A 57671-nucleotide genomic window follows, 5' to 3' on the forward strand; every position below is an offset into this window, starting at 1 on the left:
TCGACCCCGCCCCCACAGCCCCCCGAAGCCGCCACAACACCCCCCTCCACCTCCCCCCACCGCACAGCCCGTTCCTCGGCGTTCCACAGCCCTTCGCCGCCGCCGCTCCCCGAACCCCCGCCAGGCCGGACGACGAACCCGACCCCCACGCCCCCCGGCGTCTCCCTCGTCCGCCCCGAGGTGCTGACCGAACGGCGGCCCAGCGGCGTCCCGCCGGCCGGCGAAACGCCCGTTCCCGCCCGCCGTCCCCGTCACCCCCGGCGCCGTATCGCCGCAGCCGTCGCCGTCACCGCCCTCCTCGCGGCCGCGATCGTCACCGGCGTCCTTCTCGACGGCACCGGCTCGCCCGGCGGCGACAAAGCCGGGCCCTCGGCGTCCCGAGCCGCGTCCTCGCCCACCGTCGAGGGCACCGCACGCCCGCAGAGCCTGCCGCCCGGCGCCCACCGGGAGGCGGGCGGGTTCGCCTGGGCGACCCCCGAGGGCTGGACGCGCAACGTCAAGACCGGCGCCGAGGTGCACTACACCGCCCCCGACGGCACCCAGGAACTCGCCGCCAAGTCGTCCCTCGCCCGCGGCGACCTCATGGACTCCTGGGAGAAGTCCGAGCAGGACGCCCGCCAGGGCGCCGACTACCGCAAGATCCGCCTGGAACGGACGACCTTCCGGGACCGCCCCGCCGTCGTCTGGGAGTACACCTTCACGCTCCAGGGCGAGCCCTGGCACGCCCGGCTGCTCGGCTTCACCGAGGACGGCAGGGCGTACCAGATCAACACCTGGTACCGCCCGGAGGCCGAGGAGCGGGCCCTGGAGACCTACGCCCGGGTCAGGGACAGCTTCACGGTGCTGTGACCGCGAAGGCACGAAAAAGGGAGGGGTGGCGGGAACGTCCCGCCACCCCTCCCCAGGGAACCAGGTGCCGACCGTCAGCCGGTCTTGACCTTGCCCGGCGACGCGTCCTCCGCGTCCTCCACGTCGGGACCCGCCACCGCGGCAGCGGCCCCGCGTCCGGCGCCCACCTTCTCCTTCACGAACGCCACGATCAGGACGAGCGCGGCCACGAGCAGCGACAGCAGCACGGTCTTGCGGCCGTCGTGCTCGGTGTCCGTGAGCATGTAGCCGAGGACGAAGACGATCAGCGCGGCCGTCGCCCAGGTCAGATACGGGTACAGCCACATCTTCACGACGAGCTTCTCCGGCGCCTCGCGCTGGATGATCCGCCGCATCCGCAGCTGCGAGAAGCAGATCACCAGCCACACGAACAGGGCGACCGCGCCGGAGGAGTTGACGAGGAAGAGGAAGACCGAGTCCGGGAACTTGTAGTTGAAGAACACGGCCACGAACCCGAACGCGACGGAGGCGAGGATCGCCGCGCGCGGCACACCGTTGCCGGTGGTGCGGCCGAAGCCCTTGGGCGCGTCCCCGCGCTGGCCGAGCGAGAAGGCCATGCGGGAGGCGGTGTAGAGGCCGGAGTTCAGACAGGACAGCACCGAGGTCAGCACGATGAAGTTCATGATCTGACCGGCGTGCGGGATGCCCAGCGAGTCCAGCGCGGCGACGTACGAGCCGTCCTCGGCGATCGCCTTGCTGTCCCAGGGCAGCAGCGACACGACGACGAGGATCGAGCCGAGGTAGAAGACGGCGACCCGCCAGATGATGCTGTTGGTGGCCTTGGTGACGGCCTTCTGCGGGTTCTCCGACTCACCGGCGGCCAGCGTGGCGATCTCGCTGCCCATGAAGGAGAAGACGACCAGCAGCACACCGGTGAGGATCGCCCCCGGGCCGTTGGGCAGGAAGCCGCCGTGGCCGGTGAGGTTGCTGAGTCCAGCCTGTTCGCTGTCGACGCCCGGCAGCACACCGAAGACCGCCAGCCCGCCGATCACGATGAACGCGGCGATCGCGACGACCTTGATGCCGGCGAACCAGAACTCGAACTCGCCGTACGACCCGACGGACACCAGGTTCGTCGCGGTCAGCACGATCATCACGATGAGGGCCCAGGCCCACTGCGGGACGGCCGGGATCCAGCCCTCCAGGATCACCGCGCCGGCGGTCGCCTCGACCGCCAGCACGACCACCCAGAAGAACCAGTACAGCCAGCCTATGGAGAAGCCGGCCCAGCGCCCGAGGGCCCGGTCGGCGTGAGCGGAGAAGGAGCCCGAGGTCGGGTTGGCCGCGGACATCTCACCGAGCATGCGCATCACCAGCACCACGAGCGTGCCGACGAGCGCGTACGAGAGGAGGATGCCGGGTCCGGCCGTGGCGATACCGGAGCTGGACCCGACGAAGAGCCCGGCACCGATGACACCACCGATGGCGATCATCGAGAGATGGCGGTCCTTGAGGCCGGCCTGAAGGCCATGGCCGCCGACAGCCGGTGCGGCCGTCTTCTTTGTCGGCTGCGAAGTCATGGAACGGAATTTCCTTTGCGCCGTGGGGAGCGGTCCTCGTACGGAGCGGATCACGCCGGTGTACGAGCCGGACCAGTGAATCGGAGGAGAACCGATTCGGGAACCTTTGATTCGGGATTGTTACTTGAGGTTTCCTTGAGCTTCTATAGTCCACGTCACAGTTTCAAAGGCCTGGCCACCCGACGCTGCTGCCCCACGGCCGCCGTGTCACACTCGTTGCATGCGCGTGTATCTCGGCTCCGACCATGCGGGCTTCGAACTCAAGAACCACCTCGTCGACTGGCTGAAGGCCGCCGGTCACGACCCGGTGGACTGCGGGCCCCACATCTACGACGCCCAGGACGACTACCCGCCCTTCTGCCTCCGCGCGGCGGAGCGGACGGCCGCGGACCCCGAGGCGCTCGGCATCGTGATCGGCGGCTCCGGAAACGGCGAGCAGATCGCCGCGAACAAGGTGAAGGGCGTCCGCGCGGCACTCGCCTGGAGCGAGGAGACGGCGGCGCTCGGCCGCCAGCACAACAACGCCAACGTCGTGGCCGTCGGCGCGCGCATGCACACCACCGAGGAGGCGACGAAGTTCGTCGAGACCTTCCTCGGCACCCCGTACTCGGGTGAGGACCGTCACACCCGCCGGATCGAGATGCTCAGCGCCTACGAGACCACGGGCGAGCTCCCCCCGATCCCGGCCCACCACCCGCAGCAGGAGCAGTAACGCCGACCGGAGGCCGGGGGCACCGTCCCCCGGCCGGACCGCCCGCACCGGTCCCCGGGAGACGACGAAGGAGCCACCGTGCCTGAGGGGCACACCATCCACCGGCTGGCCCAGGACTACGCCGCCGCCTTCCGCGGCACGTCACCCCGGGTCACCAGCCCCCAGGGCAAGTTCTCCGACGCCGCGGCCCTCCTGGACGGCGCCGAGCTCACCCGCACCGACGCCCACGGCAAGCACCTCTTCCTGGGCTTCCGCGACACCGACTGGGTCCACATCCACCTCGGCCTCTTCGGCAAGGTCAATTTCGGCCCCGCTCCCGCGCCGCCGCCCACGGACACCGTCCGGCTGCGCCTCGCGAACCCCACCGTGTACGTCGATCTGCGCGGACCCACCACCTGCGCCCTGATCACCGGCACCGAGAAGCGGGCCGTCCACGACCGCCTCGGCCCCGACCCGCTGCGCCCCGACGCCGACCCGCAGCAGGTGTACCGGCGGATCTCCCGCAGCCGTACGTCCGTCGCGGCCCTGCTCATGGACCAGAAGGTCGTCGCCGGCGTCGGCAACGTCTACCGGGCCGAGGTCCTCTTCCGGCACGGCATCGACCCCTATCGCGCCGGCCGGGACATCACCCCCGCCCAGTGGGACGCGATCTGGGCGGACCTCGTCGCGCTGATGCGCGAGGGCGTCCGCACCAACCGCATCGACACCGTCCGCCCCGAGCACACCCCGGAGGCGATGGGCCGCCCGCCGCGCGTCGACGACCACGGCGGCGAGGTCTACGTCTACCGCAGGGCGAACCAGCCCTGTCACCTCTGCGGCGGCGAGATCCGCACCGCCGGCCTCGCCGCCCGCAACCTCTTCTGGTGCCCGGGCTGTCAGACGCCCTGACCGCGCGGGCCGCGCGTCAGAAGCCGTGCGGCAGCCAGGGCGCCACCGTGGACGCGAACGCCGACGCCGCCTCCTCCAGCGCCCCCTGCCGCAGCTCCCGCACCCGCCCGGCCTCGCCCAGCGCCCGCAGACCCACCCCGCCGAGATACGCCGACCCCAACTCCCGTACGGACAGGGAGAGATCGGCGGCGTCCGTCGTCCGCTCGCACGACGCGCCCTTGCCGTCGCCGCTGAGCCGCCAACGCCCGCCGTTCCAGGGGCAGAAGGCGTCCTCGACCTCCAGCACGACGTCCACCGGGGCCTGGTAGGTCCGCGCCTCCAGCGCCGCGCCCACGTCCACCAGCCGTATGTGCAGGGCGTCCTTCACCCGGAGCTCGCACCGCCGGATGTCCGAGACCTGGTACTGCCACGCCTCGTCCACCGGCCGCGCCCGCGTCACCACCTTCGACGTCAGGTCCAGGTCGAACAGGAACCGCCACAACGCCGCCTCCGCGGCCGGGTCCAGACCGTAGAGGTCCCGCACCCGCACGATCCCGTCGGGCCCGCCGTGCCCCCACTCCGGCTGCACCGCGTAGCGCGCGAACCCGACGACCGCGCCGTCCCGCTCCGCCACCACGCACTGCAGCGGCGACGCGCCCCCGCGCTCGCCCTCCGGGTCCAGCAGCCCGACCCGCTCCCAGCCCGGCTGCCGCGCCAGCATCCCCGGCCGCCGCGGCACCTTGGCCGCGTACACCGCCTCGCACGCGTCGAGGACGTCGGCCGGTACGGCGTACCGCAGCCGTACGTCATCGGTGCCCGGCGGCACCGACAGCCGGACCCGGGACGTGTCGATCTCGGCGCTCGCCGCGAAGGTGCCGACGCCGTAGCCGAACCGGCCGTAGATCGCCGGTTCCGAGGCGGTCAGCACCGCCAGCGAACGGCCAGAGGCGCGGACGTCGTCGAGCTGGCGGCGCATCATCGACGTCAGCACACCGCGCCGCCGGTGCGTGGCGGCCACGCCGACCATCGTCACACCGGCCGCGGGCACGACCGACCCGCCCGGCACGGCCATCCGGAAGCTGAACGCCCCGGCCGTGCCCACGCACGCGTCCCCGTCCCAGACGCCGAGGGAGTGTTCGACCTCGGTCAGGGACCGGTAGAGTTCCCGCTCCTCGGCCGCCTCCGGGATCCCGCCGAAGGCACGCAGCAGGGTGTCGTACCAGATGTCCCACTCGTCCTGCCGCAACGGCCGTGGCCGAAGTCCGCCCGCGTCGCCCGCGCTCTCTTTCACCATGGACCATGCGTACCAGCGCGGTGCGGACGGGGCGAGGCAATTTCCCGGTGACGGCGACGAAGCGGCATTCCGTGAAGTTCACTGTGAAGTTGAACCTCGGACGGGGGACAAGTGGGACCTCCCGTGCCAAGCAGCTGGTCCGATGGATAGGGTCCCGAACTGATGGCAGCAGGACGAGAGCGGCGCACGGCGGCCGAGACGTTCACGGCCCGGTCGAAGATGCAGTGGCACCGGGTCCGAACCGCCCTGCGCAGAAGCGCCGTGGACTACTTCCGCGGCGACGGCTCGGACTGGGTCGCGCTGGCCGGACTGCTCGTCACCGTGCCCATGATCTGCGCCGCCACCATGGTGAACCCGGTGTGGTTCTCCCCGGCCGCGCTGGTCCTGCCGATCGTGGCGGGCGGTGTGCTGCTGCGCCCCGCGAGCCTGCTCGGGCTGTACGCGGCGGCGGCCACCGCGCTGATCGTCGAGTCCGTCCAGCTCGGCCCGTACACGGAAGGCCCCTCCCGGGTCACGCCGGGCGTCGTCCTCGTCGTCGCCGCGTGCGGGTTCTTCGGGCTGCTCATCGCGCAGTTCCGCAGCCGGGTCGGCGTGCCCTGGCGGCGCGGCGGCACCATGCTGTTCGACCTGCGCGAGCGCATCCGCGTACAGAGCAAGCTCCCGCAGCTGCCGCACGGCTGGCATCGCGAGATGGCCCTGCGCCCGGCCGGCGGCCAGTCCTTCTCCGGTGACTTCGTCGTCGCGGCCCGCACCAACGGCGGCCGCACCCTGGAGGTCGTCCTCACCGACGTCTCCGGCAAGGGCATGGACGCCGGTTCCCGCGCCCTGCTGCTGTCCGGCGCCTTCGGCGGTCTGCTGGGCAGCCTGCCCCCGCACGCGTTCCTGCCCGCCGCCAACGGCTATCTGCTGCGCCAGGACTGGGACGAGGGCTTCGCGACCTCCATCCACCTCGTCCTGGACCTCGACTCGGGCGACTACGAGCTCTACTCGGCCGGGCACCCGCCGGGCCTCCAACTCAGCGCGGGCAGCGGCCGCTGGGAGGAGAAGGCCGCCGAGGGCCCCCTCCTCGGGGTGTACGACGGCGCCCAGTTCGACCCGGTGAAGGGCTCGTTGCGCCCCGGCGACGTCCTGATGCTGTTCACCGACGGCCTCGTCGAGACGTCCGACCGGGACATCGCCGAGGGCATCGACCGGCTCACCGGGGAGGCCGACCGGTATGTGGCGGGCGGGTTCCACGGCGCGGCCTGGCACCTGATCGAGGCGGTCGCGAAGGACGTCAACGACGACCGGGCGCTCCTGCTGATCTGCCGTGAGGGGCCGACGGCCTCGGTGGCGCCCTGAGCGGCACACTGTGGGGGTGACCGAGACACCGCGGGACACCCCGCCGCCGACGCTGTCCCTCGCCGACGTGGAGGCCGTCGCCCGCGCCGCCCACGCGGCGCAGACCGACAAGGCCGGGCGGCCGTACAGCGAGCATCTGAGCGCCGTCGCGGCGGGCGTCCGCGCGCGGGGCGGCGACGACGACCAGATCGCGGCGGCCTGGCTGCACGACGCCGTCGAGGACGACGCCCTGTCCGGGGAGTGGCTGGAGGGGGCGGCGCTGAGCCGGCGTACGAAGGACATCGTGCGGGCCGTCACCAAGCGGGCCGGGGAGCCGCCCGAGGAGTACGCGGCCCGCGTCCTCGCCACCCCCGGTGCCCTGCTGGTCAAAGAGGCCGATCTGGCGCACAACGCCGATCCGGCGCGGCTCGCGGTCCTGGACGAGGGGACCCGGAAACGACTGACCGAGAAGTACACGCGGATGCGCGCACTTCTCGGTCTCGTCGGCGGTTGAGCTCCCGGGTACGGGTCAGGCGTCGACCTTCTCGCGGGCGGTCGCGCCCTCGCGGCGCTCGCGGGCCCGGGCCAGTTCGGCCGCGTCCCGCTTGAACGCCCACTCCATCTTCGGTTCCATCGCGAACCGGAAGACCCGGCGCACGGGCGCGGTGCACAGCAGCGTGACGCCGACGGCGGCGACGACGCTGACGAAGGCGACGCCCTCGGGGCGGTGCAGCCAGTCCGCCTCGAACCAGCCCTGGTAGTCACCGGCCTTCACGACGAAGCCGTGCAGCAGATAGCCGTAGAGCGTGCCGGCGCCGAGCGTGGTGAACCACATGGGGCGGCGCGGCACCCAGGCGAAGAAGCAGGCCGTCAGCAGCAGCGAGCAGCCGAACATCGCCAGCACCATGACCGGACCGGTCCACCAGGGCGCCTGCAGCTCCTGCGCGGCGTCGCGGTGGTAGAACCACGCGGTGTTCATCCGCGGCACCGCCCAGTAGGCGACGAGCAGCGTCACCACGCCGATCGGCACCGACAGCAGCCGCGTCGTGCGCGTGCGCACCATGTGGAAGTGCTCCGGCTTCATGATCAGACCGAGCACGAAGTACGGCAGGAACTGCAGGACCCGCTGGAGGTCCAGGTCGTCGCCGATCTCCGGGGTGACGGTCGCCATCATGGCGAGGCCGAGCGCGATGGGGAGCGGCCAGCGCACGACCTTCCACAGGGGTGTGGTCAGCCGCCAGATGAACAGCGCGCACAGGAACCAGGTCAGGTACCAGGGATCCAGGATGCTGACGTCCATGCCGGGGTCGTCGTCGATCCAGCGCTTGAAGAGCGGATAGGCCGTCTCGAACACGATGTACGGCACCGCGACACCGGTGATCAGCCGCTTCATCCGGCTGGGGCTGGCGTCGAAGCTGCGGGAGAAGAAGCCGGAGATGATGATGAACGCCGGCATGTGGAACGTGTACACGACCGTGTACAGCGTCTCCAGGGTCCGGCTGCCACCCTTGATCGGCTCCCAGGCGTGTCCTATGGCGACGAGGACGATCGCCAGGTACTTCGCGTTGTCGAAGAACGCGTCGCGCTGCTTGGCGCCGCTGGACGCGGCTCTGGCGTTGCCCTGGGCCTTCCTGTTCTGCGGAGAGCGCGGACTCGGCACTCCGTCCGCCGGCTGCTGTGCCGGGGGGAGTGGCGCTCTGTTGTGGCCTTGCGGTCGCAGCGAGTCCGTCACAGACCCTCCCGACGAGAACCGGGGGAGAGGATCCCGGACCGCGCTGCGCATGCGGGGGACGAGGCAGCGTGGAACATCTGAGGCACCCTAGCGTTGTCTGAGTGATTTCGTAAAACCCGCGAGGTCATTAACGTTTATTGTGCGCGACCTCGCACGGGAGCGGCTAACGGACCCCTGGCAGACCTCTGTTGAACGCCCGGCTTGTCCGGATTCATACTGACAAGGTGAGCCATATGGCCAGGAGATGCCGCCGATGAAATGATCAACCCTCCATGAATTCGAAATAGCTGCGAACACGTTGTGTGGCGATGGAAACGATCCCGTTGAATTCGCCGCGCGGGTGTCTCCTCGAAATGCTGTACGGGCGGGACGGGGGCGGGCGTTCACACCCCCGCGCGCACCCCGGCGCGGCGGCACCCCCGGCACCCCTGTGGCGAACGAAACGTCACGTGCCGCATAGGCGGGCCCGGTTGGTGGCACGATGGTTCTGGCGGGGTGCGCGGGGTCGCGTCCCCGGGCCGGGAGAGCGGACCGACCGAGGGTGTGATCTGTTGTGGCCATTTCGCTGTCAGTGGTACTGCTGTTGGCGATCGTGCTGGTGGTGCTGATCCGAGGCGGATCCCTGAAGGCCGGTCCCGCCGTCGTCGCCGTGCTGTTCGGCTTCTTCCTGGCCTCGACGGGCATGGCGGACGACATCCAGCGGTTCCTCAACTCGATAGCGGAGACCATCAACTCGATCCAGTTCTAGGCAAGTCCCGGGTCCGTCGGGCCGCCCGGACACCTACGGATACCCTCGTTCGAGATCGTCGAACGGCACGGACGGGGGGACGTACGGCATGGCGCTGCGCGAGACCGACCCGGCGGAGGTGGGCGGTTACGCGATCGAGGACCGCCTCGGCGCCGGCGGCATGGGCGTCGTCTACCTCGCCCGCTCCGCCTCCGGCCGCCGGCTCGCCGTCAAGGTCGTACACGCCCAGTACGCCGACGCCGACGAGTTCCGCACCCGCTTCCGCCGCGAGGTCGCCGCCGCCCGCCAGGTCAGCGGCGCCTTCACCGCCCCCGTCGTGGACGCCGACGCCGACGCGGCGCGCCCCTGGATGGCCACGCTCTACATCCCCGGCGCCGACCTCGGCACCCACGTCCGCCGCCACGGCCCGCTGCCCCCGCCGAGACTGCGCGAACTCGCCGCCGGTCTCGCCGAGGCGCTGCGCGACATCCACCGCGCCGGAATGGTCCACCGCGACCTGAAGCCGGCCAACGTGATGCTCGCCGAGGACGGACCCCGCGTCATCGACTTCGGTATCTCCCGCGCCACCGAGTTCGCCGCCTCGGACGTCCTCACCCAGACCGGCCGGGTCATGGGCACCCCGCCCTTCATGTCGCCCGAGCAGTTCTCCTCCCCGCAGGACGTCGGCCCCGCCGCCGACGTCTTCTCCCTCGGCTCCGTCCTCGTGTACGCCGCCACAGGGCACGGCCCGTTCGACAGCCCGAGCCCCTACGAGACGGCCCTGCGGGTCGTCGACGGCACCCCCGAACTCGACGGTGTGCCGCCCGAACTGCTCCCCTTCGTCCGGCTCTGTCTGGAGAAGTCCCCCGCCGCCCGCCCCACCACCGGCGAACTCCTCGCCCTCCTCCGAGACGGCCGCCTGCCCGAGCCACGCGCCGGCGACGCGCCGACCATGTCCCAGGACGCGCCCCCGCCCCGCCGGCGCAGACGCCCCTGGCTCGCCCCCGCCGCGGGCGCCCTGGCCCTGGCGGCCCTCGCCGCCCTGACCCTCACCCTGACCTCCGACGAAGCGAGACCCGGGAACCTCCCCGCCGGCTGGCAGCCCTGGCGCGGCAAGTCCAAGGACCCCGGCGTCGACAAGGAACCGACCACCCCCGACGGCCCGTTCACCCGCTGCGCGGCCACCCGCACCTCCCTGGTGTGCGCCGGCGACGACGTCATGGCGACCCGCTTCGCCCTCGCCGACGGCCGCAACACCTGGGCCCGCCCCGTCGACGCCACGGCCGACGAGCTCGGCCTCGGCGACCAGGGCACCGTCCTCGCCGCCCGCCACGGCCGCGTCTTCGTCTACGGCTCCGACGACCGCACCGTCCGCGACGAGAACCACTACCGCTACACCGTCCAGGCCCTCGACGCCGGCACCGGCGAGGTGCTGTGGTCCACGGTCACCGGCGACGGCCCGGAGGCCTCCGAGCCCAACAGCGAGCTCGGATACGCCGTCGCCGTCCCCGACGGCATCGTCGCCGTCCACGGCCCGAAGGGACACCAGTACGCCTTGCTCGGCGCCGACGACGGCGAGGTCCGCTGGAAGCACCCGCTCCCCGACCCGGACACCCGGATCTGCCTGCTGCGCGGCGCGGCCGGCCAGGCGTACCTGGTCTGCCAGAAGTGGTCCTTCGACGACGAGGACGCAGGCGGGACCAGCGTCGCCCAGCTCGACCTCGCCACCGGCCGGCCCCGCTGGACCGTGGACCTCGACGGGGAGATGGACATCGTCGGACAGACCGGCGGCCGGCTGGTCCTGCTCCCGACAGCCGGCGCCCACCGCGCGGTGACGCTCATCGACGCCGACTCGCACATCGTGACGACCGTGGGCCTCGCCGAGCCCCAGCCCGAGGCGTCGACGCCCACCCTGCTCCGCGGCCGGCTCTGCTACACCCGCCCCAGCGGCAGCGTCCGCGCCTTCGCACCCGAGGACGGGCGCCGCCTGTGGGAGAGCAACTCCACCGTGGAGTCCCCGGGCCCCCCGGTGGCCTCCGCCACCCACCTCTACCTGGCGTCCCCCAGCGGCCGGCTCGCCGCCCTCGACCTGCGCACCGGCCGGGTCACCGCCACCCTCCAGGGCCGCGACGACGGCGGCACCGCCGAGGCCGGCGCCGGCGCCCCGCTGACCCTCGTGGGCGACGCCCTGTACGTCCCGTACGGCATCCGCTCCGTCTACAGCGTGGACGTCCGAGCCCTGTGAGCCGCAGGCCGCGACCCATGAAGCCGATCACACCCCCGGACCCCGCCCGCGCGGCCCTTACCCTGGACGGCCGCCGCCTTTCCTGCCTCGACTTCGGCGGCCCGGGACACCCCCTGCTCGCCCTGCACGGCCGCTTTTCAGCGAGGGCCGCACCTTCGCCCCCCTCGCCCGGGCCCTCTTCCCGCACTGGCGGGTCGTCGCCCCGGACCAGCGCGGGCACGGCTTCTCCGGCCGGGGCCCGGACTTCTCCCGCGAGGGCTGCATCGCCGACGCCACCGCTCTCCTCACCCACCTCGGCCTGGAACGGCCGGTGGTCCTCGGCCACTCGCTCGGCGGGGTCAACGCCTACCAGCTCGCCGCCCGCCACCCCGGCCTGGTCAGCGCACTCGTCATCGAGGACATCGGCACCGAGATCGACGACGACCTGTCCTTGCCCCACCGGGCCCCCACTCGCACCGCCCTGACCGAACAACTGGGGGACTCCGCCCGCTACCCCCTCCTGATCCACGGCACCCGCAGCGACACCGTCACCGAGGCCCACGCCGAGGAACTGCCGTCCCGCCGCCCCCACACGAGCCTCGCCCAGCTCCCCACCGGCCACACGGTCCACGAGACCGCCCCCGACGGCTTCGCGGCCACGGTGAGCGCCTTCCTGGACACCCTGAAGGGCTGACCGCGGCGGGGGCCCTGTGCCAAGATCACGGAATGCTGCGACTGACCGATTTCATCATCGACTGCCCGGACACGATGAAGCTGGCGGCCTTCTACTCCGAGGTGACCGGCCGTCCCGTCAAGGAAGGCAGCACCGAGGAGTGGGCCGGCATCCGGTTCGGCGAGATCGAGCTGGCGTTCATCCGGGTGGACGACTACCGCGCCCCGCAGTGGCCCGACAGCGAGCACCCCAAGCAGTTCCACCTCGACTTCGAGGTGGACGAGATCGAGCCCGAGCAGCGCCGCGTCCTCGCCCTGGGCGCCACCCTGAGGCAGGACTTCATCGGCCCCGAGGGCTACGGCTGGCAGGTCTACACGGACCCGGTCGGCCACCCCTTCTGCCTGTGCCGCAACAAGGGCGTCGTCTGGACCGAAGAGGGCCCGACCTGGCCCGGCCGCGCCTGACCGGGACCCCGCCTCACAAAACGACCAGGGCCAGGCGGAGGAGCAACCCTCCGGCCTGGCCCTGAGCCGTTCAGAGCGGGCGACGGGAATCGAACCCGCGTAGCTAGTTTGGAAGACTAGGGCTCTACCATTGAGCTACGCCCGCACAGCGACGCGCCGCAGGTCAGTGACTGCGGCACTGAAGGCATCGTAGCGGGTCGGCACCCCTCGTCGCACACCCCGGGAATGCGGAGGCCGCGCCGACTTCGGGCATGTACCCTACGTGTCGCACCAGCACGGGGTGTGGCGCAGCTTGGTAGCGCGTCCGCTTTGGGAGCGGAAGGCCGTGGGTTCAAATCCCGCCACCCCGACCACGACCGGTCACCGCCGGCCTCCGCACGGCCACCTCGTGCGATCACGGCCGATGATCGCCTTTGGGGCCGTGTCCTCGCTGCCGTTACTATGCAAGCTGCACGCCCGTGTGTCTCTCCGTAACTCACGAAGTCCTCCGGGCGGCGAATCCGCCGGACCGGTCTGGTGCCGGCAGAACCCGAGAAGTCAGCCACAAGGAGACCGAACCGTGAAGAGCGCCGTGGAGACCCTGAACCCGACCCGGGTTCGGCTCACTGTCGAGGTGCCCTTCGAGGAGCTCAAGGACAGCCTCGACGCGGCGTACAAGAAGATCAACCAGCAGGTCACGGTGAAGGGCTTCCGCAAGGGCAAGATCCCGGCCCGCGTCATCGACCAGCGGTTCGGCCGCGGCGCCGTGCTGGAGGAGGCCGTCAACGACGCGCTTCCGAAGTTCTACACCGAGGCCGTCAACGAGGCCGAGATCGACGTCCTGGGCCAGCCCGAGGTCGACATCACCGAGCTGAAGGACGGCGAGACGCTGAACTTCACCGCCGAGGTCGACGTCCGCCCCGCCATCGAGATCCCGGACTTCTCCGGCATCGAGGTCGAGGTCGACGCCGTCGAGGTCACCGACGAGGACGTCGAGAAGTCCGTCGAGCAGCTGCGCGAGCGCTTCGCCTCGACCTCCCCGGTCGAGCGCGCCGCCCAGGACGGCGACGTCGTCACCATCGACCTGGAGGCCAAGGTCGAGGGCGAGGTCCTCGAGGACGGCATCGCCAACGGTGTCTCGTACACCATCGGCTCCGGTGAGCTGCTGGAGGGCATCGACGACGCCGTGAAGGGCCTGGAGGCCGGTGGCGAGGCCACCTTCACCTCCGAGCTCAAGGGCGGCTCGGCGGCCGGCAAGGAGGCCGAGGTCACCGTCAAGGTCACTCAGGTCGCCGCCCGCGAACTGCCCGAGCTGGACGACGACTTCGCGCAGCTCGCCTCCGAGTTCGACACCCTCGACGAGCTCAAGGCGGACAGCCGCAAGCGCCTCGAGAACATGAAGCAGTACGACCAGGCCACGCAGGCCCAGGAGCGCGTCCTGGAGAAGCTGCTGGAGATGGTCGAGGTGCCCGTCCCCGAGAAGCTCCTCGAGGACGAGATCAACACGCGTAAGCACAACCTCGAGCACCACCAGCTCGGCCAGATGGGCCTCGACCTCGCGAAGTACCTGGAGATCCAGGGCAAGACCGAGGAGGAGTTCGACGCCGAGACCAAGGAAGCCGCGGTCAAGGGCATCAAGACGCAGTTCGTCCTCGACGAGCTCGTCAAGCAGGAGAAGCTGAACGTCAACCAGGAGGAGCTCACCGAGCACCTCATGCGCCGCGCCGCCTCCTCCGGCATGTCCCCCGACCAGTTCGCCCAGGCGGTCGTCGAGGGCGGCCAGGTTCCGCTCCTGGTCGGCGAGGTCGCCCGCGGCAAGGCCCTGGCCGTCGTGGTCGAGAAGGCCACGGTCAAGGACACCAACGGCGAGATCGTGGACCTGGACGACGAGGACGAGGTCGAGCAGGCCACGGAGACCGTCGAGGCCGCCGAGGGCACCGCCGACGAGGCCGCCGAGGACAAGTCCGAGGCCTGAGCCGGCGCCGTAGCGGCCCAGCAGGACCCCAGGGAGGGCCCGGAGGATCACCCGATCCGCCGGGCCCTTCCGCCTCTCCTCACCCGCCCGGCGCTACGCCCCCGGCGAACACCTGCCGCTCCGGGATTCCCCGAAGGGACCAGCGCGTTAGGGTCCATGAGTATGAGGGCAGGGGAGTCCCCGTTGCCCACGCAGGACACGTGAGACGGCCCGGCGCCGTCGTAAGACGAGCAGGTGGATACGTGACGAATCTGATGCCCTCCGCCGCCGGTGAGCCTTCCATCGGTGGTGGCCTCGGTGACCAGGTCTACAACCGGCTGCTCAACGAGCGGATCATCTTCCTCGGCCAGCCGGTCGACGACGACATCGCCAACAAGATCACCGCACAGCTGCTGCTCCTTGCCGCGGACCCCGACAAGGACATTTACCTGTACATCAACAGCCCCGGCGGCTCGATCACGGCCGGTATGGCGATCTACGACACCATGCAGTTCATCAAGAACGACGTCGTGACGATCGCCATGGGTCTCGCGGCCTCCATGGGGCAGTTCCTGCTCAGTGCGGGCACCCCGGGCAAGCGCTTCGCGCTGCCGAACGCCGAGATCCTGATCCACCAGCCGTCCGCCGGTCTGGCCGGTTCCGCCTCGGACATCAAGATCCACGCCGAGCGGCTGCTGCACACCAAGAAGCGCATGGCCGAACTCACCGCCCAGCACACGGGCCAGTCGGTCGAGCAGATCACCCGCGACTCGGACCGCGACCGCTGGTTCGACGCCTTCGAGGCCAAGGAGTACGGCCTCATCGACGACGTCATCCCGACGGCCGCCGGGATGCCGGGCGGCGGCGGCACCGGGGCGGCCTGAGGCCCCCCGTACGCCCGTAGCCGACCGCCACAGCCCCTAGGAGACAGACAGTGAACGACTTCCCCGGCAGCGGCCTGTACGCCCGCACCGAGGCCGAGTACACCGGCCCGCGCGCCGAGTCCCGGTATGTGATCCCGCGGTTCGTCGAGCGCACCTCGCAGGGCATCCGCGAGTACGACCCGTACGCGAAGCTCTTCGAGGAGCGCGTGATCTTCCTCGGCGTCCAGATCGACGACGCCTCGGCCAACGACGTCATGGCGCAGCTGCTGTGCCTGGAGTCGATGGACCCCGACCGGGACATCTCGGTCTACATCAACAGCCCCGGCGGCTCCTTCACCGCGCTCACGGCGATCTACGACACGATGCAGTTCGTGAAGCCGGACATCCAGACGGTCTGCATGGGCCAGGCGGCCTCCGCCGCGGCCATCCTGCTGGCCGCCGGTACGCCCGGCAAGCGCATGGCGCTGCCCAACGCCCGCGTGCTGATCCACCAGCCGTACAGCGAGACCGGCCGGGGCCAGGTCTCCGACCTGGAGATCGCCGCCAACGAGATCCTCCGGATGCGGGCGCAGCTGGAGGAGATGCTGGCCAAGCACTCCACCACGCCGATCGAGAAGATCCGCGAGGACATCGAGCGTGACAAGATCCTCACGGCCGAGGACGCGCTGTCGTACGGGCTGATCGACCAGATCATCTCCACCCGGAAGATGAACAACGCCGACGTCCGCTGACGCGGACCCGGTATTGTCTGCTGCCCCTTGGCACGGTTTGGGATGGTGCACGTCAAAGTGAACCGCGCCAAGGGGGGCCCGAACGGGGGCCCAGGCAAGGTACCGTCGACATAAGGCAGCACCAGGAGTCGCTGGACTCGATGTCCAGTCGTCTCCCAGGCGAAGGGGAAGCACACCGTGGCACGCATCGGTGACGGCGGCGATCTGCTCAAGTGCTCGTTCTGCGGCAAGAGCCAGAAGCAGGTCAAGAAGCTCATCGCAGGCCCTGGTGTGTACATCTGCGACGAGTGCATCGATCTCTGCAACGAGATCATCGAGGAAGAGCTCGCGGAGACCAGTGAGGTCCGCTGGGAGGAACTCCCGAAGCCGCGCGAGATCTACGAGTTCCTCGAGGGGTACGTGGTCGGGCAGGAAGCGGCCAAGAAGGCCCTCTCGGTCGCCGTGTACAACCACTACAAGCGGGTCCAGGCCGGCGAGAACGGCGGCGGTCAGAACCGCGAGGACGCCATCGAGTTGGCGAAGTCCAACATCCTGCTGCTCGGCCCGACGGGCTCCGGCAAGACGCTGCTCGCGCAGACACTGGCCCGCATGCTGAACGTCCCCTTCGCCATCGCCGACGCGACGGCGCTGACGGAGGCCGGCTACGTCGGCGAGGACGTCGAGAACATCCTGCTGAAGCTGATCCAGGCCGCCGACTACGACGTCAAGAAGGCCGAGACCGGGATCATCTACATCGACGAGATCGACAAGGTCGCGAGGAAGAGTGAAAACCCCTCCATCACGCGCGACGTGTCGGGCGAGGGCGTCCAGCAGGCCCTCCTGAAGATCCTCGAGGGCACCACGGCCTCGGTGCCGCCGCAGGGCGGCCGCAAGCACCCGCACCAGGAGTTCATCCAGATCGACACGACGAACGTCCTGTTCATCGTGGGCGGCGCGTTCGCCGGACTGGAGAAGATCATCGAGTCGCGGGCCGGCGCCAAGGGCATCGGCTTCGGCGCGACGATCCGCTCGAAGCGGGAGCTGGAGTCCAAGGACCAGTTCGAGGACGTCATGCCCGAGGACCTGGTGAAGTTCGGCATGATCCCCGAGTTCATCGGGCGTCTCCCCGTCATCACCTCGGTCCACAACCTGGACCGCGAGGCCCTGCTCCAGATCCTGGTCGAGCCGCGCAACGCGCTGGTGAAGCAGTACCAGCGCCTCTTCGAACTCGACGGTGTCGAGCTGGACTTCGAGCGCGAGGCCCTCGAGGCCATCGCCGACCAGGCCATCCTCCGCCAGACCGGCGCGCGCGGCCTGCGCGCCATCATGGAGGAGGTCCTGATGTCGGTGATGTACGAGGTCCCGTCCCGCAAGGACGTGGCCCGCGTCGTCATCACGGCGGACGTCGTCCACTCGAACGTGAACCCCACCCTGATCCCCCGAGACGCCCGCCGCGGCCCCGGGGAGCAGAAGTCGGCGTAGTCGCCGGCACGGAGCGACAAGCGGAAGGGCCCGGTCGAAAGACCGGGCCCTTCCATCGATCCGGTGCCGCGTCAGGCCTTGACGCGGATCTCCGACCGGACCTTCGACGTGATGTCCACGGCCACGTCCTTGGTGATGCCCTGGGTGGCGTCACCCGGCGACACCATCGCGATGGTGCTGTAGTCGGCCCACGCGCAGAACCAGTCCGTCTTCTCCTTCTTGCTCACCAAGTCCGTGCCCTGGACGGCCTGGCACTTCATGACCGCGCCGTCGAGGTCGACGGACTCGGCCTCACCCACCAACTTGGACTTCCCCGCCTGGGACGAGGAGGAGCTGTCCTCGTCGGCCGACTTCTTGAAGTCGGCGAAGAACTTGTCCAGCGCCGCCTCGGGGTCCTCGATTTCGCCGTAGGCGCCGAAGTAGGTGATGCCCTTCGCGCTCGCGAGTTCGGTCAGGTCCGGCGCCGTGCTCGGGTCGCTGGGGTCGTAACCGCTCAGGTCAGCCGTGGAGTAGACGCCGACGACACTCTTGCCGTTTTTGACGCCGCTCTTCTCCATGTCCTCTGCGGTGTCGGTGGACCCGCCGAGGTTCTCGCCGGTCTTGGTCGCCCGCGTGTAGTCGCTGAGCAGCTTCTCCGGCGTCGCCAACTTGTGCGCGCCGTCGTCCTCCACGCCGGCCGCGCCGCCACCGCTGCCCAGCAGGAAGTACGCGCCCACGCCGATCGCCGCCACGACCGCGACCGCGCCGAGGATCAGGCCGGTCTTCTTGCCGCCGCCGGACGGCTGCGGGGGCTGGGGCATGCCGTACGGCTGATGGCCGTAGGGGGGCTGCTGCGGGGGGACACCCTGGGGGGCCTGCGGGTAGCCGTAGCCCGGCTGGGCCGGCGGCGCCTGCTGGGGGTAGCCGTAGCCGGGCTGGGGTGCCTGCGGCTGCTGGCCGTACGGACCCGGCTGGCCGTACGGACCGGGCTGCTGGGGCTGCCCGCCGTACGGGCCCGGCTGGTTGTAGCTCATTTCTGGGTTCCCCTCCAGATGCTTATGTGTCCCTGACATCCTGGCGCAGAGTCGCCGGTCCCACGGCATCGGGGTCCCCACCGTTACAGAACAAAGGCGTTTCGGGACACGGCCGAGACACCCCTAAACTGAGCTCGTGACCGAGAACGCTCAGCAGCAGCCACCAGCGCCCGACACCGAACTGCCGACCCAGTACGCGCCGGCCGATGTAGAGGGGCCGCTGTACGAGCGCTGGGTAGAGCGCGGTTACTTCGAGGCGGACGAGAAGAGCGACAAGCCGCCGTACACCATCGTCATCCCGCCGCCGAACGTCACCGGCAGCCTGCACCTGGGCCACGCCTTCGAGCACACGCTGATCGACGCCCTCACCCGCCGCAAGCGCATGCAGGGCTACGAGACGCTGTGGCAGCCCGGCATGGACCACGCCGGCATCGCCACGCAGAACGTCGTCGAGCGCGAGCTCGGCAAGGAGGGCAAGTCCCGCCACGACCTCGGCCGTGAGGCGTTCGTCGAGCGCGTCTGGAAGTGGAAGGCGGAGTCCGGCGGCCAGATCTCCGGCCAGATGCGCCGCCTCGGCGACGGCGTCGCCTGGTCCCGTGAGCGCTTCACCATGGACGAGGGCCTCTCCCAGGCCGTCCAGACCATCTTCAAGCGCCTGTACGACGACGAGCTGATCTACCGCGCCGAGCGCATCATCAACTGGTGTCCGCGCTGTCTGACGGCGATCTCGGACATCGAGGTCGAGTACCAGGACGACGACGGCGAGCTGGTCAGCATGAAGTACGGGGAGGGGGACGACACCATCGTCGTCGCCACGACCCGTGCCGAGACCATGCTCGGTGACACCGCGGTCGCCGTTCACCCCGACGACGAGCGGTACAAGCACCTCGTCGGCAAGCTCATCAAGCTGCCGCTGACCGACCGCTCGATCCCGGTCGTCGCAGACACCCACGTCGACCCCGAGTTCGGCACGGGTGCCGTCAAGGTCACCCCGGCCCACGACCCGAACGACTTCGAGATCGGCCAGCGCCACGACCTGCCGGCCATCACGGTCATGGACGAGCACGCGGTCATCACCGCGCACGGCCCCTTCCAGGGCCTGGACCGGCTCGAGGCCCGCTCCGCCATCGTCGCCGCGCTGCGCGCCGAGGGCCGGATCGTCGCCGAGAAGCGGCCGTACGTCCACTCCGTCGGCCACTGCTCGCGCTGCAAGACCACCATCGAGCCGCGCCTGTCCATGCAGTGGTGGGTCAAGGTCGGCCCGCTCGCCAAGGCCGCCGGTGACGCGGTCCGCGACGGCAAGGTCAAGATCCATCCGCAGGAGATGGAGAAGCGGTACTTCGACTGGGTCGACAACCTCCACGACTGGTGCATCTCACGGCAGTTGTGGTGGGGCCACCGCATCCCCGTCTGGTACGGCCCGAACGGCGAGGTCGTCTGCGTCGGCCCCGACGAGGAGCCGCCCACCGGTGAGGGCTGGCGTCAGGACACCGACGTCCTCGACACCTGGTTCTCCTCCGGCCTGTGGCCGTTCTCCACGCTCGGCTGGCCCGAACAGACCGAGTCGCTCGCGAAGTTCTACCCGAACTCCGTCCTGGTCACCGGCTACGACATCCTCTTCTTCTGGGTCGCCCGGATGATGATGTTCGGTCTGTACGCGATGGACGGCACCCCGCCGTTCCACACCATCGCCCTGCACGGCATGGTCCGCGACCAGTTCGGCAAGAAGATGTCGAAGTCCTTCGGCAACGCGGTCAACCCGCTGGACTGGATGGACAAGTACGGCTCCGACGCGCTCCGCTTCACCCTCGCGCGCGGCGCCAACCCGGGCGTCGACGTCCCGATCGGCGAGGACTGGGTCCAGGGCTCCCGCAACTTCGCCAACAAGATCTGGAACGCCACGCGCTTCGCGCTGATGAACGGCGCGACCGTCGAGGGCCCGCTGCCCGACGCGTCGAAGATGTCCTCGACGGACCGCTGGATCCTGTCCCGCCTGAACTCGGTCGTCGCCGAAGTCGACGCGTTCTACGACGACTTCCAGTTCGCCAAGCTGTCCGACGCCCTCTTCCACTTCGCGTGGGACGAGGTCTTCGACTGGTACGTCGAGCTGTCCAAGACGACGTTCCAGGCGGGCGGCGAGGCGGCCGAGGTCAGCAAGCGCGTCCTCGGCGAGGTCCTCGACGTCACGCTGAGGCTGCTGCACCCGGTGGTCCCGTTCGTCACCGAGACCCTGTGGACCACGCTGACCGGCGGCGAGTCCGTCGTGATCGCCGACTGGCCGGCCGACAGCGGCTTCCGCGACCAGGGCGCCGAGCGGGAGATCGAGTCCCTCCAGTCCGTCATCACCGAGGTCCGCCGCTTCCGCGCCGACCAGGGCCTCCAGCCCGGCCAGCGGGTCCCGGCCCGGCTGACCCTGGACGGTACGGCCCTCGCCGCGCACGAGCCGGCCATCCGCCAGCTCCTGCGCCTCCAGCCGGAGGGCGACGCCTTCACGGCGACGGCGACGCTGCCGGTCGCGGGCGCGGAGGTCGCGCTCGACCTGTCCGGCGTGATCGACGTCGCGGCCGAGCGCAAGCGCCTGGCCAAGGACCTCGCCGCCGCCGAGAAGGAGAAGGCCCAGGCCACCGCCAAGCTCGGCAACGAAGCGTTCCTGGCGAAGGCCCCCGACCAGGTCGTGGAGAAGATCCGCGGCCGGCTCGCCAAGGCGGACGAGGACATCGCCCGCATCACGGCCCAGCTGGAGCGGCTGCCCCAGGCGTAGGCAGGACGACGGCGTACTACGGCCATGAGGCCCCCGGTGCTCTCGGGCACCGGGGGCCTTCGCGTACGTCGGGAGGTCCGCCTCCGTAGACTGGCCCCGTGAGCGACCAGAACGAGCCCGACCCCCTCGACTCCTTCGACGAGATCATCGCGGAGGAGACCGACCGCGACCCCGACCTCGCCGTCATCGAGGCCGGCAGCCGCACCCTGCGCACCCAGGGCGGCCCGCCGCAGGCCGACGTGCCCGCCCGCCCCGAGGACCCCGAGGTCGACAAGGCCCTGCGCGAGGTCGAGGCGGAGCTGGCGACCCGCTGGGGCGAGACCAAGCTCGAGCCCTCGGTCAGCCGGATCGCCGCGCTCATGGACCTGCTGGGCGAGCCCCAGCGGTCGTACCCGTCGATCCACATCACGGGCACCAACGGCAAGACGTCGACGGCCCGCATGATCGAGGCCCTGCTCGGCGCCTTCGAGCTGCGCACCGGCCGCTACACCTCGCCGCACGTCCAGTCGATCACCGAGCGGATCAGCCTGGACGGCGCCCCGATCTCCGCCGAGCGCTTTATCGAGACGTACCAGGACATCAAGCCGTACATCGAGATGGTCGACTCCTCGCAGGAGTTCCGCCTGTCGTTCTTCGAGGTGCTCACGGGCATGGCGTACGCCGCCTTCGCGGACGCGCCCGTCGACGTCGCCGTCGTCGAGGTCGGCATGGGCGGCTCCTGGGACGCCACCAACGTCATCGACGGGGACGTCGCCGTCGTGACCCCGATCGACCTGGACCACACGGACCGGCTCGGTTCCACGCCCGGTGAGATCGCCGGGGAGAAGGGCGGCGTCGTCAAGCAGGGCGCCACCGTGATCATGGCCCAGCAGCCGGTGGACGCCGCGCAGGTGCTGCTGAAGAAGGCCGTGGAGGTCGACGCCACCGTGGCCCGCGAGGGCCTGGAGTTCGGGGTCGTCGCCCGTCAGGTCGCCGTCGGCGGCCAGCTGGTCACCCTGCGCGGCCTGGGCGGCGAGTACCCCGAGGTCTACCTCCCGCTGCACGGCGCCCACCAGGCGCACAACGCCGCCGTCGCCCTCGCCGCCGTCGAGGCGTTCTTCGGGGTCGGCGCCGCCCGCGCCGAACCGCTGGACATCGACGCCGTCCGCAAGGCGTTCGCCGCCGTCTCCTCCCCGGGCCGGATGGAGGTCGTACGGCGCTCCCCGACCGTCGTCCTGGACGCCGCCCACAACCCGGCGGGCGCCCGCGTGACCGCCGAGGCGATCGGTGAGGCGTTCGACTTCAGCCGGCTGATCGGCGTCGTCGGCGCGAGCGGCGACAAGAACGTCCGGGGACTGCTGGAGGCGTTCGAGCCGATCTTCGCCGAGATCGTCGTCACCCAGAACACCTCGCACCGCGCCATGGACGCCGACGAGCTCGCGGCCATCGCCGTCGAGGTGTTCGGCGACGAGCGCGTCCAGGTCGAGCCCCGGCTGCCGGACGCCCTGGAGGCCGCGATCACGCTGGCCGAGGAGGAGGGCGAGTTCACCGGCGGCGGGGTCCTCGTCACCGGGTCCGTCATCACGGTCGGCGAGGCCCGGCTGCTGCTCGGGAAGGGCTGAGTTCCGATGCGTACGCTCTGTTCCTCGACGCTGATCGGCGAGTTCTTCGTCATCGGCTTCGCCGGTCTGGTCGCCATGAAGGACCCGGACCTGTCGATGGCGACCGTGTGGACGGTCAGCGGCGTCGCGATGTTCCTGTGCGTGCTGCTGTGCGGTCTGGTGACCCGCCCCGGCGGTGTCGCGCTGGGCTGGGCCCTGCAGGTCGCGCTCATCGCGTCCGGCCTCGTCGTGCCCATGATGTTCGTGCTCGGCGTCATCTTCGCGGCGCTGTGGTGGGCCTCGGTGCACTACGGCCGCAAGGTCGACGAGGCGAAGGCGAGATTCGCCGCGCAGGCCGACTCCTCCACACCTGACGCTGCGTAACGGGCGCCTGGACACGCCCTGTAACCTCTTCCCACCGCACACCGCAGTACGCAGTAAGAAGGAGCCCTCCCGTGACCCAGCGCACCCTCGTCCTGCTCAAGCCCGACGCCGTCCGTCGAGGCCTGACCGGCGAGATCATCAGCCGTATCGAGCGCAAGGCCGGCTGGCAGATCACCGCGCTGGAGCTGCGCACCCTGGACCAGGACACGCTGGAGCAGCACTACGGCGAGCACAAGGGCAAGCCCTTCTACGAGCCTCTGGTCGAGTTCATGGCGTCCGGCCCGGTCGTCGCCCTGATCGTCGAGGGCGAGCGGGTCATCGAGGGACTGCGCCAACTGGCCGGACCGACCGACCCGATCGCCGCCGCGCCGGGCTCCATCCGCGGCGACTACGGTGTGATCGTGCGGGAGAACCTGATCCACGCCTCCGACTCCGAGGAGTCCGCCGAGCGCGAGGTCAAGATTTTCTTCCCCGGCCGAGCCTGACCCCACCGGCCGCTCCCCAAGAGGGGCGGCCGCAGGTAATCTGCCGCCTGTGGCATATGCCGGGCGATCGAGGGAACGAGTGCCCCCGATGGCCCGTCTCCAGAAGCGGGGCGCCTCGCCATCTGCTGACAATGGCGGAGACCCTCCCGCAGTGTTCGTGCAGGCGCGTCTACGATGGAAGCCTTCACGTCACAGCACCCACTTCGCCGACCTGAAATGCCGTCAAACGCTCCCAGGAAGGCCAGACGAATCCTGATGGGGAACTCAATGTCGTTCATCGGCCGTGACATGGCTGTCGACCTCGGGACCGCCAACACGCTGGTGTACGTCAGGGGTCGCGGGATCGTACTCAACGAGCCGTCCGTCGTCGCGATCAACACCAACACCGGTGGCATCCTCGCGGTCGGCGCCGAGGCGAAGAAGATGATCGGGCGCACGCCGGGCAACATCGTGGCCGTGCGGCCGCTGAAGGACGGCGTCATCGCCGACTTCGAGATCACCGAGCGGATGCTCCGCTACTTCATCCTGAAGATCCACAAGCGGCGGTATCTGGCTCGTCCGCGGGTCGTCGTCTGTGTGCCCTCGGGCATCACCGGCGTCGAGCGCCGCGCCGTCATCGAGGCGTCGTCCCAGGCCGGCGCCCGCCAGGTGCACATCATCGAGGAGCCCATGGCCGCGGCCATCGGCTCCGGCCTGCCGGTCCACGAGGCCACGGGCAACATGGTGGTGGACATCGGCGGCGGCACCACGGAGGTCGCGGTCATCTCCCTCGGCGGCATCGTCACCGCCCAGTCCATCCGGGTCGCGGGCGACGAGCTGGACAACGCGATCATCCAGCACATCAAGAAGGAGTACTCGCTCCTGCTGGGTGAGCGCACGGCCGAACAGATCAAGATCACGATCGGCTCGGCGTACGACCTCGACTCCGACGAGCACACCGAAATCCGCGGCCGGGACCTCGTCTCCGGACTGCCGAAGACCGTCGTCATCTCCGCGGCCGAAGTGCGCAAGGCCATCGAGGAACCGGTCAACGCCATCGTGGACGCCGTCAAGACGACCCTCGACAAGTGCCCGCCGGAGCTGTCCGGCGACATCATGGACCGGGGAATCGTTCTGACCGGCGGCGGCGCCCTGCTGCGCGGCCTCGACGAGCGGCTGCGCCGCGAGACGGGCATGCCGATCCACATCGCCGAGGACCCGCTGGACAGCGTGGCGCTCGGATCCGGCAAGTGCGTCGAGGAGTTCGAGGCGCTGCAGCAGGTGCTCGACGCCCAGCCGCGCAGATGACGTAACGCTTTCGTTCCGCCGTACGAGATGACCGCCTCTCGTGCGGCGGATCGTTGATTCGGAGGCTTAAGCTCGCGCATATGCCTCCCCACAGCTGAACACCCCAACCCCCGCACATTCCAATGAGGAAGGGCACGGCCGCCGCACGTGAGGGACACACGAGAGAGCCGGCTGCTCCTGGTGCTGCTGGTCGCCATCGCGTTCGCACTGATCACGGTGGACATCCGCGGCGGTGAGGACTCCCCGGTCGACGGTGCCCGCCAGGCCGCCGCCACCGTCTTCGGCCCGGTGGAGGACGGTGTGTCGTCCGCGGTGAACCCGGTCGGCAACGCGGTCGCCGCCATCCGCGACTCCGGCGAGCGCCACGACCGGCTCGCGCGCCTGGAGCAGGAGAACGCGGCCCTCAAGGCGAAGCTCGGCAGCGACGACCGCAACCGCAGCCGCCTCAAGCAGCTCGACAAGATGCTGAAGGTCGCCGGCGAGGGCCAGTACGGCATCAAGGGCGCCCAGGTCATCGCGATAGGAGCGGCCCAGGGCTTCTCCTGGACCATCACCATCGACGCCGGCGCCGAGGACGGCATCGAACGCGACATGACCGTCCTGAACGGCGACGGACTGGTCGGCCGCGTCACCACCGTCGGCCCCAACACGGCGACGGTCCTGCTCGCCAACGACCCCGACTTCACCGTCGGCACCCGTATGGAGTCCACCGACGAACTCGGCTTCGCCTCCGGACAGGGCGACCGCCCGCTGCGGGTCGAACTCCTCAACGGCAAGGCCGAGGTGAAGAAGGGCGACCGGCTCGTCACCTTCGGCTCGCAGGCCGACAAGCCGTTCGTCCCCGGCGTCCCCGTCGGAGTCGTCTCCCGCGTCGACCCGTCCGGCGGCGGTCTGACCCGCACCCTGTACGTGACGCCGTACGTCGGCTTCTCCAAGCTCGACGTCGTGGGCGTCGTCGTCCAGGCGCCGAAGAAGGACCCGCGCGACACGGTGCTGCCCGCCAAGCCGAAGCCGAAGCCCACGCCGACCGTCACGGTCACCGTGACGCCGGGCGCCGAGGTGCCGGAGGGCGACGGGCAGCAACAGCAGGGCGACGCCCAGGACCAGCCCCTGGCCGGGGGCCTGCGGCCCCGCGCCGACGACCAGTACCAGTACGAGCAAGACCAGTAGGAGCTGCTCATGCGCGTCAACCGGATCCTGCTCTCCACCTCCCTGGTCGTCGTCGCCCTGGTCGTCCAGGTGAGCGTCCTCGCCCGGCTCCATCTGCCCGGCGCCGTCCCGGACCTGCTGCTCCTGACCGTCCTCGGCCTCGCCCTGGTCTACGGCCATGTCGGCGGCGCCCTCATCGGCTTCGGCGCCGGTCTGCTCGCCGACCTCGCCCCGCCCGCCGACCACGCCGCCGGCCGCTACGCGCTGGTGCTGTGCGTCATCGGCTATCTGGCCGGCCTGTTCAAACCGGACAACGGCAAGCTCAAGTCGGCCACCGGACCCATGGTCGTCGTGGTCGTCGCCGCGCTCGGCACGACGCTGCTGTACGCGGGCGTCGGAGCGCTCGTCGGCGACACCACCGCCCGTCATGTCGGCCTCGGCAGCCTCCTGTTCACGGCGGCGCTCTACGACCTGCTGCTCGCGCCGTTCGTCGTCCCCGGGATCATGGCGCTGGCCCGGCGCGCGGAGAACGACCCGCTCGCCGAGACCAGCACCCAGGCCAAGAAGGCCGACATCTCCTCCGGCTGGCTCTCCGGCGGCACCGGTCTGCGGATCGGCGGCCAGCGGGGCGGCCTGAAGGTCCGCGCGGCCCGGGCGCGCACGGCACGCGCCGGGCGCATCAAGGGGGTCAAGCGCCTGTGAGGCCAGCGGAGTTCACCCGGACGGGTGAGCCGGAAGGGAACCCCGGCTCGCGGACGGGACGTTCCACACTCGTACACCCACAGCCGTACGGACGATCCGCACAGACGTCCGTCATCGCGCCGGCCGACGCGCATCGGCCCACGCACACCGGCCCACACAGGGAGAGGGGGAGGCAGCCGCAGTGAGCAACATTCCCGAGACCGGCCGGACGCCCCGCGTCCAGATCCGGCTCGTCGTCATCCAGATCCTCGTCCTCTCCCTCCTGGGCACCCTCGGCGGACGCCTGTGGTACCTCCAGATCCGCGAGGGCGAGGCCTACGCCAAGGAGGCGTCGGGCAACCACGTCCAGCAGGTCGTCCAGCCCGCCGTCCGCGGCTCCATCCTCGACGCCCGCGGCGTGCCCCTCGCGGACAACGAGACCCGGCTCGTGGTCTCCGCCTCCCGCACCGACCTGCTGAAAATGCCCGACGACGGCAAGGCCGTCCTCACCAAGCTGGCCGGCGTGCTCGGCATGAAGCCCGCCGAGGTCATGGAGAAGGTCCGCCTCTGCGACTCCAAGACCCCCCAGCCCTGCTGGAACGGCTCGCCCTACCAGCCCATCCCCATCACCGACGAGGCCACCCCCAAGCAGGCCCTCCAGATCCGCGAGCGCGCCGAGGACTTCCCCGGCATCACCGCCGAACCCCAGGCCCTGCGCCGGTATCCGAGCCCCGGCGGCGCCAACACCGCCCAGGTCCTCGGCTACCTCTCCCCGGTCACCGACCAGGAACTCCAGCAGGCCCAGGACACCGACTCCCCGTATCTGCGCTCCGACCAGGTCGGCCGCTCCGGCCTCGAGCGGCAGTACGACAAGGCGCTGCGCGGCAAGGCCGGCGTCACCCGCTACGAGGTCGACAACCTCGGCCGGGTCATCGGCGAGGCCGAGGCGGACCCCGCCCAGCCCGGCGCCAACCTCGTCACCAGCATCGACGCCCGCGTCCAGCGGGTCGCCGAGTACGAGCTGAACGAGGCCATGAAGCAGGCCCGCAAGGAGTGGGACCGCAACACCAACGAGCCGTACAAGGCCGACTCCGGCGCGGTCGTGGTGATGGAGGCCAAGACCGGCCGCATCGTCGCGATGGCCTCCAACCCCACCTACGACCCCAACGCCTGGGTGGGCGGCATCTCCGCGAAGGACTACAAGCAGCTCACGGGCAAGTCCTCCAACTACCCGCTGCTCAACCGCGCCATCCAGGGCCAGTCGGCGCCCGGCTCGATCTTCAAGGTCATCCCGACCGCCGCCGCGGTCAACGCCGGGTACTCCTTCGACGGCCCCTACGAATGCTCCAGCTCGTACTCGATCGGCGGCCAGGTCTTCAAGAACTTCGAGTCCCAGAGCCACGGCGGCATCAGCCTCGGCCGCGCCCTGGAGGTGTCCTGCGACACCGTCTTCTACCGGCTCTCCCACCAGGAGTGGAAGCGCGACGGCGGCACCAAGCCGAAGAAGAACGCCAAGGACTGGTTCTACAAGACCGCCCACCAGTTCGGCCTCGGCGCCGAGACCGGTATCGACCTGCCCAACGAGGTCACGGGCCGCGTCCCCGACCGCAAGTGGAAGCAGGACTACTGGAAGGCCAACAAGGACGCCTGGTGCAAGTACGGCAAGAAGGGCGGCTCCTACGCCGAGCAGATCGCCTACGAGAACTGCCTCGAAGGCAACCGGCTGCGCGCGGGTGACTCCGTCAACTACTCCATCGGCCAGGGCGACACCCTCGTCACCCCGATCCAGATGGCCACGATCTACGCCGCCATCTCCAACGGCGGCACGCTCTACGACCCCACCGTCGGCAAGGCCGTGCTCAGCGCCGACGGCAGGACCGTCGAGGAGATCAAGCCCACGTCGCACGGCAAGCTGCCGATAAGCCGTAAGACGCTCGCCGAGATGGACGACGCCCTCGCCGGCGTCGCCACCCGCGGTACCGCCGCCTGGCGGTTCGCCGACGTCGGCTGGCCCCAGGACAAGATCCCCATGCACGCCAAGACCGGTACCGCCGAGGTCTACGGCAAGCAGACCACCTCGTGGTTCGCGACGTACACCAAGGACTACTCGGTCGTCATGACGATCTCCCAGGGTGGTACGGGTTCCGGCGCCTCCGGCCCCGCCGTCCGCAACATCTACGACGCCCTGTACGGCGTCGCCGACGACGGCACCATCGACAAGAAGAACGCGCTGCTGCCCAGCCCGCAGAAGAAGCTGCCGAAGGTCCGCACCGACGGCACCATCTCCTCGCCGAAGGTCTCCAAGGACCCGGCCAAGGAGCAGCGCGCCACCCAGAAGAACGAGACCGAACCGGACCCGCAGCAGCTCGCCGGGACCGTGTCCACCCAGTCGCCCGAGAACCGTGACACCCGGCGCCGGCGGCGCAGGAACCGCAGGCGGGGAAGCCGGAGGATGCTCACATGACCGGCGCCAACAGCTTCCAGGTCTCCGGTTACGGGCCGCAGCGGGCGGGCCTGTCCCGCCTGCTCGCCCGTGACTCGCTGGCCCGCCGGCTGGACTGGCCGATACTGCTGGCCGGGATCGCCCTGTCGCTGTTCGGCTCTGTCCTGGTCTACTCGGCGACCCGCAACCGCACCGAGCTCAACCAGGGCGACCCGTACTACTTCCTGGTCCGGCACCTGCTGAACACGGGGATCGGCCTCGCCCTCATGGTCGGGACCGTATGGCTGGGCCACCGCGCCCTGCGCACGGCCGTGCCCATCCTCTACGGCCTCTCCGTCTTCCTGATCCTGCTGGTCCTCACCCCGCTGGGCTCCACCATCAACGGCGCCCACTCCTGGATCAAGCTCCCCGGCGGCTTCTCGCTGCAGCCCTCGGAGTTCGTCAAGGTCACGATCATCCTGGGCATGGCGATGCTGCTGGCCGCGCGCGTCGACGCGGGCGACAAGCAGTACCCCGACCACCGCACGGTCGTGCAGGCCCTCGGCCTGGCCGCCGTACCCATGCTGATCGTGCTGCTCATGCCCGACCTCGGCTCGGTCATGGTCATGGTCATCATCGTGCTCGGGGTGCTGCTCGCCTCCGGCGCCTCCAACCGCTGGGTCTTCGGGCTCATCGGCGCGGGCACCAGCGGCGCGATCGCCGTCTGGCAGCTCGGCGTCCTCGACGACTACCAGATCGCCCGCTTCGCCGCCTTCGCCAACCCCGAGCTCGACCCGGCCGGCGTCGGCTACAACACCAACCAGGCGCGCATCGCGATCGGCTCCGGCGGTCTGACCGGGTCGGGGCTGTTCCACGGCTCGCAGACCACCGGCCAGTTCGTCCCCGAGCAGCAGACCGACTTCGTCTTCACGGTGGCGGGGGAGGAGCTCGGCTTCGTCGGCGGCGGACTGATCATCCTGCTGCTCGGCATCATCCTCTGGCGGGCCTGCCGTATCGCCCGCGAGACCACCGAGCTGTACGGGACGATCGTCGCGGCGGGCATCGTCGCCTGGTTCGCCTTCCAGTCGTTCGAGAACGTCGGGATGACCCTCGGGATCATGCCCGTCACCGGTCTGCCGCTGCCGTTCGTGTCCTACGGAGGATCGTCGATGTTCGCCGTCTGGGTGGCGGTCGGACTGCTCCAGTCCATCCGGGTGCAACGCCCGATGTCGGCCTGAGCCGCCCTTGTACCGGGCGGTTCGGGGCCGGCAGAATCTGTCGCCGCACCCGGTCTCCGCTTACATTCGGTTCATGGCGGACACCAAGCGCGAGATCGAGCGGAAGTACGAGTCCGACGACAGCGGCCTGCCCGACCTGACCGGTGTCGCCGGGGTCGCGGCCGTGATCGACAAGGGTGTCGCGCACCTGGACGCCACCTACTACGACACCACCGACGAACGCCTCGCCAGAGCGTCGGTCACCCTCCGGCGCCGCACCGGCGGCTCCGACGCCGGCTGGCATCTGAAATTCCCCGTCGCCCCCGGCGTCCGCGACGAGATCCAGGCCCCGCTCTCCGACACGCTTCCCGACGACCTCGCCGCCCTGGTCCGCTCACGGGTCCGCACCGCCCAGCTGGTGCCGGTGATCCGGCTGCGATCCGACCGCGACGCCCGTGACCTCGTGGACGCCGACGGGCGGGTGCTCGCCGAGATCAGCGTCGACGCCGTCCGTGCCGAGCGGCTCACCGGAGGCGGCGGCCGCACCCAGTGGACCGAGATCGAGGTGGAACTGGCCGACGACGGCGACCCCGCCCTGCTCGACCAGATCGAGAAAAAGCTGCGCAAGGCGGGCGTACGGCCGTCCGCGTCGCCGTCCAAGCTGGCCCGCGCCTTGGCCGAGACGGCGCCGAAGCCACTCGCCGCCGTGTCCCCAGAGCCGTCGGGGACCGCGGGCGACCACGTCCTCGCCTATCTGCGCACCCAGCGCGACACGATCGTCGCCCTCGACCCCGGCGTGCGCCAGGACGCCGAGGACTCCGTGCACAGCATGCGCGTCGCCACCCGCCGCACCCGCAGCGCCTTCAAGTCCTTCGGCAAGGTCCTCGACCGCTCCGTCACCGACCCGATCGCCGACGAGCTGAAATGGCTGGCCGGTGAGCTCGGCGTGGACCGGGACCGGGAGGTCCTGAACGAACGCCTCTCCGCCGCCCTCGCCGAGGTGCCGCCCTCCCTGGTCGCCGGCCCCGTCGCCGAGCGGCTGAGCAGCTGGGCGGGGGAGCGGCCCGGCGGTGCGAGCGCCCGGCTCATCGGCGTCCTCGACTCCCGTCGCTATCTGGCGCTGCTCGACGCGCTCGACGGCGTGCTCGCCGACCCGCCGCTGCTGAAGGCCGCCGGGAAGAAGCCGGCCAAGGTGCTCGGCAAGGCCGTACGCAAGGACTTCGGCAAGGTGGCCGCGCTGGTGCGGCAGGCCCTGGACCTGGAGCCCGGCGCCGAGCGCGACGTGGCCATTCACGAGGCCCGCAAGAAGACCAAGCGGACCCGGTACGCGGCGGAGGCGGCCGTACCGGCCCTCGACGGCCCCGCCAAGGACCTGGTCAAGTCCATGAAGGCCCTGCAGAACCTGCTGGGCGAGCACCAGGACAGCGTCATGGCCCGCCAGACCCTGCGCGAGCTGGCCGCGGGCGCGCACGCCGCGGGCCACAGCGCCTTCACCTTCGGACTGCTGTACGGACGGGAGGAGCAGCGGGCGGCCGCCGTGGAGGCCGAGCTGCCCGGATTCTGGGACGGGGCGAAGCACGGGGCGGACGCCCTGTGAGCCATCGGGCGTGCTGAGGGGGTCCGGCGCCGCGTTACGCTAGATGGTCACCCCTGTCAGTTCAGTCCAGCTCACGAAGGTTCGCGAGATGTCTGCCGAAACCGCTGCGGCCGCCGAGTCCGTGTTCCCGCAGCTCGAAGCTCTGCTCCCGCATGTGCAGAAGCCGATTCAGTACGTCGGCGGAGAACTCAACTCCACGGTCAAGCCGTGGGAGTCCTGCGACGTCCGCTGGGCGCTCATGTACCCCGACGCCTACGAGGTCGGGCTGCCCAACCAGGGCGTCATGATCCTCTACGAGGTCCTGAACGAGCAGGAGGGCGTCCTCGCCGAGCGCACCTACAGCGTGTGGCCGGACCTGGAGGCCCTGATGCGGGAGCACCACGTCCCGCAGTTCACGGTGGACAGCCACCGCCCGGTGAAGGCGTTCGACGTGTTCGGCCTGTCCTTCTCCACCGAGCTCGGCTACACGAACATGCTGGCCGCCCTGGATCTCGCGGGCATCCCGCTGGAGTCCAAGAACCGCACGATGGACGACCCGATCGTGCTGGCCGGCGGACACGCCGCGTTCAACCCCGAGCCGATCGCCGACTTCATCGACGCCGCCGTCATCGGCGACGGCGAGCAGGCCGTCCTGGACATGACCCGCGTCATCCGCGAGTGGAAGGCCGAGGGCCGGCCCGGCGGCCGCGAGGAGGTCCTGTTCCGGCTGGCGAAGACCGGCGGGGTCTACATCCCGGCCTTCTACGACGTCGAGTACCTCCCCGACGGCCGGATCGCCCGCGTGGCCCCCAACAGGTCGGGCGTCCCGTGGCGGGTCTCCAAGCACACCGTCATGGACCTCGACGAGTGGCCCTACCCCAAGCAGCCCCTCGTGCCGCTGGCCGAGACCGTCCACGAGCGCATGTCCGTGGAGATCTTCCGCGGCTGCACCCGAGGCTGCCGCTTCTGCCAGGCCGGCATGATCACCCGCCCGGTCCGTGAACGCTCGATCACGGGCATCGGCGACATGGTCGAAAAGGGCCTGAAGGCGACAGGCTTCGAAGAGGTGGGCCTGCTGTCCCTCTCCTCGGCCGACCACTCGGAGATCGGCGACATCGCGAAGGGCCTGGCGGACCGGTACGAGGAAGACAAGATCGGCCTCTCCCTCCCCTCCACCCGCGTGGACGCCTTCAACGTCGACCTGGCGAACGAGCTGACGCGCAACGGCCGCCGCTCCGGCCTCACCTTCGCCCCCGAGGGCGGCTCCGAGCGCATGCGCAAGGTCATCAACAAGATGGTCTCGGAGGACGACCTGATCCGCACGGTCGCCACGGCGTACGGCAACGGCTGGCGCCAGGTGAAGCTGTACTTCATGTGCGGGCTGCCGACGGAGACGGACGAGGACGTCCTGCAGATCGCGGACATGGCGACCAAGGTGATCGCGAAGGGCCGAGAGGTCTCGCGCTCCAACGACATCCGCTGCACGGTCTCGATCGGCGGCTTCGTCCCCAAGCCCCACACCCCCTTCCAGTGGGCCCCGCAGCTCTCGGCGGAGGAGACGGACGCCCGCCTCGAGAAGCTCCGCGACAAGATCCGCGGCGACAGGAAGTACGGCCGCTCCATCGGCTTCCGCTACCACGACGGCAAGCCCGGCATCGTCGAGGGCCTGCTCTCCCGCGGCGACCGCCGCATCGGCGCCGTCATCCGCGCGGTCTACGACGACGGCGGCCGCTTCGACGGCTGGCGCGAGCACTTCTCCTACGACCGCTGGATGGCCTGCGCGGACAAGGCGCTGGCCCCCTTCGGCGTCGACGTCGACTGGTACACGACGCGCGAGCGCACGTACGAGGAGGTCCTCCCCTGGGACCACCTGGACTCCGGCCTCGACAAGGACTGGCTCTGGGAGGACTGGCAGGACGCCCTCGACGAGACGGAGGTCGAGGACTGCCGCTGGACGCCGTGCTTCGATTGCGGCGTGTGCCCTCAGATGGACACCCACATCCAGATCGGCCCGACGGGCAAGAAGCTGCTGCCGCTGACGGTGAAGAACGCGGCGCCGGCGCCGGGCGGTCACTCGCACTGAGGTGGGCGAGGCCCCGACACCTCTCCGACCGTGAGGGTGGCCGGTTCGCCGCATGCGGCCCCGGCCACCCAGTCGTGCGTTCAACGGCCATGCTCGGCCTCGGAGTTCTATGCTGAAGCATCATGGAACCGGTGAGCATTGGTGCTCGACTCGCATCGAGTGTCGTTGTCCCGTTGGTGAAGAAGCTGTTCGTGGTGGACGGCCCCGGTGCAGGTCTGGTGGACCGCCCCGTGCGCATCTCCCAACTGGTTTCATTTCGGGGAGAGAAGCGGACTCTCTCAGACTCTGATCTCCACAAGGTCGCAGAGGAGTTGGTGGATCGCGCGGCGCAGTCGACCGGAGTTTCGGAGCGCCTTGCCAGTTACGAGCAACGTGCGGTGGTGAACGCGGTCACACACTCGCTCAGCTCCCTGGGCCATATCGATATGGACGACGTCCAAGCCGTCCGGCTCGGCTACCTGGAACTGTCGCGACTTCTGCGGTCGAGAAACAAGGCAGCCACACTTGGTCTCTCAAGTGATGCGGTTCTCCTGCATGCAAGCGTCGTAGATACGGCCTGCTTGCACATCCTGCACTTCTTCACCACGAGATCCACGTTCGTGCCACGCACATTGGTTGAGCAAAGCCGCAGGATCGAAGAACTCTCTTCGAAGATCGACGTACTTATCATGCGGAGCCCTTCCCCCGCGGACGGCGGTTTTGAGGAAAGGTATGCGCGCTACATATCCAAAAAACATGGCAAGCTAACCATTTTCGGCCTTGATCTGTCCGAATCTTCTGCTTCCTGGCCTCTCGATGCGGCGTATTTGAGCTTACAGGCGACCGAGACCGTCGTTGGCGAGGTCCCGCTGGTGCTCCCCGCTGAAAAGGTCCTTGCCGGGCGAGATCGCGTGCTGTTGCGAGGCGTGGCAGGTTCTGGAAAAACCACTCTCGTGCAGTGGTTGGCGGTCAGTGCCGTTCGTAACGACCTCGATGAGCGGCTCCTCTATCTGCACGGCTTGGTGCCGTTCGTACTGCCTCTGCGGTCCCTGACCCGAAACGGGGCAAGGCTGCCCGCCCCGGACGAGTTCCTTGCCTCCGTGGGATGCCCGATCGCTCATGCCCAGCCCGCAGGCTGGTACGACCGTGTTCTGACTGCGGGGCGTGGGTTGATGTTGGTCGACGGAATCGATGAGATGCCCGAGGGGGAACGCGAGGAAGCCCGAATCTGGTTGAAGGATCTCATCGCTTCCTACCCCAGGAATCGTTGGCTTGTGACTTCGCGCCCCTCGGCTGTGCGAGAACACTGGCTAGCAGAAGAGGGATTCTCGGAACTGGATCTGTCGCCCATGAGTCGCGACGACATCGCCGCCTTCGTCGAACGCTGGCACAGGGCTGCCGGAAGCGCAGATGCGTACGGCAAGGAGTTGCTCTATGCGATACGGGCCAAGCAGGAACTTGCCCGACTAGCCACCAACCCGCTCATGTGCGCACTGATCTGTGCGCTGCATCGTGACCGTAGAGGGTACCTTCCCGATGGGCGTAAGGAACTCTATGACGCGGCTCTGTCCATGCTGCTGTCCAGGCGAGATCGGGAGCGCGGTGTCTACAAAGCCGGCGACATGCGTATCGGTGAAACCCACCAGGTTCAGCTGATCCAGAAGTTGGCCTATTGGTTGATCCGCAACGGTCGTTCGGAGATGGACAAACGCGATGTGCTGGACCTGCTGTCTCAAGCGTTGACGGCGATGCCGCGTGTCGCGGAGCAGGGCACGGTGAAGCAGGTCTATCAACATCTTCTGGTCCGAAGTGGACTGCTCATAGAGCCCATTGAAGGCACTATGCAGTTCATTCACCGAACATTTCAGGACTACCTCGGAGCGAGAGCGGCCGTGGAGAGCCTCGATTTCGACTTCCTAGGGAGTAACGCCCATCTCGACCAGTGGGAGGATGTCGTCCGCATGGCCGTGGCTCACGCGCGCCCGGCGGAACGTACCCGGTTGCTCACCAGTCTCGTCGAGCGGGGTGACTCTTCCGCGGATATTCGCCACCGACTCCATCTGCTGGCTGCGGTGTGTCTGGATGACGCCACAGAGCTTGATCCTCTGGTGCGAAGCGAAGTTCAGCGGCGTGCCGGGGAACTCATCCCTCCCCGTACCATCGCTCAGGCTCGCGGGCTCGCGGATGTCGGTCCGGTGGTACTCGAACTGCTGCAAGGCCCGGAAGGTATCACTTCGGACGAAGCCTACTTCACTGTCCTGACCGCTGTTCGGGTCGGGACCGATGCGGCTATTTCCGTACTGGCTCGTTTCCGGGCCGTAGATGACTTACGGGTGCGTGCTGAACTGGCTCTGGCCTGGAGTCGCTTCGACACTGACCGCTACGCTGAAGAAGTCATCGCCCATTTGCAGGAGGATGACTTTTACTTCGTAGTTTCAAGCAGTCGTGAACTCAAGGCCCTGCGAAGGTTCGGTGGAAGGTCGCTGGTGAAGATAGCGTCGTCCATCAGCCCAGAGGATATCAAGCGCTATTGTGTGGCTGATCGCCTCGTGGAGTTGTGCATCGCGGCAGATCTGCGGTGTTCGTGGGAGTGGCTCGGCGACTTTCCCCGTCTTACGCGGTTGACGTTGGAGACTTCTCTGCCCGAAATCGATGTGACTTCGTTGCGGCAAGTCTTTTCCCTCCGCACGCTTCGATTGCCGGTCGGAACGAGGGTCGTTGGAGCAGAACGGCTGTCTCCAGGCCTTGAGATTGTTTTCGGTCCTGATCGAACCGGCGAGTGAACGGCTCAGTAGGGCGTGGCCTGTAGTGCCGGGCCGGCCTGATGCGATCAGGCGGAACGTCGTGAGCCTCGTCGGCGTCGTCCTTCGGAGCAGTCGTGGGGGCAGGCAGGAGCAGGCGTTATGTGCAGCCCTCACTGAGGCGGTTGTCCAGGTCGAGGCGTTCGCCGTGGGCTGCGGCGATGGCGGGTCCGAGGCCTGCGCTGTTCGGGTTCTCTCCTTCGCCGAGTGCTCGACCAGCTCACGGCCGTCGCACAACTGCCGGGGGGAGCTCTGGATCTTCCGGGTGCGCGCTGTTTGGATGCGGGTATGCGAAGCGTCCAGTTGTTGGTGGTCGGGGTCCTCTTCGGGGCCTGGGCGGCCGCCTCCTTCCTCAACGGGCGGCAGGGACGGCTGAGCGCTCGGCTCGTCGACGGGCGGCGCGTCGCGATTCCCTGCCGGATCAGCCCGGCGGGGTCCGATCGCTGGGTGCGCGGGTCCTTCGTGATCGCGCCGGGGACGTGGTCGTGGGAACGGCCTTCGTCGCGCCCCGAGGGGCCCGTGCTGCCGTCGGACGCGCGGATCGTGCGGATCCGGAAGGCCGAGGGGCGTGAGAGGAACCGGCTCCACCACCGCGTCCTGGTGGTGGAGTGCGCCTCCGCCGACGGGGACGTCCGGCTCGCGGTGGTGCCCGGGCAGTTGGAGCACCTGGTGATGAAGCTCGCCCCGGCCGGATACGAGGTGCCTGGACCCGGCGCCGGCATCCCGTAGGCGCCCGTCAGGCGGGCGTCGGTGGCGGGAAGCCCAGGAGGTTCAGGAGGGCCGTGAACAGGTTCTCCGCGAAGACCTCGTGGGAACGGAGCAGGTGTTCGACGGCGGAGCGGTCGGCCGTGGGGTGGACGCCGGCCGCCGTGGCCCAGGCGAGGGCGCCCGAGGCGTCCTCCGGGACCGCCTCGTCGAGTTCGGCGAGCTTGAGCCGGACCGCCTCGTGGAACGCCGGTGTGTAGAGCCAGGTGATCGGGTCGTCCACGTCATCGGGCTCCTCCACGAGCAGCCGGGCGACGGCGTCCAGGTTCAGCCACGCCTGCCAGCTCCGGCCGGCCGTGTCCAGCCCGGTGACCAGGGCCAGGTCGCTGTCGGAGACGTCGGCGACGCAGGCGGGGGCGCCGGACCAGTCGACGAGGGCGGGGAGGCGTTCGGCGTTCCAGGTGCCCTGGCGGAGCTGGACGGTCTGCCAGCCGCCGGGGCGCCGCTCCTCCGGTTCGACGATGTCCTCGACGCCCTCGAACAGAGGGCTCTCCCGCAGTGGACCGCGCGCGAAGACCAGATGCCCCGAGAATCCCATGGGTCCCCCTCCCAATCGTTGCGCGCACCCTACCGACCAGCACTGACATCGGAACCCGGCCGTCGCCTGACTGGCCGCGCTCCGTTCGCCGGGGTGACCGCCGCTTCCTAGCTTGGCAACTGCCGTCGAGGAGGTGGTGCACATGCCGGCGAACCAGCCGCCCGCGGGTGGTCCTCAGCGGGGTGATCGCGGAACCGGGGCGGGTGGCCCCCAGTTGGGTGAGCGCTTCCAGGTCGACGACCGTTCAGCGTCCGGTCTCACGAACATCTGGCTCACCTGGACGATCCGTAACAACAGCAGCGAGAAGTCCGACTACTCGTGGGAGTGGGAGGCCGTCGGTTCGGACGGCACACGGCTGGACAACGGGACCGAGATCGAGACGGCGGTCCAGCCCGGTCAGACCGCCAAGGGCGAGACGTTCACGATGCTCAAGACCGCTCAGGGCGTCAAGCTCAACATCACCGACTTCAACCGGACCGCCTCCTACTGACGCAGATCGCCGGCGCAAAAGTGCATCCGTCCAGGCCACCGCCGCGTCTACGCCGGTATGGATCTGGAGAAAGCGCCGCCGCCGCGCCAGGAGCCCGAAGGGTGCCTGGTGGTCGCGATTCGCATACCCGTGCGCATCGTCGTCCTTCTGCTGGTCGTGCCGGTGCGGATGGTGTGGGACGCGCTCGTCGTCGCCGGGCGCGTCCTGTGGGACGCCGTGCTGCGCCCTCTGGGGCGGGCCCTGTTCGTGTGGCCGTTCGTCGCCCTGTGGCGGTATCTCCTCGTGCCGCTCGGCCGGGCTCTCGCCTGGCTGGGGAACGTCCTGGTCGTCGTCCCCCTCGTCTGGCTGTACCGGTACGTGCTCACTCCGCTCGGGCACGCGTGCGCGTGGGTGGGCCGGGGGATGGCGGCCGGTCTGGTGTGGCTCTACGCGCGCCTGCTCGCGCCCTTCGGGCGGGCGGTCATGTGGGTGCTGCGGGGGATCGGCGCGGTTCTCGCGGCGGCCGGGCTCGGTGTCCTCGGGGCGCTGGCCTGGCTGGGGCGGTACCTCTTCGTCGTACCCGCCATGTGGCTGTACACGTGGATTCTCGCGCCGGTCGGGCGTGCGCTCGCCTGGACCGTGCAGGCCGTCGCCACCGGCATCGGGGTCGGTCTGTACTGGATCCTCCGGGTGCTGTTCGTGCTGCCCGCGGTGGGTCTGTGGCGCTGGGTGCTGACGCCGGTCGGGCGGGTGCTCGCCGTCGTCGGACGGGAGATCGGGGACGCCGTCGGGCACGCCTGGCGGATCGCCGGGCACGTCTCGCGTGCCGTCGGGCGTTTTCTCGGGACCCTCTTCCGGTGGATCTTCGTGGAGCCGGTGCGCTGGGTGTACCGGACCGTGCTCACGCCGGTCGGGCACGTCGTACGGGATGTCGTCCTGCGGCCCGCCGCCGAGGCCGCGCGCGCTGTGGGGCGGGCGACCCGGCAGGCCCTGGCGTCGGTCCGCGAGTCCGCCCGGCAGGCCCGCGCCGACATGCGCCGGTTGCTCTTCGGGGAGCCGAAGCAGCGCGAGGTGGTGGCCCGGCGGGAACCTCCGGGCCGCGAGACACGTACTCTTGGTAGCAGTACGACCGCTCTCACGAAGGACTGAACGACACTGGGCAAGCGACAGCCCGAAGGCCCGCCGCCCGCACCCGCGGTGCAGCGCATCCGACTGCGTTACACCAAGCGCGGCCGCCTCCGGTTCACCAGCCACCGTGACTTCCAGCGCGCCTTCGAGCGTGCGCTGCGCCGTGCCGAGGTGCCGATGGCGTACTCGGCGGGGTTCACGCCGCATCCGAAGGTGTCGTACGCCAATGCCGCACCCACCGGCACGGGCAGTGAGGCGGAGTATCTGGAGATCGCGCTCACCGAGGCGCGGGATCCGCAGCAGCTCAGGGCGCTGCTCGACGAGTCGCTGCCCGCCGGGCTGGATGTCGTGGACGCGGTCGAGGCCCGGACCTCCGGGCTCGCCGACCGGCTCACGGCGTCCGTGTGGGAGCTGCGTCTCGACGGGGTGGAGCCGGCCGAGGCCGCGCGAGCGGTCGCCGCGTTCCAGGCCGCCGAGACCGTCGAGGTCCAGCGCATGACCAAGAACGGCGTACGCACTTTCGACGCCCGTCCCGCGGTCGCCCATCTCGAGAGCGTCCAGAATCCGGAAACACACAGTTCGCAGGCTGATAGGCCGACGGACCGGCCCTGTGCGATACTGCGGCTGGTTGTTCGGCACGTGACGCCTGCCGTACGACCCGACGACGTCCTGTCCGGTCTCCGCGCCGTGGCCGACCTGGCGCCGCCGGTCCCCGCAGCGGTGACCAGGCTGGCGCAGGGGCTGTTCGATGAAGAGACCGGCACGGTGACCGACCCGCTCGCGCCCGACCGCGAGGCAGCGACGGCCCCAACCGAGGCCGGGACCGCTGCCGCCGCGACGGCGCCGGCGTAAGGAAGTTCCGTAGGGACGGACGTCGAAGCGCCGCCCTCGTACTCGGGAGCCACCTGGGTCGGGCAGCGCACCGACCAGAAGACTTTCGCCAGGCCGTGCGCATGAGGCGTACGGAACCGGCGAGACAGGACACAGAGAGCTCCCGTGCGGCGCCCGCGCCCCGGACGGCGGTTGTCGCGTATCGCGCGACCCGCGGACGTCACCGGCACACCACCGGACCAGGCGCGGCGCCCGGGAGCCTGACGGGAGAAACGCCCGCATGCTCGAACCGACCGAACCCACAGAGTCCTCAACGGGCTCCGAACTGAACACACCGAGCGACACCCTGCCGCCGCGTCGTCGGCGCCGTGCCGCTTCCCGGCCGGCGGGACCGCCCGCCGCCGCCACCGAGACGCAGCCCGCGGAGGTGGTCGAGCCGGCCATACCGCCCGCTGACGCCGAGAAGCTCGATCAGGAGCAGGCCGACCTCGAGGCGGAGACCGCCGAGGCCGAAGAGGCCGCCGAGGTCGAGGAGACCCCGGAGCCCGCGCCTCCGGCCCGCACGCGCCGCCGTGCGGTGCGTCGTGCGTCGGCGCCCGCCGGTGCGCCCGCGGCCGAGGCGGCGGCCGAGACCGTGGTGCCCGTGACGGCCGCCGAGCCGGTCGCCGAGGCGTCCGAGGTGCCTGAGGTGTCCGAGGAGCCGGCCCCGCCGCGCGCCCGGCGCCGTGCCACCCGCCGGGTGACCGCACCCGCCGCGGCCCCCGCTCCGGCGCAGGACGCCGAGGCCACCGAGACCACCGAGGGCGACGCCATGGACCACGAGGCCGCCGCCGTCGAGGAGACCCCCGAGCCCGCCCCGCGCCGTACGCGCCGCCGGGCCACCCGCACCGCCGCCGCGCCGGAGGCCGTCCAGGCCGCCCCGGCCGACGAGGCGCCGGTGCCCGCCGAGGAGCCCGCCCAGGCCGAGGCATCCACGGAGAGCGCCGACGCCGAGGCCGAGGAGGCCGCCCCGCGTCGTACGCGTCGTCGCGCCACCCGTCGTACGGCCGCGCCGGCCGCCGTCGAGGAGGCCGCCGCGGAGACCGCCGAGGCCGCTCCCGAGGAGACCGCCGGGACGCCGGTGACCGCCGAGACCCCGGTGACCGAGGGCGTCGAGACCGAGAGCCCCGCCGCGACCGCTGCCGCCGCCGAGGACGACGCCGCTCCGCGCCGTCGGCGCCGCGCCGTCCGGCGTGCCGCCACCGGTTTCGCCGAGCCCGCGCGGTCCGCCTCCGGTGCGGCCGCCGAGGAGGCACCGCGTCCGTCGCGGCCCGCCGTGGCCGTCTTCCAGGCGCCTGTCTTCACCGAGCCGCAGTTCCAGACACCGCAGCGCGCCGCCGCCGAGGCCGCCGCCGAGGTGGTGACCGAGGACGACGAGGAGCTCCGCGAGGAGCAGGCCGTCGCCCCGCGCCGCCGGCGCCGCCGCCGTGGTGAGGACCCCGAGCCGCAGGCCGCCGTCGAGCCGGCCGCCGAGGACGAGTCCGACGAGACCGAGGACGGTGCCGAGGACTCCGCCGACGGCGACGAGTCCGAGGAGACCGGGTCGCGCCGGCGCCGCCGCCGCGGTGGCCGCCGCCGCCGTCGCGGTGACTCCGGTGAGCAGGACGCCGAGGGCGAGAGCGACAGCGAGGACACCGCCGCCGCGCAGGCCGAGCAGGACGCCGAGGACACCGCCGAGCAGGAGGAGGAGGACGCCGAGGAGGCGCACGACGACTCCGGTGGCTCCGGCTCCAGCAGCAGCCGCCGGCGCCGTCGCAGGCGCCGCCGCGCCGGTGACAGCTCCGTGGACGCCGAGCCGGGCGACGGCGACCCCGAGCGCACCGTCGTCAAGGTCCGCGAGCCCCGCCCCAAGGCCGAGCCGTCCGACGAGGTGCAGTCCATCAAGGGCTCCACGCGTCTGGAGGCCAAGAAGCAGCGCCGCCGCGAGGGCCGCGAGCAGGGCCGCCGCCGCGTCCCGATCATCACCGAGGCCGAGTTCCTGGCCCGCCGCGAGGCCGTCGAGCGTGTGATGGTCGTCCGCCAGCACGGCGACCGCACCCAGATCGGCGTCCTCGAGGACAACGTGCTCGTCGAGCACTACGTCAACAAGGAGCAGTCGACGTCGTACGTCGGCAACGTCTACCTGGGCAAGGTCCAGAACGTGCTGCCGTCGATGGAGGCCGCCTTCATCGACATCGGCAAGGGCCGCAACGCCGTGCTCTACGCCGGTGAGGTCAACTTCGAGGCGCTCGGCATGGCCAACGGGCCGCGCCGCATCGAGTCCGCCCTGAAGTCCGGCCAGTCCGTGCTCGTCCAGGTCACCAAGGACCCGATCGGGCACAAGGGCGCGCGTCTGACCAGCCAGGTCTCCCTGCCGGGCCGCTACCTCGTGTACGTGCCCGAGGGCTCGATGACCGGCATCAGCCGCAAGCTGCCCGACACCGAGCGCGCCCGGCTGAAGACCATCCTCAAGAAGATCGTCCCCGAGGACGCGGGCGTCATCGTGCGCACCGCCGCCGAGGGCGCGAGCGAGGACGAGCTGCGCCGCGACGTCGAACGCCTCCAGCAGCAGTGGGAGGAGATCCAGAAGAAGGCCAAGAGCGGCAACGCGCCGACGCTGCTCTACGGCGAGCCGGACATGACCGTCCGGGTCGTCCGCGACATCTTCAACGAGGACTTCTCCAAGGTCGTCGTCAGCGGTGACGAGGCGTGGGAGACCATCCACGGCTACGTCTCGCATGTGGCGCCCGACCTCGCCGAGCGGCTCCAGAAGTGGACCAGCGAGGTCGACGTCTTCGCCACGTACCGGATCGACGAGCAGCTCGCCAAGGCGCTGGACCGCAAGGTCTGGCTGCCCAGCGGCGGTTCGCTGGTGATCGACCGGACCGAGGCGATGGTCGTCGTCGACGTCAACACCGGCAAGTTCACGGGCCAGGGCGGCAACCTCGAGGAGACCGTCACCCGGAACAACCTGGAGGCGGCCGAGGAGATCGTGCGCCAGCTGCGGCTGCGCGACCTCGGCGGCATCATCGTCATCGACTTCATCGACATGGTGCTGGAGTCCAACCGGGACCTGGTGCTGCGGCGCCTCCTCGAGTGCCTGGGCCGGGACCGTACGAAGCACCAGGTCGCCGAGGTCACCTCGCTGGGCCTGGTCCAGATGACCCGTAAGCGGGTCGGCCAGGGCCTGCTGGAGTCGTTCTCCGAGACCTGCGTCCACTGCAACGGCCGCGGTGTCATCGTGCACATGGAGCAGCCCACGTCCGCCGGTGGCGGCGGCGGCGGCGGCAAGCGCAAGAAGCGTGCGCGGGCCGGTGCCGGTCCCGAGCATGTGCACGAGGCGTCCGTCGCCACCGAGCCGGCCGAGACGGCCGAGGAGGAGGCGGAGACGGAGGCCGAGGTCGCCGCCGAGGTGGCCGAGCCGGTCGCGCTCGCGGAGCCCGCGTTCGCGCCCGACGAGGAGCTGTACAGCAGCGTCGCCGAGGCGGAGGCCGCCGCGCGCGGCGGTCGCTCCCGGCGTCGCGGTGGCCGGCGCGCGTCGGCCCCGGCCGGTGCGCCGCGCAGGGCCGAGGCGGTTCCCACCGCCCAGGACGTGACGGTCGCCGAGGAGATCGCCCGTCCGGTCCAGCCGGAGCCGGCCGCCGAGGCGACCGCCGAGCCGGCGGCCGTGGAGGACGCGGTCGTGCCGTCCGCGCCCGTCGAGCAGCCCGTCGTCGGGGAGCCGGAGGCTCCTGCCGAGGAGGCCGCGCCCAAGGGCCGTACACGGCGTCGCGCCACCCGCAAGGTGTCCGCGCCCGCCGGTTCGCCCGCGGGGGCCGAGGCCGCCGTGGTGACGGTCGCCGAGACCGCGCCGGAGCCCGTGGTGGAGCCGGCCGCCGAGCCGGTCGTCGCCGAGGCCCCGGCCGAGCAGGCCGAGGCGCCCGCCGAGCCGGCCGCCGAGAGCGCCGCCCCGGCCCGCCCGCGCCGCCGTGCGGTGCGCAAGGCCACCGCGCCGACCGCGTCGGAGGAGGCGGCCGTCGTGGTCGTCCCCGCCGCCGAGACGGAGGCAGCCGCCGAGGCGGAGGCCGCGGCCGAGGAGGGCGCCGAGGAGGCCGCTCCGGCCAAGAAGGCGGCGCGCAAGACGGCCAAGAAGGCCACCGCGAAGAAGGCCGCCACCAAGAAGACGGCGGCCAAGAAGACGGTCGCGAAGAAGACCACGGCCAAGAAGGCGGCCAAGACGACCGCCAAGACGGCCGCGGCCAAGTCGACGGCGAAGAAGACCACGGTCACCGCCACCACCGACGAGTGACACGTCCCGTGTGACACGACGTGCGGCCGGTCCTGTGACCGGCCGCACTCGTTCGGGGCCCGGCCCGGTTTGACCCCCTTGCCGGCGGCCCCGTAACCTTGACCCTCGGTGTGTCCGTGGATATAGGACGCGCCACATCCCCGTAAACCTCGTCCTCCGACGCACCGGGTGCTTCGGAGAGGCTGTCCGCGTGCCGGGCGGCTGGACTGCGGGGGTGCCGTTCCCGAGCGAGAGAGTGAGATCCGCGTGTACGCCATCGTGCGCAGCGGTGGTCGCCAGCACAAGGTTGCAGTCGGCGACATCGTTGAGGTTGACAAGATTTCCACCGCCAAGGTTGGCGACACGGTCGAGCTCTCGACCCTGCTCGTTGTCGACGGCGACGCTGTGACCAGCGACCCGTGGGTGCTGGCCGGCATCAAGGTCCAGGCCGAGGTCGTGGACCACCACAAGGGGCAGAAGATCGACATTCTGCGCTACAAGAACAAGACCGGCTACCGCCGTCGTCAGGGCCACCGCCAGCAGTACACGGCGATCAAGGTCACTGAGATCCCCGCGGCTGCGAAGTAAGGGACTGAGGAGACATGGCACACAAGAAGGGCGCATCGTCCACCCGGAACGGTCGCGACTCGAACGCCCAGCGGCTCGGCGTGAAGCGCTTCGGCGGTCAGGTCGTCAACGCGGGTGAGATCCTGGTCCGCCAGCGCGGCACCCACTTCCACCCCGGTGCGGGCGTCGGCCGTGGCGGCGACGACACGCTGTTCGCGCTGCAGGCCGGTGCGGTGGAGTTCGGCTCCAGCCGTGGCCGCAAGGTCGTCAACATCGTCCCGGTCGCCTGAGTCCTCTGACTCACCGCCCTGCTCGCAGGGCGTCGACCGTACGATGCGCGAGGCGGACCTCACTTCCCGGTCGGGAAGGCGGGTCCGCCTTTCGCGTGTTATCGAAGAGACATCCCGTACTTTCTGGAGGCACTGACCATGACCACCTTCGTGGACCGCGTCGAACTGCATGTCGCCGCGGGTAACGGAGGCCACGGCTGTGCCTCCGTCCACCGTGAGAAGTTCAAGCCGCTCGGCGGACCCGACGGCGGCAACGGCGGGCGCGGCGGGGACGTGATCCTCACCGTCGACCAGTCGGTCACCACGCTGCTCGACTACCACCACTCGCCGCACCGCAAGGCCACCAACGGCAAGCCTGGCGAGGGCGGCAACCGCTCCGGCAAGGACGGCCAGGACCTGATCCTGCCGGTGCCGGACGGCACGGTCGTACTGGACAAGGCGGGCAACGTCCTGGCCGACCTGGTCGGGCACGGCACGTCCTTCGTCGCCGCGCAGGGCGGCCGGGGCGGCCTCGGCAACGCCGCGCTGGCCTCGGCCCGCCGCAAGGCGCCCGGCTTCGCGCTGCTCGGTGAGCCCGGCGACCTCCAGGACATCGTGCTGGAGCTGAAGACCGTCGCCGACGTGGCGCTGGTCGGGTACCCGAGCGCGGGCAAGTCCTCGCTGATCTCGGTGCTGAGCGCCGCCAAGCCGAAGATCGCCGACTACCCCTTCACCACGCTGGTGCCCAACCTCGGTGTGGTGACGGCCGGTTCGACCGTCTACACCATCGCCGACGTCCCCGGTCTGATCCCGGGCGCCAGCCAGGGCAAGGGCCTGGGCCTCGAGTTCCTGCGCCACGTCGAGCGGTGCAGCGTGCTCGTGCACGTCCTGGACACCGCGACGCTGGAGTCCGACCGCGACCCCGTCTCCGACCTGGACATCATCGAGGCGGAGCTGCGCGAGTACGGCGGCCTCGACAACCGTCCGCGGATCGTCGTCCTGAACAAGATCGACGTACCGGACGGCAAGGACCTCGCCGAGATGGTGCGGCCGGACCTGGAGGCCCGCGGCTACAAGGTCTTCGAGGTGTCCGCCGTCGCCCACACCGGCCTCAAGGAGCTGTCCTTCGCGCTCGCCGACCTGGTCGGCCGGGCGCGCGCCGCGAAGCCGAAGGAGGAGGCGACGCGGATCGTCATCCGGCCCAAGGCCGTGGACGACGCGGGCTTCACCGTCGTCCACGAGGAGGACGGGCTGTACCGGGTGCGCGGCGAGAAGCCGGAGCGCTGGGTGCGGCAGACCGACTTCAACAACGACGAGGCCGTGGGCTATCTCGCGGACCGCCTCAACCGCCTCGGGGTGGAGGCGGAGCTGATGAAGGCGGGCGCCCGCTCCGGCGACGGCGTCGCGATCGGCCCCGAGGACAACGCGGTCGTCTTCGACTGGGAGCCGACGGTGATGGCCGGCGCGGAGATGCTGGGCCGCCGCGGCGAGGACCACCGTCTGGAGGAGCCGCGTCCGGCCGCGCAGCGCCGGCGGGACCGGCAGGCCGAGCGGGACGAGGCGGCGCAGGAGTTCGACGACTTCAAGCCGTTCTGACAGACGCCACAGCGACACGGTGTGAGTGACGCCGGGGCCACCACGGGTGGTCCCGGCGTCGTCGTGTCCGCGCCCACCGGCCGGACACGGTGGCTCGATCGGTGAACCGCCGGGAAACTCCTGGGGTTTCTGTGGGCAACCCCCGGGTGGCCCGGTGAGTCGTACTGGGCGGCCCGCGCGGGATCTTGAACCCTGCCGGGCTTCGACCACCGTTCGGACCAACGGAGTTGCCGTGCCTTCGCGTTCCCACCGCCGTACCCCGATCTCGCGTCGCAGACGTCTGGGGCTCGCCACCGGTGTCGTGCTCGTCGCCGGGGCGATCACCGTCCCCGCCGTGAACGCCGCCACGGAGTCCGCGGTCACCGCCAAGGCCAGCACCAAGCGGCTGCACGACGACTTCAACGGGGACGGGTTCGCCGACGTGGCGATCGGCGCGCCCGGCACCACGGTGAACACCCAGGAGCGCGCCGGGTCGGTCAGCGTGCTGTACGGCTCCGCGAGCGGGCTGGCGACCTCCCGCAAGCAGGTGCTCAAGGGCCCGGGCGTCAAGGACCCGGAGGGCTGGCGCGGCCTGTACGGCAGCCAGTTGGAGAGCGGGGACCTCGACGGGGACGGCTACGCCGACCTGGTCTCGGTGATCCAGGACTACAAGGTCGACATCGACAACGGGCACACGGTCCAGGTCAACTGGGGCGGCCCGAGCGGGCTCTCGGCCCAGCCGACCACGATCGTCTGGACGCCGCTGAAGTCCGCCACCACCGGGCTGTTCACGGTGGCCGACGTCGACGGCGACCAGCACCCGGACGTCGTGACGCTCACCGACGACGACTGGCTGAGCGCGGACCCGGAGAAGACCAACGGCGACGGCACCGTGTTCCACGGCCCGTTCGACCGCGAGGGGCACCCCGCCAAGAAGGACTACTTCACGATCGCGGGCAAGTCCCAAAGCTACCAGTCGCTCACCGCCGGGGACGTCGACGGCGACGGCGCCGCCGACCTCGCCGTGCGCACCACGAAGGCCGACGGCAGCCGGGGAGTCGAACTGCTCCTCGGCGGCACCGGCGGCTTCACCCGCAAGGGCCTCCTCAAGGACGCGCAGGGCCGTGTCGTCCCCGGTGACGACGCCGCGATCGGCGACCTGAACAAGGACGGCCACGGCGACATCGTCATCGGCCACCCGGCGGAGAGCACCACCGGACTGCCCACCAAGGGCGGCGCCGTCGCCGTCGTGTACGGCGGCCCGCAGGGCGTGTCCACCACCCGCAAGGCGGTCTGGATCAACCAGGACACCGCCGGGGTGCCGGGCGCGGCCGAGAAGGGCGACGGCATGGGCACCGGGCTGTCCCTCGGCGACACCAACGGCGACGGCTACCTCGACGTGGCGACCGGCCTGCCCGGCGAGGACCTCGACACCGTCGCCGACGCGGGTGCCGTGCTCGTGCTGCGGGGCGGCGCGTCCGGTCTGACCGGCACCGGCAGCAAGGCGTTCACGCAGAGCACCGCCAAGGTGCCCGGCACCGCCGAGAAGGGCGACAAGTTCGGGGCGGCGACCGTGCTGGTCGACGCCGACGGCGACAAGAAGGACGGGCTCGTCGTGGGCGACCCGGACGAGAACGCCACCGACGGCTCCGTGTGGGTCTTCTCGACGACGTCGACCGGCATCACCGCGACCGGCTCCTTCTCGTTCGGGCCCACCACGATGGGCTTCACCGCCGGCAAGGCCCGCTTCGGCGCCGCCGTCTCCGACTGACGGCCTTCCCACCTCCCCCCACGCACAGAACTGGAGACCGAGATGCGCAGGCACGGACGGGCATGGCGGGTGGCCCTCGCGGTCGTGGCGGCCGCCACGGGCGCCGCCACCCTTCCCGCGGCCCACGCGGCGGCCGGCGGCGACGCCTCGGCCGGCGCCGGGATCAGGGCCGACTTCAACGGTGACGGCTACGCGGATCTCGCGGTGGCCGCGCCCGACGCGACCGTCGACGGCAAGACCGGCGCCGGGTACGTGGCCGTCGTCTACGGCTCGGCGACCGGGCTGAAGCCCGCCTCGAAGCAGGTCATCAGCCAGAACACGCCCGGAGTCACCGACTCCGCCGAGACGGGCGACCACTTCGGCAGCGCGGTGAGCACCGCCGACCTCGACGGCGACGGCCACAACGACCTGGTCGTCGGCGTCACCGGCGAGGACTCGGTCGAGGGCGGCGCCGAGACCGGACTGCTCCAGGTCGTGTGGGGCGGGGCGGGCGGGCTGTCCGGCGGGGCGCCGCTGGCGTACGGGCAGGACACCTACGACCGGCTGAGCGACCGCGGCAGGCTCGCCGTCGGCGATGTGGACGGCGACGGTGCGGCGGACCTGGTCGCCGTGCAGGGCAGCGCCGATCTGCGGGTGATGCGGGGGCCGTTCGGCCGGGACGGCGCCGGGCGGGGCGGTGAGGAGACCGTCCGGGACGACTCCGACGCGCGGTTCCTGGACCTCGCGACGGGCGATGTGGACGGCGACGGCGTGGACGACGTCGTCGGCACCCTGAACCAGGGCGACGAGTACGACGCCCGCCACATCGTCTACTGGCGGGGCGCACCGGAGGGCCTCGCCGAGGGCACGGTTCCGCGCGACGCCCGTGACTGGCCGCTGCAGGGCGGCGAGTTCGTCGACGTCGGCGATGTGAACGGCGACGGGTTTGAGGACATCGTCGTGGGCCGCTCCGTCGACGGGTACGACAGCGACCTCGACACCCCGATCCCGACGGGCGGCCGGGTCGCGTTCGTCCCCGGCTCCGCCAACGGCCCGGTCGGCACCAAGGCGATGTACGTCAACCAGGACAGCGCCGGGGTGCAGGGCGCCGCCGAGCGCGGCGACGGGTTCGGCACCGATGTGACGGTGGCCGACGTGAACGGCGACGGCTACGCGGACGTCGCCGCGGGCGTGCCCGGCGAGGACTTCGACGGGCTGAGCAACGCCGGCGGGACCGTGCTCCTGCGTGGCTCCCGGGATGGTCTGACCGGGACCGGGGCCCAGGGCGTCAACCAGGACACCGCCTCGGTGCCGGGCGTGGCGGAGGCGAAGGACGCCTTCGGCGGCGCCACGCATCTCGTCGACGGCGACGACGACGGCCGCGCCGAACTCGTCGTCGGGGCGCCCGGCGAGAACGAGAACGCCGGGTCGGTGTGGGTGTTCCCCTCGTCGGCGTCCGGTATCGGCGCGACCGGCTCGTCCACCTTCGGGGCCGGGACCCTCGGCACGGTCGCCACGAAGGCGCGGCTGGGGGCCGACTTCGACGACTGACCCGGCAGAACACCGGACCCGTCGCGACGCGACCGCACCGGCGCACCCCACAGCGCGCCGGAGCACACCGCCCGCGCCGTGACGGGTCCTCTGATGTCTCCCCATTTGTCATGCACGCGAAGCTCGCTGTTCAGCGCCGGGTCCGCCCTGCGGCGCGAGCATCCGAAGTGTCCACGAGGCAAGCGAGGCAGGGGAGTTCACCCATGACCGGTGTGTCCGGATCCAAGTCGCCCGACCGGCGCCGCGTGCTCACCGCGGGGGCCGCGATACTCGGCGCCGCGGCCTCCGCGCAGCTGTGGCTGCCCGCGGCCGCCCGCGCCACCGAGACACCGCTGCCCGACGGCGTGTTCGGCCTCGGCGTGGCCTCCGGCGACCCGCTGCCCGACGGCGTGGTGCTGTGGACGCGGCTGGCCCCCGACCCGCTGGACGGCGGCGGGATGCCCGACCGGCCCGTCCCCGTCGCCTGGGAGATCGCCGACGACGAGCGGTTCCGCAAGCCGGTGCGCCGCGGTGTCGCGCAGGCCCGGCCCGAGCTGGGCCACAGCGTCCACGTCGACGTCCGCGGACTGCGCCCGGGCCGCACCTACTGGTACCGCTTCCGGGCCGGCGGGCAGCTCTCGCCCACCGGCCGCACCCGCACTGCACCGCACCCCAAGAGCTCCGGCGGCCTGCTCCGCCTCGCCCTGGCCTCCTGCCAGAACTGGCAGCACGGCTACTTCACGCCGTACGCCGACATGCTGGCCCAGGACCCCGACGTCGTCCTCTTCGCCGGCGACTACATCTACGAGTCGACGCCGTCGGCCACCGGTGTGCGCAGACACGAGGGGAGCGGTGAGCCGTACACGCTGGAGCAGTACCGCAACCGGTACGCCCAGTACCGCACCGACCCCGACCTCGCGGCGATGCACGCGGCCGCGCCCTGGATCGTCACCTTCGACGACCACGAGATCGACAACGACTTCGCCGGCGAGATCCCGCAGGACCCGGACAAGCAGCCGCACGACGCGTTCGTGGCCCGGCTCACGGCGGGCTACCAGGCGTATTACGAGCACATGCCGGTCCGGGCGAGCGCCGTCCCCGACGGCCCGCACATCCGGATGCACCGCCGGCTGGAGTTCGGCCGGCTGGCGCGGCTGAGCGTGCTGGACACCCGCCAGTACCGCAGCGACCAGGCCACCACCCAGGAGGGCGCCGAGGATCCGGCGCGCACCATGCTCGGCGCCGAGCAGAAGCGGTGGCTGCTCGACGGGTTGCGTCGCTCGCCGGCCCGCTGGAACCTGATCTGCTCGCAGATCATGATGGCGGAGACCGACCTGCGGGTCGGCGAGGGCAAGCTCTGGTACTACGACGCCTGGGACGGCTACCAGGCCGAACGCAACGCCCTGATGCGGGAGCTGGGGCAGGTCCGCAATCCGGTCGTGTTCACCGGCGACCGGCACTTCACCATGGTCAGCGATCTGAAGGAGGACTTCGCCGACCCGGAATCCGACGTCGTCGGTGCCGAGTTCGTCGGCACCTCCGTCTCCAGCAACGGCGACCAGGACCAGGACGCCTTCCATCGGGAGTGGGACCCGAGGGTGCCTGACAACCCGCACTGGAAGCTGATCGACGCCCACCGCGGCTACCACCTCTTCGACATCCGCCGCGACGGCATCGACGCGCGGGTGCGGGTCGTGGACACCGTCCGCCGGCCGACGGCGACCGCGAGCACGCTCGCCCGGCTGCGCGTCGAGGAGGGCGTCCCCGGCGTCGAAAAGGTGTGACCCAGGTAACACCCAGAGGGATCCGGGGAGTCGGGCGGCCCCCGGGGTCACCGCTCCGGAACCGAATTGCTGCGGAATCTTGATTCAGAATTCCGATTGCGTCCCGGCCGTGAATTGTGCGGCCGGGGTGGCGGGCGGGACGGAGCATTCCGTACGGATGTGAAGATACGCACCCCTGACGTGGCGGCCGCGCGGTACACCGCGGCCGCCACGTCGCGTACGGTTCGGGGGACATCGTCCAGGGATCCCGTGGGGAACGCCCGGACACCATGGCCCGAAGCCCCGTGCCAGGGCCGCGGTGCGCCTGTGCCGTTACTCACAGCAATTCCAGGGACCTTCGGAGTGCCTCTCGGCAAGGGTCATGGGTACAAGGTGAATGACAGGTTGCGCGCACATATGCGGCCGAGGACGCTCACCTTGCACTGCGGTAACCCCAAGTGGGACCATTTCGAAGTTCCCAGTCGCCACAAGGTAGGTCACCTGTGTCCCAGCACATAGCCAAGCCCCGTACCACCGCAGTGATCCTGGCCGGTGGAACCGGTCAGCGCGTGGGTCTGTCGATCCCCAAGCAGCTGCTGAAGATCGCCGGCAAGGCCGTCATCGAGCACACCCTGACCACCTTCGAGAAGGCCGACTCGATCGACGACGTCATCGTGCTGATGGCACCCGGATACGTCCCGGACATCGAGAAGATCGTCGCCAAGGCCGGGTTCACGAAGGTCAAGAAGATCATCGAGGGCGGCGCCACCCGCAACGAGACCACCGAGCGCGCCATCCAGGCCCTCGGCGAGGGCCTGGCCGAGGGCGAGGACCGCAACGTCCTCTTCCACGACGCCGTGCGCCCCCTGCTCTCGCAGCGCGTCATCGACGACTGCGTCGTCGCCCTGGAGCGCTTCCAGGCCGTCGACGTCGCCATCCCGTCCGCGGACACCATCATCGTCACGCGTACGCACGGTGAGGACGGCGAGTTCATCACCGAGATCCCGGACCGCTCCCGCCTGCGCCGCGGCCAGACCCCGCAGGCCTTCAAGCTGTCCACGATCAAGCGCGCCTACGAGGTCGCCGCCGAGGACCCCAACTTCCAGGCCACCGACGACTGCTCCGTCGTGCTCAAGTACCTGCCGGACGTGCCGATCCACGTCGTCGCGGGTGACGAGTACAACATGAAGGTCACGCAGCCCGTCGACGTCTTCATCGCCGACAAGCTCTTCCAGCTGGCCTCCACCGCCGCTCCCGAGCAGGTGAGCGAGGAGGCCTACCGCGAGCTCCTGACCGGCAAGACGATCGTCGTCTTCGGCGGCTCGTACGGCATCGGCAAGGACATCGCCGAACTCGCCGAGTCCTACGGCGCGAACGTCTACGCGCTCGGCCGCTCCACCACCGGCACCCACGTGGAGAACCCGGAGGAGGTCGACGACGCGCTGTCCAAGGCGTACGGCGAGACCGGCCGCATCGACTACGTCGTCAACACCGCCGGTGTGCTGCGCATAGGCAAGCTCGCCGAGACCGACAACGCCACCATCGAGGAGGCGCTGAAGGTCAACTACCTGGCGCCGGTGCAGATCGCCCGCTCCTCGTACAAGTACCTGTCGGAGACCAAGGGCCAGCTGCTCCTCTACACCTCCAGCAGCTACACCCGCGGCCGCGCCGAGTACAGCCTCTACTCCTCCACCAAGGCCGCCATGGTGAACCTCACCCAGGCGCTGTCCGACGAGTGGGCCGGCGACGGCATCCGCGTGAACTGCATCAACCCCGAGCGGACCGCGACGCCGATGCGTACCAAGGCCTTCGGCCAGGAGCCCGCGGGCTCGCTGCTCTCCTCCGAGGCCGTCGCCCGCACCTCGCTCGACGTGCTGCTCTCCGAGCTGACCGGGCACGTCATCGACGTCCGCCAGCAGGACCCGACGGCGGCGGCCGGCAAGGCGTCCGGCTTCGAGCAGGCGCTGGCCAGTGTCCTGGACCGCCAGGACGGCGTGGCATAATCACCCTTCAATAGCCTTATGAATTCAGGCCTCTGCGATTCTTTGTTCACGAAGAATTCACAGGGGCCTGAGTCCTTCCCTCTTCAGACCGGCCCCTCTCCCTGAGCAGGTTCTCCGTGATATCCACCGCTATTCGCGTCGCCCGGGTGGGCAGCGCGGCCGAGCTGGCCGCGGCGGTCCTCATGATGCTGGGATTCCCGGCACTCATGCTGGCCGCGCTCGTACCGAGCATTCCCGCCTTCGCGGCGGCGGCCGCCGTGACGTACCTGGCGGACCACTATCTGCACCGCAAGGGCAGCTACCTGGTCAACCGCCTCAGCAAGGTCCGGGCCGGTCTGTCGATCCGCTTCCTGATCAGAGAGCTGCTGCTGCTCCTGCTGCTGGCGCGCCTGAGCCTCGCGGACAACCTGGTCTACTACGGCGCGGTCGCCTGCTTCATCGCCTTCTACGGCCTCCAGGCCCCGCACGGCGCGCTGGTCACCCTGATCCGCAACCGCCGCCGGATGCCGGTCGCCACCCGCAACGTCGACCTCGCCTCGCGCGTCCGCATCCCCGACGCCCCGCCGCGCGGCCTGCTGCACCGCTCCGCCGAGAAGATGCTGCACCTCGACCTCGCGGCCGTCGTCGGCATCCTCGTCTCCGCCTGGCTGGAGCACTCCGCCATCGGATTCGTCGGCATCGGTCTCACGGTGGGCCTCGGCCTGCTCTACGTCCTCGCGCTCATGCCGTACGTCCGCGGACGGAAGATCCCGCCGAAGGCCGAGCTCGTCCTGGCCGCCGTCGACGACTGGCTGCGGGTGTACCGGCCCGAGACCGTGCTGTACTTCTCCGGCTCCAAGGACTCCGCGTACCAGGTCAACATGTGGCTGGAGACCATGGAGCAGCTGGACTCCAGGCCGCTGATCATCCTGCGCGAGCGCGCGATCCTGGCCAACCTGGCGCCCACCACGGTCCCCGTCGTCTGCGTGCCCGGCGGTGTGCACCTGATGAACCTGGACCTGAGCACCGTGCGGGTCGCCCTGTACGCCGCGAACGTCGGCAAGAACATCCACCTGCTGCGCGTGCCCACCATGAAGCACGTCTTCATCGGCCACGGCGACAGCGACAAGCTGGCCAGCGTCAACCCGTTCAGCAAGGTGTACGACGAGGTGTGGACCGCCGGCCGCGCGGGCCGCGACCGCTACGCCATAGCCGACGTCGGCGTCCGCGACGACGACATAGTGGAGGTCGGCCGCCCGCAGCTCGCCCCCATCCAGACCTGGCAGGGCGTCCCCGAGGGCCGTATCCCGACCGTGCTGTACGCCCCCACCTGGGAGGGCTGGGACGGCAATCCGGGCAACACCTCGATCGTGCTCGCCGGCGAGAACATCGTGCGCAAGCTCGTCACCGCCGACCCGCCGGTCCGCGTGCTCTACAAGCCGCACCCCTTCACCGGCACCGTCAGCAAGGAGGCCGGCGCCGCCCACCAGCGGATCACCGCCCTCGTCGAGCGCGCCGCCGCCGAGCGTGCCGCCGACCCGCGCTTCACCGCCGACACGGCCGCGCAGTCCGCCGCCAAGGCCGAGCTGGCCCGTGTCGAGGCCCGGCTCGCCGAGCTGTCCGGCAAGGGCGGCAGCAGCGGCGACGAGGCCGAGGCCACCCGTGACGGCCTGCTCGACCCGGTCCGCCACGAGGAGGTCGCCCGGCTGCGCGCCGAGTGGAACGACGCCTACTGGCGCTCCTTCCCGGCCCACGAGCACCGTGTCATCACGGGCGCCGAGCCGCGCCTGTACGACTGCTTCAACGTCTCCGACGCGATGGTCTCCGACATCTCCAGCGTCGTCTCCGACTTCATCGCCAGCGGCAAGCCGTACGCCGTCACGGACTCCGCCGAACTGGGCGTGGAGGAGTTCAAGCGGCAGAACACGGCCGTGCGCGCCGCGACGATCCTGTCGAACCGGGCGGAGCCGCTGGGCGAGCTGCTGGACGCGGTCCGCGACCCGTCCGCCGACCCGCTGGCCGCCGACCGCACCGAGCTGAAGCGCTACCTGCTCGGCCCGGACGAGCCGACGTCCATCGAGCAGTTCAACACGGCCGTGGCGGACCTCGCCATCAAGGCCGAGACCCGCAACGTCGGACAGGAGTCCCGCACGGCGGCCGTACCCGCCCAGCGGGTCGCGGCGGCGGGCGACGACGTGACGGCCTGACCCCGCGGCACCACACGAGGCGCGGCCCCCGAGGAGCACTTTCCTCGGGGGCCGCGCCTTTTGCATGCCTGTGATCTGACTCACCAAAACCTGCCCGGGAGGCAACCCCTGTTCATGGTTGACCGTCTAGTAAGTAGTGAATGAGGCGATACGGGGGGAATATCCCATTGACGAGGGGGAAACGTGACGCAGCCTGATGTGTCCGTGATCATCGGGGCGTACGAAGCGATGCCGTATCTGGTCGAATGCCTCGCATCGGTCGAGGCACAGACCATCGACCCGGAGCGCATCGAGATCATCACCGTCGACGACGGTTCGACGGACGGCACGGGGGAGTACCTGGAGAAGTTCGCGGCCCGGGCGGCCATGCCGGTGACCGTGATCAGGCAGGAGAACTCGGGAGGCCCGAGCGGCCCGCGCAACGTCGGCCTGGGGAAGGCCACGGGGCGCTACGTCTTCTTCCTGGACGCCGACGACCGGCTCGGTCCCGAGGCGCTGGAACGCATGGTCGCGATGGCCGACCGGAACGGCACCGACGTGGTGCTCGGCCGGATCGAGGGCGTCAACCGCGGTGCGCCCAAGTCGATGTGGGGCCGGACGCTGGAGCGGACCGACGTCTTCTCCTCCAACATCCGGTACACGCTGAGCGCGCAGAAGCTGTTCCGTCGCGAGCTGCTGACCCGGCACGGCATGCGCTTCGACGAGTCGCTGTGGACCGGCGAGGACGCGCTGTTCACCATGGAGGCGTATCTGCGGGCCGACGGCGTCTCCGTGATCGCCGACTACACCTGCTACTACCTGGTGGGCCGCGACGACGGCAAGCACGTGACCAAGAGCGGCGGCTACGAACTGCGCTTCGACTCCGCGCGGGCGCTGATGCACCTGATAGCCGGGCATCTGCCGGCGGGCGAGCGCCGCGACCTGCTCATGACGCGCCCGTTAACCGTGACCCTGCTCCCGCAGTTCGGGCCCCGGTTCGCCAAGGACAGCGAAGAGGTCCGCCGGCGCAAGCTCGAACTGGCCAAGCCCCTCATGGACGCCTACTGGACCCCCGGCATCGCCCGCCGGCTCAAGGTCGAGGAGCGTCTGCGTCTGCATCTCGTGGCCGAGCAGCGGCCCGAACTCCTGGTGTCCGTCGCGAAGTTCCTCAAGGACAAGAAGCAG

General features: G+C 70.4%; 43 protein-coding genes, 2 tRNA genes and 1 pseudogene (1 of these 46 running past the window's edge). 40 read left to right on the plus strand and 6 right to left on the minus strand.

All coding sequences use genetic code 11. The annotated features are described in order from the left end of the window. Positions 1-849, plus strand: a pseudogene (locus KBY32_RS16435) (serine/threonine protein kinase); the annotation flags it as partial. A 74-nt stretch (positions 850-923) separates the two neighbouring features. Here the strand turns inward: KBY32_RS16435 and KBY32_RS16440 are convergent. After that, positions 924-2408: an amino acid permease gene (locus KBY32_RS16440; protein ID WP_055623860.1), complete on the minus strand. Its 1485-nt coding sequence runs from the start codon at positions 2406-2408 to the stop codon at positions 924-926. A gap of 220 nt (positions 2409-2628) precedes the next feature. Here KBY32_RS16440 and KBY32_RS16445 point away from each other — a divergent pair, with 220 nt between their 5' ends. Both KBY32_RS16445 and KBY32_RS16450 read left to right on the plus strand, forming a co-directional pair. Beyond that, positions 2629-3120: a ribose-5-phosphate isomerase gene (locus tag KBY32_RS16445; protein WP_055623859.1), complete on the plus strand. Its 492-nt coding sequence runs from the start codon at positions 2629-2631 to the stop codon at positions 3118-3120. Between the two features lie 78 nt (positions 3121-3198). After that, positions 3199-4008, plus strand: coding sequence for an Fpg/Nei family DNA glycosylase (locus KBY32_RS16450; RefSeq protein WP_210980582.1), 810 nt, complete (start codon positions 3199-3201; stop codon positions 4006-4008). 16 nt (positions 4009-4024) lie between these two features. On the opposite strand, the gene KBY32_RS16455 is transcribed toward KBY32_RS16450, so the two are convergent. After that, positions 4025-5281 (minus strand): GNAT family N-acetyltransferase, encoded by a 1257-nt coding sequence (locus KBY32_RS16455; RefSeq protein WP_210980583.1) that lies wholly within the window; start codon positions 5279-5281, stop codon positions 4025-4027. Positions 5282-5443: 162 nt separating this feature from the next. On the opposite strand from KBY32_RS16455, the gene KBY32_RS16460 reads away from it, so the two are divergent. Together KBY32_RS16460 and KBY32_RS16465 are read left to right on the plus strand one after the other, a co-directional pair. After that, entirely contained in the window at positions 5444-6622 is a 1179-nt protein-coding gene (locus KBY32_RS16460; RefSeq protein WP_055623856.1) for a PP2C family protein-serine/threonine phosphatase, read from the plus strand. 16 nt (positions 6623-6638) lie between these two features. Beyond that, positions 6639-7115, plus strand: a complete 477-nt coding sequence (locus KBY32_RS16465; RefSeq protein WP_210980584.1) for an HD domain-containing protein — start codon at positions 6639-6641, stop codon at positions 7113-7115. 15 nt (positions 7116-7130) lie between these two features. Here KBY32_RS16465 and KBY32_RS16470 read toward each other — a convergent pair whose 3' ends face one another. Beyond that, positions 7131-8333 carry an acyltransferase family protein gene (locus KBY32_RS16470; protein WP_210980585.1) on the minus strand — a complete coding sequence of 401 codons (1203 nt, stop codon included), beginning with the start codon at positions 8331-8333 and terminating at the stop codon, positions 7131-7133. Positions 8334-8886: 553 nt separating this feature from the next. On the opposite strand from KBY32_RS16470, the gene KBY32_RS16475 reads away from it, so the two are divergent. The 4 genes from KBY32_RS16475 (at position 8887) to KBY32_RS16490 (ending at position 12421) form a co-directional block, all read left to right on the plus strand. Next, positions 8887-9081, plus strand: coding sequence for a hypothetical protein (locus KBY32_RS16475; RefSeq protein WP_004001285.1), 195 nt, complete (start codon positions 8887-8889; stop codon positions 9079-9081). A gap of 88 nt (positions 9082-9169) precedes the next feature. Further along, positions 9170-11305 (plus strand): serine/threonine-protein kinase, encoded by a 2136-nt coding sequence (locus KBY32_RS16480; RefSeq protein WP_210980586.1) that lies wholly within the window; start codon positions 9170-9172, stop codon positions 11303-11305. Positions 11306-11387: 82 nt separating this feature from the next. Next, positions 11388-11978: an alpha/beta fold hydrolase gene (locus KBY32_RS16485; RefSeq protein ID WP_308293750.1), complete on the plus strand. Its 591-nt coding sequence runs from the start codon at positions 11388-11390 to the stop codon at positions 11976-11978. A 32-nt stretch (positions 11979-12010) separates the two neighbouring features. Beyond that, positions 12011-12421: a VOC family protein gene (locus KBY32_RS16490; RefSeq protein WP_055623852.1), complete on the plus strand. Its 411-nt coding sequence runs from the start codon at positions 12011-12013 to the stop codon at positions 12419-12421. 74 nt (positions 12422-12495) lie between these two features. On the opposite strand, the gene KBY32_RS16495 is transcribed toward KBY32_RS16490, so the two are convergent. Continuing rightward, positions 12496-12566 (minus strand) — tRNA-Gly (locus tag KBY32_RS16495). A 131-nt stretch (positions 12567-12697) separates the two neighbouring features. On the opposite strand from KBY32_RS16495, the gene KBY32_RS16500 reads away from it, so the two are divergent. The 5 genes from KBY32_RS16500 to clpX all read left to right on the plus strand — a co-directional run bounded on the left by KBY32_RS16500 (position 12698) and on the right by clpX (position 17430). Beyond that, positions 12698-12774: transfer RNA gene (locus tag KBY32_RS16500), tRNA-Pro, on the plus strand. A 206-nt stretch (positions 12775-12980) separates the two neighbouring features. Further along, positions 12981-14375 (plus strand): trigger factor, encoded by a 1395-nt coding sequence (gene tig, locus KBY32_RS16505; protein WP_055623851.1) that lies wholly within the window; start codon positions 12981-12983, stop codon positions 14373-14375. 254 nt (positions 14376-14629) lie between these two features. Next, a complete protein-coding gene (locus KBY32_RS16510) occupies positions 14630-15238 on the plus strand; it encodes an ATP-dependent Clp protease proteolytic subunit (protein ID WP_055623941.1) in 609 nt (202 codons plus the stop codon). Positions 15239-15288: 50 nt separating this feature from the next. Next, positions 15289-15969 carry an ATP-dependent Clp protease proteolytic subunit gene (locus KBY32_RS16515; RefSeq protein WP_055623850.1) on the plus strand — a complete coding sequence of 227 codons (681 nt, stop codon included), beginning with the start codon at positions 15289-15291 and terminating at the stop codon, positions 15967-15969. Between the two features lie 177 nt (positions 15970-16146). After that, positions 16147-17430 (plus strand): ATP-dependent Clp protease ATP-binding subunit ClpX, encoded by a 1284-nt coding sequence (clpX, locus tag KBY32_RS16520; RefSeq protein ID WP_062669900.1) that lies wholly within the window; start codon positions 16147-16149, stop codon positions 17428-17430. Between the two features lie 71 nt (positions 17431-17501). Here clpX and KBY32_RS16525 read toward each other — a convergent pair whose 3' ends face one another. Then, positions 17502-18443: a hypothetical protein gene (locus tag KBY32_RS16525; protein WP_210980587.1), complete on the minus strand. Its 942-nt coding sequence runs from the start codon at positions 18441-18443 to the stop codon at positions 17502-17504. A 136-nt stretch (positions 18444-18579) separates the two neighbouring features. Here KBY32_RS16525 and KBY32_RS16530 point away from each other — a divergent pair, with 136 nt between their 5' ends. The 13 genes from KBY32_RS16530 to KBY32_RS16590 all read left to right on the plus strand — a co-directional run bounded on the left by KBY32_RS16530 (position 18580) and on the right by KBY32_RS16590 (position 37577). Further along, positions 18580-21204: a valine--tRNA ligase gene (locus tag KBY32_RS16530; RefSeq protein WP_055623847.1), complete on the plus strand. Its 2625-nt coding sequence runs from the start codon at positions 18580-18582 to the stop codon at positions 21202-21204. Between the two features lie 98 nt (positions 21205-21302). After that, positions 21303-22805, plus strand: coding sequence for a folylpolyglutamate synthase/dihydrofolate synthase family protein (locus KBY32_RS16535; protein ID WP_055623846.1), 1503 nt, complete (start codon positions 21303-21305; stop codon positions 22803-22805). A gap of 6 nt (positions 22806-22811) precedes the next feature. Next, positions 22812-23168 (plus strand): DUF4233 domain-containing protein, encoded by a 357-nt coding sequence (locus KBY32_RS16540; RefSeq protein ID WP_055623845.1) that lies wholly within the window; start codon positions 22812-22814, stop codon positions 23166-23168. Between the two features lie 71 nt (positions 23169-23239). Beyond that, complete coding sequence (ndk, locus tag KBY32_RS16545) at positions 23240-23653, plus strand: nucleoside-diphosphate kinase (RefSeq protein WP_019756227.1); 414 nt, start codon at positions 23240-23242, stop codon at positions 23651-23653. A gap of 267 nt (positions 23654-23920) precedes the next feature. Continuing rightward, positions 23921-24940 (plus strand): rod shape-determining protein, encoded by a 1020-nt coding sequence (locus KBY32_RS16550; protein WP_004001297.1) that lies wholly within the window; start codon positions 23921-23923, stop codon positions 24938-24940. Positions 24941-25087: 147 nt separating this feature from the next. Next, on the plus strand, positions 25088-26110 hold the full coding sequence (gene mreC / locus KBY32_RS16555; protein WP_210980588.1) for a rod shape-determining protein MreC: 1023 nt from the start codon (positions 25088-25090) through the stop codon (positions 26108-26110). Positions 26111-26119: 9 nt separating this feature from the next. Next, entirely contained in the window at positions 26120-26791 is a 672-nt protein-coding gene (gene mreD, locus KBY32_RS16560) for a rod shape-determining protein MreD (protein ID WP_055623843.1), read from the plus strand. Positions 26792-26972: 181 nt separating this feature from the next. Next, entirely contained in the window at positions 26973-29234 is a 2262-nt protein-coding gene (gene mrdA, locus KBY32_RS16565; protein ID WP_210980589.1) for a penicillin-binding protein 2, read from the plus strand. Next, the gene (gene rodA / locus KBY32_RS16570; protein WP_055623841.1) at positions 29231-30430 is read left to right on the plus strand and encodes a rod shape-determining protein RodA; all 1200 of its coding nucleotides are present in this window, start codon (positions 29231-29233) and stop codon (positions 30428-30430) included. The genes mrdA and rodA overlap by 4 nt, the downstream gene beginning before the upstream one ends. Before the next feature lie 73 nt (positions 30431-30503). Then, positions 30504-32006, plus strand: a complete 1503-nt coding sequence (locus KBY32_RS16575) for a CYTH and CHAD domain-containing protein (protein WP_210980590.1) — start codon at positions 30504-30506, stop codon at positions 32004-32006. Between the two features lie 88 nt (positions 32007-32094). Then, a complete protein-coding gene (locus tag KBY32_RS16580) occupies positions 32095-34068 on the plus strand; it encodes a TIGR03960 family B12-binding radical SAM protein (RefSeq protein WP_210980591.1) in 1974 nt (657 codons plus the stop codon). Between the two features lie 122 nt (positions 34069-34190). Further along, complete coding sequence (locus KBY32_RS16585; protein WP_210980592.1) at positions 34191-36830, plus strand: NACHT domain-containing NTPase; 2640 nt, start codon at positions 34191-34193, stop codon at positions 36828-36830. 306 nt (positions 36831-37136) lie between these two features. Beyond that, positions 37137-37577 carry a hypothetical protein gene (locus KBY32_RS16590; RefSeq protein WP_210980593.1) on the plus strand — a complete coding sequence of 147 codons (441 nt, stop codon included), beginning with the start codon at positions 37137-37139 and terminating at the stop codon, positions 37575-37577. 7 nt (positions 37578-37584) lie between these two features. Here KBY32_RS16590 and KBY32_RS16595 read toward each other — a convergent pair whose 3' ends face one another. Continuing rightward, complete coding sequence (locus KBY32_RS16595; protein ID WP_210980594.1) at positions 37585-38151, minus strand: hypothetical protein; 567 nt, start codon at positions 38149-38151, stop codon at positions 37585-37587. Positions 38152-38365: 214 nt separating this feature from the next. Here KBY32_RS16595 and KBY32_RS16600 point away from each other — a divergent pair, with 214 nt between their 5' ends. The 13 genes from KBY32_RS16600 to KBY32_RS16660 form a co-directional block, all read left to right on the plus strand. Then, positions 38366-38641 carry a hypothetical protein gene (locus tag KBY32_RS16600; RefSeq protein ID WP_210980595.1) on the plus strand — a complete coding sequence of 92 codons (276 nt, stop codon included), beginning with the start codon at positions 38366-38368 and terminating at the stop codon, positions 38639-38641. 57 nt (positions 38642-38698) lie between these two features. Continuing rightward, positions 38699-39769 (plus strand): hypothetical protein, encoded by a 1071-nt coding sequence (locus tag KBY32_RS16605; RefSeq protein WP_210980596.1) that lies wholly within the window; start codon positions 38699-38701, stop codon positions 39767-39769. 48 nt (positions 39770-39817) lie between these two features. Next, positions 39818-40600 (plus strand): TIGR03936 family radical SAM-associated protein, encoded by a 783-nt coding sequence (locus KBY32_RS16610; protein WP_055623833.1) that lies wholly within the window; start codon positions 39818-39820, stop codon positions 40598-40600. A 259-nt stretch (positions 40601-40859) separates the two neighbouring features. Further along, positions 40860-44885, plus strand: a complete 4026-nt coding sequence (locus KBY32_RS16615) for an Rne/Rng family ribonuclease (RefSeq protein ID WP_210980597.1) — start codon at positions 40860-40862, stop codon at positions 44883-44885. A 246-nt stretch (positions 44886-45131) separates the two neighbouring features. Beyond that, a complete protein-coding gene (gene rplU / locus KBY32_RS16620; RefSeq protein WP_004931419.1) occupies positions 45132-45452 on the plus strand; it encodes a 50S ribosomal protein L21 in 321 nt (106 codons plus the stop codon). A gap of 14 nt (positions 45453-45466) precedes the next feature. Then, entirely contained in the window at positions 45467-45721 is a 255-nt protein-coding gene (gene rpmA / locus KBY32_RS16625) for a 50S ribosomal protein L27 (protein WP_055620927.1), read from the plus strand. 138 nt (positions 45722-45859) lie between these two features. Next, positions 45860-47296 (plus strand): GTPase ObgE, encoded by a 1437-nt coding sequence (gene obgE / locus KBY32_RS16630; protein WP_210980598.1) that lies wholly within the window; start codon positions 45860-45862, stop codon positions 47294-47296. Between the two features lie 232 nt (positions 47297-47528). Next, the gene (locus KBY32_RS16635; protein ID WP_210980599.1) at positions 47529-49046 is read left to right on the plus strand and encodes an FG-GAP-like repeat-containing protein; all 1518 of its coding nucleotides are present in this window, start codon (positions 47529-47531) and stop codon (positions 49044-49046) included. A gap of 42 nt (positions 49047-49088) precedes the next feature. Continuing rightward, positions 49089-50576 (plus strand): FG-GAP-like repeat-containing protein, encoded by a 1488-nt coding sequence (locus KBY32_RS16640; protein ID WP_210980600.1) that lies wholly within the window; start codon positions 49089-49091, stop codon positions 50574-50576. Positions 50577-50779: 203 nt separating this feature from the next. Further along, complete coding sequence (locus KBY32_RS16645) at positions 50780-52339, plus strand: alkaline phosphatase (RefSeq protein ID WP_210980601.1); 1560 nt, start codon at positions 50780-50782, stop codon at positions 52337-52339. A 482-nt stretch (positions 52340-52821) separates the two neighbouring features. Continuing rightward, positions 52822-54321: a bifunctional cytidylyltransferase/SDR family oxidoreductase gene (locus KBY32_RS16650; protein ID WP_115508808.1), complete on the plus strand. Its 1500-nt coding sequence runs from the start codon at positions 52822-52824 to the stop codon at positions 54319-54321. A gap of 146 nt (positions 54322-54467) precedes the next feature. Next, entirely contained in the window at positions 54468-56507 is a 2040-nt protein-coding gene (locus KBY32_RS16655) for a hypothetical protein (protein WP_210980767.1), read from the plus strand. 228 nt (positions 56508-56735) lie between these two features. Then, positions 56736-57671: the 5' portion of a glycosyltransferase family 2 protein gene (locus KBY32_RS16660; protein WP_247689607.1), read on the plus strand. It continues 237 nt past the right edge of the window; the window shows 936 of its 1173 coding nt (coding positions 1-936); it begins with the start codon at positions 56736-56738; its stop codon lies off the right edge, out of view.

The sequence above is a fragment of the Streptomyces sp. RK62 genome, from assembly GCF_018070255.1.
In the GTDB taxonomy this organism is placed as follows: domain Bacteria; phylum Actinomycetota; class Actinomycetes; order Streptomycetales; family Streptomycetaceae; genus Streptomyces; species Streptomyces nigra.

Excerpts from the sequence above, each read along its gene's own strand:
- KBY32_RS16540 (WP_055623845.1), top strand. The coding sequence starts at position 22,812 with ATGCGTACGCTCTGTTCCTCGACGCTGATCGGCGAGTTCTTCGTCATC.
- rodA (WP_055623841.1), top strand. The coding sequence starts at position 29,231 with ATGACCGGCGCCAACAGCTTCCAGGTCTCCGGTTACGGGCCGCAGCGG.
- rpmA (WP_055620927.1), top strand. The coding sequence starts at position 45,467 with ATGGCACACAAGAAGGGCGCATCGTCCACCCGGAACGGTCGCGACTCG.
- KBY32_RS16575 (WP_210980590.1), top strand. The coding sequence starts at position 30,504 with ATGGCGGACACCAAGCGCGAGATCGAGCGGAAGTACGAGTCCGACGAC.
- KBY32_RS16455 (WP_210980583.1), bottom strand. The coding sequence starts at position 5,281 with ATGGTGAAAGAGAGCGCGGGCGACGCGGGCGGACTTCGGCCACGGCCG.
- KBY32_RS16490 (WP_055623852.1), top strand. The coding sequence starts at position 12,011 with ATGCTGCGACTGACCGATTTCATCATCGACTGCCCGGACACGATGAAG.
- KBY32_RS16640 (WP_210980600.1), top strand. The coding sequence starts at position 49,089 with ATGCGCAGGCACGGACGGGCATGGCGGGTGGCCCTCGCGGTCGTGGCG.
- KBY32_RS16440 (WP_055623860.1), bottom strand. The coding sequence starts at position 2,408 with ATGACTTCGCAGCCGACAAAGAAGACGGCCGCACCGGCTGTCGGCGGC.
- KBY32_RS16445 (WP_055623859.1), top strand. The coding sequence starts at position 2,629 with ATGCGCGTGTATCTCGGCTCCGACCATGCGGGCTTCGAACTCAAGAAC.
- KBY32_RS16525 (WP_210980587.1), bottom strand. The coding sequence starts at position 18,443 with ATGAGCTACAACCAGCCGGGCCCGTACGGCGGGCAGCCCCAGCAGCCC.
- KBY32_RS16510 (WP_055623941.1), top strand. The coding sequence starts at position 14,630 with ATGCCCTCCGCCGCCGGTGAGCCTTCCATCGGTGGTGGCCTCGGTGAC.
- mreD (WP_055623843.1), top strand. The coding sequence starts at position 26,120 with ATGCGCGTCAACCGGATCCTGCTCTCCACCTCCCTGGTCGTCGTCGCC.
- KBY32_RS16585 (WP_210980592.1), top strand. The coding sequence starts at position 34,191 with ATGGAACCGGTGAGCATTGGTGCTCGACTCGCATCGAGTGTCGTTGTC.
- KBY32_RS16550 (WP_004001297.1), top strand. The coding sequence starts at position 23,921 with ATGTCGTTCATCGGCCGTGACATGGCTGTCGACCTCGGGACCGCCAAC.
- KBY32_RS16645 (WP_210980601.1), top strand. The coding sequence starts at position 50,780 with ATGACCGGTGTGTCCGGATCCAAGTCGCCCGACCGGCGCCGCGTGCTC.
- KBY32_RS16590 (WP_210980593.1), top strand. The coding sequence starts at position 37,137 with ATGCGAAGCGTCCAGTTGTTGGTGGTCGGGGTCCTCTTCGGGGCCTGG.
- KBY32_RS16580 (WP_210980591.1), top strand. The coding sequence starts at position 32,095 with ATGTCTGCCGAAACCGCTGCGGCCGCCGAGTCCGTGTTCCCGCAGCTC.
- KBY32_RS16480 (WP_210980586.1), top strand. The coding sequence starts at position 9,170 with ATGGCGCTGCGCGAGACCGACCCGGCGGAGGTGGGCGGTTACGCGATC.
- KBY32_RS16605 (WP_210980596.1), top strand. The coding sequence starts at position 38,699 with ATGGATCTGGAGAAAGCGCCGCCGCCGCGCCAGGAGCCCGAAGGGTGC.
- KBY32_RS16460 (WP_055623856.1), top strand. The coding sequence starts at position 5,444 with ATGGCAGCAGGACGAGAGCGGCGCACGGCGGCCGAGACGTTCACGGCC.
- obgE (WP_210980598.1), top strand. The coding sequence starts at position 45,860 with ATGACCACCTTCGTGGACCGCGTCGAACTGCATGTCGCCGCGGGTAAC.
- KBY32_RS16595 (WP_210980594.1), bottom strand. The coding sequence starts at position 38,151 with ATGGGATTCTCGGGGCATCTGGTCTTCGCGCGCGGTCCACTGCGGGAG.
- KBY32_RS16615 (WP_210980597.1), top strand. The coding sequence starts at position 40,860 with ATGCTCGAACCGACCGAACCCACAGAGTCCTCAACGGGCTCCGAACTG.